General features: G+C 72.0%; 52 protein-coding genes (1 of these 52 running past the window's edge). 20 read left to right on the top strand and 32 right to left on the bottom strand.

All coding sequences use genetic code 11. The features are described 5' to 3' along the window. The 3 genes from ACGWYL_RS07575 to ACGWYL_RS07565 form a co-directional block, all read left to right on the top strand. Window positions 1-1,507 carry the 3' portion of a GDSL-type esterase/lipase family protein gene (locus ACGWYL_RS07575; protein ID WP_395486849.1) on the top strand. It extends 140 nt beyond the left edge of the window, so the window shows 1,507 of its 1,647 coding nt (coding positions 141-1,647); its start codon lies off the left edge, out of view; its stop codon occupies window positions 1,505-1,507. A gap of 171 nt (window positions 1,508-1,678) precedes the next feature. Beyond that, window positions 1,679-3,151, top strand: a complete 1,473-nt coding sequence (locus tag ACGWYL_RS07570; RefSeq protein WP_179426719.1) for an NAD(P)/FAD-dependent oxidoreductase — start codon at window positions 1,679-1,681, stop codon at window positions 3,149-3,151. Beyond that, a complete protein-coding gene (locus ACGWYL_RS07565) occupies window positions 3,148-4,296 on the top strand; it encodes a zinc-binding dehydrogenase (RefSeq protein ID WP_395486848.1) in 1,149 nt (382 codons plus the stop codon). The genes ACGWYL_RS07570 and ACGWYL_RS07565 overlap by 4 nt, the downstream gene beginning before the upstream one ends. A 152-nt stretch (window positions 4,297-4,448) precedes the next feature. On the opposite strand, the gene ACGWYL_RS07560 is transcribed toward ACGWYL_RS07565, so the two are convergent. The 9 genes from ACGWYL_RS07560 to ACGWYL_RS07520 form a co-directional block, all read right to left on the bottom strand. Next, window positions 4,449-4,739, bottom strand: coding sequence for a hypothetical protein (locus tag ACGWYL_RS07560; protein WP_179426723.1), 291 nt, complete (start codon window positions 4,737-4,739; stop codon window positions 4,449-4,451). A 108-nt stretch (window positions 4,740-4,847) separates the two neighbouring features. Further along, window positions 4,848-5,828, bottom strand: a complete 981-nt coding sequence (locus ACGWYL_RS07555; RefSeq protein ID WP_179426725.1) for a prenyltransferase — start codon at window positions 5,826-5,828, stop codon at window positions 4,848-4,850. 103 nt (window positions 5,829-5,931) lie between these two features. Further along, on the bottom strand, window positions 5,932-6,645 hold the full coding sequence (locus ACGWYL_RS07550; protein ID WP_179426727.1) for a bifunctional 2-polyprenyl-6-hydroxyphenol methylase/3-demethylubiquinol 3-O-methyltransferase UbiG: 714 nt from the start codon (window positions 6,643-6,645) through the stop codon (window positions 5,932-5,934). Further along, window positions 6,632-7,879 carry a glycosyltransferase family 4 protein gene (locus ACGWYL_RS07545; RefSeq protein WP_395486847.1) on the bottom strand — a complete coding sequence of 416 codons (1,248 nt, stop codon included), beginning with the start codon at window positions 7,877-7,879 and terminating at the stop codon, window positions 6,632-6,634. Before ACGWYL_RS07545 ends, ACGWYL_RS07550 begins: the two co-directional genes overlap by 14 nt. 57 nt (window positions 7,880-7,936) lie before the next feature. Further along, window positions 7,937-8,353, bottom strand: coding sequence for an OsmC family protein (locus tag ACGWYL_RS07540; RefSeq protein ID WP_395486846.1), 417 nt, complete (start codon window positions 8,351-8,353; stop codon window positions 7,937-7,939). Window positions 8,354-8,397: 44 nt separating this feature from the next. After that, window positions 8,398-9,879, bottom strand: a complete 1,482-nt coding sequence (locus ACGWYL_RS07535; protein ID WP_395486845.1) for an FAD-dependent oxidoreductase — start codon at window positions 9,877-9,879, stop codon at window positions 8,398-8,400. Then, window positions 9,876-10,709, bottom strand: coding sequence for an FAD:protein FMN transferase (locus ACGWYL_RS07530; RefSeq protein ID WP_269305081.1), 834 nt, complete (start codon window positions 10,707-10,709; stop codon window positions 9,876-9,878). The genes ACGWYL_RS07535 and ACGWYL_RS07530 overlap by 4 nt, the downstream gene beginning before the upstream one ends. Before the next feature lie 3 nt (window positions 10,710-10,712). Next, window positions 10,713-11,192, bottom strand: coding sequence for an FMN-binding protein (locus ACGWYL_RS07525; RefSeq protein WP_179426738.1), 480 nt, complete (start codon window positions 11,190-11,192; stop codon window positions 10,713-10,715). Window positions 11,193-11,333: 141 nt separating this feature from the next. Continuing rightward, complete coding sequence (locus tag ACGWYL_RS07520; protein WP_179426741.1) at window positions 11,334-11,795, bottom strand: VOC family protein; 462 nt, start codon at window positions 11,793-11,795, stop codon at window positions 11,334-11,336. A 66-nt stretch (window positions 11,796-11,861) separates the two neighbouring features. Here ACGWYL_RS07520 and ACGWYL_RS07515 point away from each other — a divergent pair, with 66 nt between their 5' ends. The 3 genes from ACGWYL_RS07515 (at window position 11,862) to ACGWYL_RS07505 (ending at window position 14,201) form a co-directional block, all read left to right on the top strand. Then, window positions 11,862-12,200, top strand: coding sequence for a DUF952 domain-containing protein (locus ACGWYL_RS07515; RefSeq protein ID WP_218845933.1), 339 nt, complete (start codon window positions 11,862-11,864; stop codon window positions 12,198-12,200). Between the two features lie 9 nt (window positions 12,201-12,209). Further along, complete coding sequence (locus ACGWYL_RS07510; RefSeq protein ID WP_179426745.1) at window positions 12,210-13,577, top strand: FAD-dependent oxidoreductase; 1,368 nt, start codon at window positions 12,210-12,212, stop codon at window positions 13,575-13,577. Between the two features lie 132 nt (window positions 13,578-13,709). Then, window positions 13,710-14,201, top strand: coding sequence for a SixA phosphatase family protein (locus ACGWYL_RS07505; protein ID WP_395486844.1), 492 nt, complete (start codon window positions 13,710-13,712; stop codon window positions 14,199-14,201). On the opposite strand, the gene ACGWYL_RS07500 is transcribed toward ACGWYL_RS07505, so the two are convergent. Beyond that, on the bottom strand, window positions 14,188-14,868 hold the full coding sequence (locus tag ACGWYL_RS07500; protein WP_179426749.1) for a helix-turn-helix domain-containing protein: 681 nt from the start codon (window positions 14,866-14,868) through the stop codon (window positions 14,188-14,190). The genes ACGWYL_RS07505 and ACGWYL_RS07500 overlap by 14 nt on opposite strands. 145 nt (window positions 14,869-15,013) lie before the next feature. Between ACGWYL_RS07500 and ACGWYL_RS07495 the strand changes: the two genes are divergently transcribed. Next, entirely contained in the window at window positions 15,014-15,856 is an 843-nt protein-coding gene (locus ACGWYL_RS07495; protein WP_395486843.1) for a class I SAM-dependent methyltransferase, read from the top strand. A gap of 78 nt (window positions 15,857-15,934) precedes the next feature. Here the strand turns inward: ACGWYL_RS07495 and ACGWYL_RS07490 are convergent, their stop codons facing one another. From ACGWYL_RS07490 to ACGWYL_RS07480, 3 genes are all read right to left on the bottom strand, one after another. Then, on the bottom strand, window positions 15,935-19,252 hold the full coding sequence (locus tag ACGWYL_RS07490; protein ID WP_395486842.1) for an ExeM/NucH family extracellular endonuclease: 3,318 nt from the start codon (window positions 19,250-19,252) through the stop codon (window positions 15,935-15,937). Between the two features lie 76 nt (window positions 19,253-19,328). Further along, on the bottom strand, window positions 19,329-22,169 hold the full coding sequence (locus ACGWYL_RS07485) for a bifunctional metallophosphatase/5'-nucleotidase (RefSeq protein WP_395486841.1): 2,841 nt from the start codon (window positions 22,167-22,169) through the stop codon (window positions 19,329-19,331). A gap of 126 nt (window positions 22,170-22,295) precedes the next feature. Next, window positions 22,296-22,685: a hypothetical protein gene (locus tag ACGWYL_RS07480; protein ID WP_395486840.1), complete on the bottom strand. Its 390-nt coding sequence runs from the start codon at window positions 22,683-22,685 to the stop codon at window positions 22,296-22,298. Window positions 22,686-22,790: 105 nt separating this feature from the next. On the opposite strand from ACGWYL_RS07480, the gene ACGWYL_RS07475 reads away from it, so the two are divergent. After that, window positions 22,791-23,642, top strand: a complete 852-nt coding sequence (locus ACGWYL_RS07475; protein ID WP_395487240.1) for a 3-hydroxybutyryl-CoA dehydrogenase — start codon at window positions 22,791-22,793, stop codon at window positions 23,640-23,642. Window positions 23,643-23,649: 7 nt separating this feature from the next. Here the strand turns inward: ACGWYL_RS07475 and ACGWYL_RS07470 are convergent, their stop codons facing one another. After that, window positions 23,650-24,270, bottom strand: coding sequence for a PaaI family thioesterase (locus ACGWYL_RS07470; RefSeq protein WP_395486839.1), 621 nt, complete (start codon window positions 24,268-24,270; stop codon window positions 23,650-23,652). Between the two features lie 30 nt (window positions 24,271-24,300). Beyond that, complete coding sequence (gene mmuM / locus ACGWYL_RS07465; RefSeq protein ID WP_395486838.1) at window positions 24,301-25,122, bottom strand: homocysteine S-methyltransferase; 822 nt, start codon at window positions 25,120-25,122, stop codon at window positions 24,301-24,303. A gap of 138 nt (window positions 25,123-25,260) precedes the next feature. Between mmuM and ACGWYL_RS07460 the strand changes: the two genes are divergently transcribed. Beyond that, on the top strand, window positions 25,261-26,784 hold the full coding sequence (locus ACGWYL_RS07460; protein WP_395486837.1) for an AMP-binding protein: 1,524 nt from the start codon (window positions 25,261-25,263) through the stop codon (window positions 26,782-26,784). An 18-nt stretch (window positions 26,785-26,802) separates the two neighbouring features. Here the strand turns inward: ACGWYL_RS07460 and ppc are convergent, their stop codons facing one another. The 3 genes from ppc to ACGWYL_RS07445 form a co-directional block, all read right to left on the bottom strand. Continuing rightward, on the bottom strand, window positions 26,803-29,589 hold the full coding sequence (gene ppc / locus ACGWYL_RS07455) for a phosphoenolpyruvate carboxylase (protein ID WP_395486836.1): 2,787 nt from the start codon (window positions 29,587-29,589) through the stop codon (window positions 26,803-26,805). An 81-nt stretch (window positions 29,590-29,670) separates the two neighbouring features. Further along, entirely contained in the window at window positions 29,671-29,955 is a 285-nt protein-coding gene (locus tag ACGWYL_RS07450) for a protealysin inhibitor emfourin (RefSeq protein ID WP_269305058.1), read from the bottom strand. After that, entirely contained in the window at window positions 29,916-30,959 is a 1,044-nt protein-coding gene (locus ACGWYL_RS07445) for a M4 family metallopeptidase (RefSeq protein ID WP_395486835.1), read from the bottom strand. Before ACGWYL_RS07445 ends, ACGWYL_RS07450 begins: the two co-directional genes overlap by 40 nt. Window positions 30,960-31,093: 134 nt before the next feature. Here ACGWYL_RS07445 and ACGWYL_RS07440 point away from each other — a divergent pair, with 134 nt between their 5' ends. Continuing rightward, window positions 31,094-31,750, top strand: coding sequence for a hypothetical protein (locus tag ACGWYL_RS07440; RefSeq protein WP_395486834.1), 657 nt, complete (start codon window positions 31,094-31,096; stop codon window positions 31,748-31,750). 6 nt (window positions 31,751-31,756) lie between these two features. On the opposite strand, the gene ACGWYL_RS07435 is transcribed toward ACGWYL_RS07440, so the two are convergent. The 5 genes from ACGWYL_RS07435 to dnaK form a co-directional block, all read right to left on the bottom strand. After that, window positions 31,757-32,587, bottom strand: a complete 831-nt coding sequence (locus tag ACGWYL_RS07435) for a hypothetical protein (protein WP_395486833.1) — start codon at window positions 32,585-32,587, stop codon at window positions 31,757-31,759. A 93-nt stretch (window positions 32,588-32,680) separates the two neighbouring features. Next, a complete protein-coding gene (locus ACGWYL_RS07430) occupies window positions 32,681-33,055 on the bottom strand; it encodes a heat shock protein transcriptional repressor HspR (protein WP_179426785.1) in 375 nt (124 codons plus the stop codon). Continuing rightward, on the bottom strand, window positions 33,052-34,158 hold the full coding sequence (gene dnaJ, locus ACGWYL_RS07425) for a molecular chaperone DnaJ (RefSeq protein ID WP_179426787.1): 1,107 nt from the start codon (window positions 34,156-34,158) through the stop codon (window positions 33,052-33,054). Before dnaJ ends, ACGWYL_RS07430 begins: the two co-directional genes overlap by 4 nt. Before the next feature lie 29 nt (window positions 34,159-34,187). Next, entirely contained in the window at window positions 34,188-34,760 is a 573-nt protein-coding gene (locus tag ACGWYL_RS07420) for a nucleotide exchange factor GrpE (RefSeq protein ID WP_269305048.1), read from the bottom strand. Beyond that, on the bottom strand, window positions 34,757-36,595 hold the full coding sequence (dnaK, locus tag ACGWYL_RS07415) for a molecular chaperone DnaK (protein WP_395486832.1): 1,839 nt from the start codon (window positions 36,593-36,595) through the stop codon (window positions 34,757-34,759). Before dnaK ends, ACGWYL_RS07420 begins: the two co-directional genes overlap by 4 nt. Window positions 36,596-36,773: 178 nt before the next feature. Here dnaK and ACGWYL_RS07410 point away from each other — a divergent pair, with 178 nt between their 5' ends. From ACGWYL_RS07410 to ACGWYL_RS07380, 7 genes are all read left to right on the top strand, one after another. Continuing rightward, entirely contained in the window at window positions 36,774-37,970 is a 1,197-nt protein-coding gene (locus ACGWYL_RS07410) for a sensor histidine kinase (RefSeq protein WP_395486831.1), read from the top strand. Further along, on the top strand, window positions 37,967-38,635 hold the full coding sequence (locus tag ACGWYL_RS07405) for a response regulator (RefSeq protein ID WP_395486830.1): 669 nt from the start codon (window positions 37,967-37,969) through the stop codon (window positions 38,633-38,635). Before ACGWYL_RS07410 ends, ACGWYL_RS07405 begins: the two co-directional genes overlap by 4 nt. A gap of 93 nt (window positions 38,636-38,728) precedes the next feature. Further along, a complete protein-coding gene (locus ACGWYL_RS07400; protein WP_179426804.1) occupies window positions 38,729-39,505 on the top strand; it encodes an ABC transporter ATP-binding protein in 777 nt (258 codons plus the stop codon). Further along, window positions 39,502-41,925 carry an ABC transporter permease gene (locus ACGWYL_RS07395; protein ID WP_179426806.1) on the top strand — a complete coding sequence of 808 codons (2,424 nt, stop codon included), beginning with the start codon at window positions 39,502-39,504 and terminating at the stop codon, window positions 41,923-41,925. Before ACGWYL_RS07400 ends, ACGWYL_RS07395 begins: the two co-directional genes overlap by 4 nt. Window positions 41,926-42,059: 134 nt before the next feature. Further along, the gene (locus ACGWYL_RS07390; protein ID WP_179426808.1) at window positions 42,060-42,638 is read left to right on the top strand and encodes a TetR/AcrR family transcriptional regulator; all 579 of its coding nucleotides are present in this window, start codon (window positions 42,060-42,062) and stop codon (window positions 42,636-42,638) included. Continuing rightward, window positions 42,635-44,050: an NAD(P)/FAD-dependent oxidoreductase gene (locus ACGWYL_RS07385; RefSeq protein ID WP_179426810.1), complete on the top strand. Its 1,416-nt coding sequence runs from the start codon at window positions 42,635-42,637 to the stop codon at window positions 44,048-44,050. Before ACGWYL_RS07390 ends, ACGWYL_RS07385 begins: the two co-directional genes overlap by 4 nt. A 51-nt stretch (window positions 44,051-44,101) precedes the next feature. After that, window positions 44,102-44,548 carry a DUF3817 domain-containing protein gene (locus ACGWYL_RS07380; RefSeq protein ID WP_179426812.1) on the top strand — a complete coding sequence of 149 codons (447 nt, stop codon included), beginning with the start codon at window positions 44,102-44,104 and terminating at the stop codon, window positions 44,546-44,548. Between the two features lie 78 nt (window positions 44,549-44,626). Here ACGWYL_RS07380 and ACGWYL_RS07375 read toward each other — a convergent pair whose 3' ends face one another. Then, window positions 44,627-46,063, bottom strand: coding sequence for an NCS2 family permease (locus tag ACGWYL_RS07375; RefSeq protein ID WP_395487239.1), 1,437 nt, complete (start codon window positions 46,061-46,063; stop codon window positions 44,627-44,629). Between the two features lie 125 nt (window positions 46,064-46,188). Between ACGWYL_RS07375 and ACGWYL_RS07370 the strand changes: the two genes are divergently transcribed. Then, window positions 46,189-47,136: an FKBP-type peptidyl-prolyl cis-trans isomerase gene (locus tag ACGWYL_RS07370; protein ID WP_179426816.1), complete on the top strand. Its 948-nt coding sequence runs from the start codon at window positions 46,189-46,191 to the stop codon at window positions 47,134-47,136. A 3-nt stretch (window positions 47,137-47,139) separates the two neighbouring features. On the opposite strand, the gene ACGWYL_RS07365 is transcribed toward ACGWYL_RS07370, so the two are convergent. Then, window positions 47,140-47,745 carry a DinB family protein gene (locus ACGWYL_RS07365; RefSeq protein WP_395486829.1) on the bottom strand — a complete coding sequence of 202 codons (606 nt, stop codon included), beginning with the start codon at window positions 47,743-47,745 and terminating at the stop codon, window positions 47,140-47,142. Further along, entirely contained in the window at window positions 47,742-48,311 is a 570-nt protein-coding gene (locus tag ACGWYL_RS07360; RefSeq protein WP_179426820.1) for a TIGR03086 family metal-binding protein, read from the bottom strand. The genes ACGWYL_RS07365 and ACGWYL_RS07360 overlap by 4 nt, the downstream gene beginning before the upstream one ends. Before the next feature lie 110 nt (window positions 48,312-48,421). Between ACGWYL_RS07360 and ACGWYL_RS07355 the strand changes: the two genes are divergently transcribed. Next, window positions 48,422-49,804 (top strand): amidase, encoded by a 1,383-nt coding sequence (locus ACGWYL_RS07355; protein WP_395486828.1) that lies wholly within the window; start codon window positions 48,422-48,424, stop codon window positions 49,802-49,804. 28 nt (window positions 49,805-49,832) lie between these two features. Here the strand turns inward: ACGWYL_RS07355 and map are convergent, their stop codons facing one another. From map to ACGWYL_RS07330, 5 genes are all read right to left on the bottom strand, one after another. Continuing rightward, window positions 49,833-50,603, bottom strand: a complete 771-nt coding sequence (map, locus tag ACGWYL_RS07350) for a type I methionyl aminopeptidase (protein WP_395486827.1) — start codon at window positions 50,601-50,603, stop codon at window positions 49,833-49,835. A 22-nt stretch (window positions 50,604-50,625) separates the two neighbouring features. Then, window positions 50,626-52,482: a hypothetical protein gene (locus ACGWYL_RS07345; protein ID WP_269305030.1), complete on the bottom strand. Its 1,857-nt coding sequence runs from the start codon at window positions 52,480-52,482 to the stop codon at window positions 50,626-50,628. 76 nt (window positions 52,483-52,558) lie between these two features. Continuing rightward, complete coding sequence (locus tag ACGWYL_RS07340) at window positions 52,559-53,347, bottom strand: SDR family oxidoreductase (protein ID WP_269305029.1); 789 nt, start codon at window positions 53,345-53,347, stop codon at window positions 52,559-52,561. After that, complete coding sequence (locus tag ACGWYL_RS07335; RefSeq protein ID WP_395486826.1) at window positions 53,344-54,564, bottom strand: acyl-CoA dehydrogenase family protein; 1,221 nt, start codon at window positions 54,562-54,564, stop codon at window positions 53,344-53,346. The genes ACGWYL_RS07340 and ACGWYL_RS07335 overlap by 4 nt, the downstream gene beginning before the upstream one ends. A 3-nt stretch (window positions 54,565-54,567) precedes the next feature. Beyond that, on the bottom strand, window positions 54,568-55,026 hold the full coding sequence (locus ACGWYL_RS07330; RefSeq protein WP_179426832.1) for a MaoC family dehydratase: 459 nt from the start codon (window positions 55,024-55,026) through the stop codon (window positions 54,568-54,570). A 145-nt stretch (window positions 55,027-55,171) separates the two neighbouring features. On the opposite strand from ACGWYL_RS07330, the gene ACGWYL_RS07325 reads away from it, so the two are divergent. Then, entirely contained in the window at window positions 55,172-55,885 is a 714-nt protein-coding gene (locus tag ACGWYL_RS07325) for a class E sortase (protein ID WP_269305022.1), read from the top strand. A gap of 86 nt (window positions 55,886-55,971) precedes the next feature. Here the strand turns inward: ACGWYL_RS07325 and ACGWYL_RS07320 are convergent. Then, the coding region (locus tag ACGWYL_RS07320; protein ID WP_395486825.1) for a hypothetical protein at window positions 55,972-56,382 on the bottom strand (411 nt) is incomplete at its 5' end.

The following is a 56,382-nucleotide window of genomic DNA, read 5'->3' as shown; positions in this document are numbered from 1 at the left end:
ACCCACGACCGCGGTCCCGACGAGCACGCCGACCGTGCCGCAGGGCGACGGCGGAGCGGTCGACGACGGCGGCGAGGTCACGCTGCCGAACCCCGGTGCCCCCTCCGCGCGCCACGCCCGCGTCCTCGTGTTCGGCGACTCCTTCTCCAGCACGCGGCGCTACAGCGTCAAGGGCACGAAGAGCCGGCCCAAGGCCTGGTGGGCGCACGTCGCCGAGGCCGCCGGCATCCCCGCCAGCGAGGTCATGGTCAGCGCCGAGGGTGGCAGCGGCCTGCTGGCCCGCGGCTTCGGCTCCACGCTCGTGCCGTGCTCGGGCACCACGTTCGGCGACCGGCTGGGCGACCTCGCCGCCACCGATCCCGACGTCGTCATCGTCGAGGTCGGCCGCAACGACGTGCGTCGCTGCCGCGGGGGCGCGCGCGTCGTCGCCACCGCCGCCGAGCGCCGGGCCGCCGCCGAGCGATACTTCGTCGCTCTGGCCCGTGCGGCCGACCGGCAGGGCATCGCCCGCTCGCGGGTCTTCGTCATGACGCCGTGGGGCTCGTCCGACGGCGCCGGCAAGGTGGCCACCTCCACGCTCTACGAGGCGCTTGCGAAGGCGCGCGGCTTCACCTGGATCACGCTGCCCTCGCTCGTCCGTCGCGAGACCATCGACGCGATCCACCCGAACGCCGCCGGCGCCACCACGCTCGGTGCGTGGGTGGTGCGCTCGTCCGACCTCGCCACGATGATCGGCTCACGCGCCGCGCAGCACGCCCCGGTCCCCTCGCACGCGAAGGTGCTGTGCACGGGCGTCAGCGCCTGCCGCGCCGCGAAGACGTCCACCCGCGGCCACGAAAGGGTGACGCGCCGGATCTGGGGCGCGGCCCCCCGCACCTCCACGCACTACGCCGCGTTCCGGCTGAGCCAGGGCGTCCGCTCGGCGCCCGTGCTGACCTCGACCACGCCGCGCACGTGGCGCACCGCCGCCCTGAAGGAGCGCGCCGCCGCCCAGGTCGCGCAGCCGCAGCGGGGCGACATCGCGTGGTGGCTCAGCGCACCTGCCGGCGTCGGAGCCACCTCGCGGGGGCACCTCGCCGTCGTCGAGAGCGTCGCGCACAACAACTCCTGGGTCGTCGTCACCGAGCTGACGAGCCGGGGCACGTTCCGCTCGGTCCGGTACGCCGGCACCTCCTACCCGCGCGCGTTCCTGCGGTTCACGCGCACCGACGGCGGCCCGCGCGGCCTCGTCACCGGCCTGAGCGCGAAGAAGGGCCTGCTGGCCGTGCGCGGTCGCGCGGTGGACACCGACGCGGAGACCAAGGGTGTGCGGATCCGGGTGCACGTCACCCAGGGCAGCCGCTCCTGGACCCGCACCGCCACCCGCACGAGGCTCGGCTTCTACCACCGCTTCTCGCTGCCGGGGCTCAAGCGCGGCACCGCGACGGTCAAGGTGCGGGCGCTCGACGCCCCCGGCACCCGCGGCTCCGACCGCACGCTGCGCACCGCCCGCCTCACCGTGCGCTGACGCCGCCGCCGAGGCTGGCGCGCCGAGCGGCGCCAAGCAGGGTCGCGAGTGGCGCGATGGCGCCCGCCACTCGGCGAGTGGCGGCGTTTCTGCGCCCCTCGCGGAGGGGGCGCGCGGACGGGTCTGCCGGAGGTGCTCCCGCAACGGCGTGACGCAGGCCACAATCGGTCCATGACCACGCAACGCGACGTCGACGTCCTCATCGTCGGAGCCGGCCTCTCCGGCATCAACATGGCCTACCGGATCCAGCAGGCGTGTCCCGACCTGACCTACGCGATCGTCGAGCGACGCGAGCGGATCGGCGGCACGTGGGACCTGTTCCGCTACCCGGGCGTGCGCTCCGACTCGGACTTCTTCACCCTCGCGTTCCCGTTCCGGCCGTGGCGCGGCAAGGACGCGATCGTCGACGGCGACCAGATCCTGGAGTACCTCGAGGACACGGCCCGCGAGGCCGGGATCGACCGCCACATCTCGTTCGGCCGGCGCGTCGAGGCGGCCGACTGGTCGTCCGCCGACGCGCGCTGGACCGTGCAGGCCGAGGGCCCCGACGGCGCCGAGGAGTGGTCGGCGCGGTTCCTCGTCGCGTGCACCGGCTACTACGACTACGACCAGCCGTACGACCCCGGGTTCGCCGGCGTCGACGACTTCGAGGGCACCCTCGTGCACCCGCAGTTCTGGCCCGAGGACCTCGACCACACCGGCCGGCGGGTCGTCGTGATCGGCAGCGGCGCCACCGCCGTGACGATCGTGCCCGCCATGGCCGAGACCGCCGAGCACGTGACGATGCTCCAGCGCACGCCGAGCTACCTGCTGGCCCAGCCGAAGGGCGACCCGATCGCCGACGTCGTCCGCAAGGTGGCGCCGCCGACCGTGGCCCACCACGTGGTCCGCACGAAGAACATGCTGCTCCAGTGGGCGCTCTTCCAGGCCTGTCAGCGCGCACCGAAGGCGATGCGGTCGCTGCTGCTCAAGGGCGTCGCGCACGGCACCGGCTCGGAGGAGATCGCGCAGCAGCACTTCAACCCGCCGTACGATCCGTGGGACCAGCGCCTGTGCGTCACGCCGCAGGGCGACATCTTCGCGGCGATCAAGGCCGGCAAGGCCTCGGTCGCCACGGCACGCATCGACCGCTTCGTGCCCGAGGGCGTCCGGCTCGAGGACGGCACCGTGCTGCCGGCCGACATCGTCGTCACCGCGACGGGCCTGTCGATCAAGATCCTCGGCGGCGCGCGGATCACGGTCGACGGTGAGCTCCGCGACCCCTCGGACTCCTTCGCCTACTACGGCGCGATGCTGACGGGACTGCCCAACCTGGCCTTCTGCGTCGGCTACATCAACCTGTCGTGGACGATGCGCTCTGACATGACGTCGCGACTCGTGGCGAAGGTGCTGCGCCGGCTGGTCGACTCCGGGTCCACGTCGGTCGTGCCGGAGTTCGCGGGCACGGGCGCGTCCACGCCGCTCATGGACATGCAGTCCGGCTACCTGCAGCGTGGCGCCCACCTCATGCCGCGCGCGGCCGCCTCGTACCCGTGGTCGTTCAAGCAGAACTTCCTCGTCGACTCGTGGTCGACGAACCGGGCCGACCTCGACGACGGCCTCGTGTGGACGACCGCGGCCGACCGGGCGGAGGTCGGGGCGTGAAGGCAGTCAGCGTCCACGAGGGCGAGCTGTCCGTCGTCGACCTGCCGACCCCCGAGCCCGGACCTGGCCAGGTCCTCGTCGCGGTCACGCGCTCGGGCATCTGCGGCTCGGACCTGCACGCCCGCATGCACGCCGACGCGAGCGCCGACGTCGCGGCCGAGGTCGACTACGACCGCTTCATGCGACGCGCCGACCACGTGGTGATGGGGCACGAGTTCACCGGCACGGTCGCCGCGTACGGGCCGAAGTGCCGCAGGCGATGGCCCGTGGGGACGCCTGTCGTGGCCCTGCCGGTCCTGCAGAGCGAGGGGCAGGTCGACATGACGGGCCTGTCCGAGCGCGCGCCCGGCGGCTACGCCGAGTACGTGCTGACCCAGGAGGCGATGACGTTCGAGGTGCCGTCGCACGCCGACCCCGACCACGTCGCGATGACCGAGCCGCTCGCGGTGGCGCACCACGCGGTGAACCGCAGCGAGATCGGTCGCAAGGAGGTCGCGCTGGTCGTGGGCTGCGGTCCGATCGGGCTCGCCGTGATCCTCATGCTGAAGGCGGCCGGCGTGCGCACGGTGGTCGCGAGCGACTACTCGGCGGGCCGGCGCGCGCTCGCCGAGCGGTGCGGCGCCGACGTCGTGGTCGACCCGGCGGTCCGGTCGCCGTGGGACGCGTACAAGCGCCCGGCCACGCACCTGACCTCCGCGCCCGACTACTTCGGGCAGGGCATCGACGCGATGCGGATGCTGCGGCGCGTGCGCTGGGTGCCGTGGAAGCGCGTCATTCGACTCGCCGAGCGGGCGGGCCAGACGCCGCGAGGGCCGGTGGTGTTCGAGTGCGTCGGCGTCCCGGGGATCATCGAGGACCTCGTCACGCATGCGCCGATCCGGTCGCGGATCATCGTCGTGGGCGTGTGCATGGAGCCCGACACGTTCCGCCCGACGATGGCGGTCAACAAGGAGCTCGACCTGCGATTCGTGTTCTGCTACCAGCCGCACGAGTTCCACGAGACGCTCGCGATGATCGCCGACGGCCGCGTCGACCCCAGTCCCCTGCACACCGGCACCGTCGGCCTCGACGGCGTGGCCCAGGCCTTCGACGACCTCGCCGGCGCCGAGCACCACGCGAAGATCCTCATCGACCCGCGGCGCTGACGGTTCCCCCGGTGACCTGGGTCTGCCCTCACTGACCGGGGATCGCAATCCCCGGTCAGTGACAGTTTCCCCGGTTAAGTGGGTTTTCTGTCACTTAACGAGGTTTGCAAACCCCGTGAAGTGACGGTTTCCCCGCTTAACCGGGGAAACTGTCACGCTCGCCGGCGCCGTAGCCACTCCAGCACCGACCCCTCGAGGAGGCACACCGCGAGCAGGCAGACCAGCAGGATCTCGAGGAGGCGGGAAGCGTCGAGGAAGCCCGCGCTGACGACGCCCAGAGCCACCGCGGCTCTCACGACGTGGAACCACCGAGTGAGCGCGTCGTCGTCGGGGCCGGGCAGCAGGCACGACCCGAGGACCACGGCCATCACCGCGATGGCCCACACGGGATGGCCGCGCGCCGCCAGGACCATGGCCACGACACAGAGGACGACTTGCGCCACGGTGAGAGCCCACGGAAGCGCGGCCGTTCGGACGCTCGCGCTGATCTCCACCATCCACGAAGGATCGCAGCGCGATCGTCCGCTGTCAGGCCGTTCGACGGACTGGCGTCAGCGGCCCATGAACCCGGCGGCGGGCGTGGCGCCGGTCAGGGCGTCGTGGGCGAGCAGGGCGGTGCCGGCAGTCCACGTGGACTGCTCGACGGGCCAGCGCTTGCCGTCGTTGTAGACCAGGCCGGTCCACCAGGCGCCGTCGGGATCGCGCAAGTGGCCGATGTCGGCGTAGAGACTCTCGGCAGCGGCGGTGCGGCCGGCACGCACGAGGGCGAGCACGAGCTCGAGAGTCTCGCCGCCGGTGACCCACGGGTTCACGGTGACGCAGCGCGTGCCGAAGCCGGGGACGACGAACTCGTCCCACCGCTCGTCGAGGCGAGCGGCAGCGGCCTCGCCGTCGAGCACGCCCGTCATCACCGGGTAGTACCAGTCCATCGAGAACCGAGGCTTGGGCGTGAACAGCTCGGGACGATCGACGAGAGCCGCCGCGATCCCGTCAGCCGCGTGCCGCCAGTGCGGGCGCGGGTGGCCCCACGTCTCGGCGAGACGGGCGGCGCACCGCAGGCTGAACACGATGCTCGAGTTGCCGGTGACGAGGCACTCGCCGGCGACCTTGCCGTCGACGCCGCGGGCCCACGCGACGGGACCGTTCCCCACCTGGAGCTCGAGCACGACGTCGACCGCGCGCTCCAGCATCGGCAGGAAGCGGCTCGCGTCGACGCCCAGCAGTTCGAGGTGGAACAGGCCGGTGGCGACGTAGGCGCAGTAGTTGGCGTCGGTCTCGGGCTCCTCGACGCCGTCGTCGTCGGCGCCCGGCCAGTACTTGCGGCCCCACGAGCCGTCGGGCCGCTGCGCATGGCGGAGCCAGTCGTAGGCCGCGACGGCCTCGTCGACGAAGCCGGCCGTGGCCAGTCCCATCGCGGCCTGCACGTGGTCCCAGGGGTCGAGGTGGCCGCCGTCGAACCACGGGATCGCCCCGGTGCTCAGCTGGACCGACGCGATCCACTTGCCCGTCTGGTGGGCCTCGGTGGGCGTCACCGCGCGCGCCTCGCTCCACTTCTGGAACGGGGTGCACCGTTCTGAGGCGCGAAGGCGTTCAACCCGTTCCACAAGTGGGGAGGGGGCGAGGACGCGGGCTGCATCAGAAGGGCTTCTGGAAGTACAGGGCCACGCTCTTGCCGAGCACGGGGTTGAGGGCCTTCTCGGCCCAGCGGGTGGTGCGGGGGGCCTTCATCATGTCCCACACCAGCAGCTGGTGGTAGCCGCGCACGAGGGGGTGCTGGTCGCGCTCGACGCCGACGGCGCACTTGATCCACCAGTACGGCGAGTGCAACGCGTGGGCGTGGTGCTGGTGCGTGAACCGCAGGCCCGTGGCCTCCAGCTTCGCGCGCAGCTCGTCGGCCTTGTAGATACGGATGTGGCCGCCCTCGTTCGCGTGGTACTCGTCCGAGAGCCTCCAGCAGACCGCCTCGGGCATCCATCGCGGCACCGTGACGGCCAGGACGCCGCCGGGCGCGAGGATGCGCTCGAGCTCGCTGATCGCCTGCACGTCCTCGGGCACGTGCTCGAGGATCTCCGAGGCGAGCACGACGTCGAACGTGCCGTCCTCGTAGGGCATGTCGAGGATCGTGCCGACCTGCACCTCGCCGCTGCCGCCCGGCGGGACCTCGCCCTCGAGCGCCATCGCGCCGAACATGTCCTCGACGCCCTTGAGCTCGACCTCGTCGAGGTCGAACGCGGTGACGTGCGCACCCCGGCGCAGGGCCTCGTAGGAGTGGCGGCCGGCGCCGGCGCCCACGTCGATGAAGCGCGTGCCGCGGCCCACCCGGAGGCGGTCGAAGTCAACGGTCAGCATGGGGATTCCTTCCGTCCCGGGGTGCAGCGCGGTGATCGGCGATCACCTTCTCATAGGCCTGCGTGGTGGCGCGGGCGACGGCGAGCCAGCTGAAGCGCTCGATCGCTCGGCTGCGGGCGACGCCGGACAGCCGGGCGCGCTCGACGGGGTCGTCGAGCAGGCGACCCACCTCGGTGACGAGCGCGTCGACGTCGCCGGGCGGCACGAGGACGCCGGCGTCGCCGACGACCTCTGGCAGCGCGCCCGCGGCACTGGCCACGAGCGGCGTGCCGCACGACATCGCCTCGACGGCGGGCAGGCTGAAGCCCTCGTACAGCGACGGGACGACCATGACCTCGGCGGACGAGATCAGCGCGGCGAGCTCCTCGTCGGAGATGCCGCTGTGCACCGTGACGATGCCGGCGAGGTCGCCGTGGTGGATGCGCTGGTGCGCGGCGCCCTCCGGGTCGAGGTTCGAGACCAGCTGCACGTCGATCTCACGATCGGTGGCCAGCTTCGCGGCGGCGTCCATGAAGTGCGCGAGGCCCTTGAGCGGCGAGTCGGCGCTGGCGACCACGACGATGCGGCCGGGCACGCGGGACTCCGGCGGGCTGAAGAGGTCGGTGTCGACGCCGAGCGGGACCACGGTCATCTGGTCGGGGTCGAGGCGGAAGTCGGTGACGGTGTCGCCCGCCGAGGCCGTGGAGACGCCGAGAATCGTGCGGATCCGCCGCGCCACGAAGGCCTGCATGCGCACGAAGGCGTACCAGCGCCGCGTCGTCACCTGCTTGCGCAGCGGCGCGGCCGCGATGTCGAGCGCGCGGTCGCGGCTGATCGGGTGGTGGATCGTGGCCAGGAACGGCTGGCGCCTGTTGATCGAGAGCAGCCCGTAGCCGAGCGACTGGTTGTCGTGCACGACGTCGAAGCCCGAGAGGTCGAGGCGGCGCGCGCGGAGGCTGAACGTCAGCGGCTCGGGGAACGCGGCGGTGACCATCTGCAGGTACTCCAGCACGTCGATCCAGTCGCGGAACTCGCGCAGCCGCGGCGTGCGGAACGGGTCGTCGTCGCGGTAGAGGTCGAGACTCGGCACCTTCTCGAGGCGGACGTCCGGGTGCAGGTCCTCGGGGTACGGCTGGCCCGAGAAGATCGTGACCTCGTGCCCGAGCTCGGCCAGTCCGGCGCTGAGGTTGCGGACGTAGACGCCCTGCCCACCGCTGTGCTGCTTGCTGCGGTACGACAACAGTGCAATCCGCACGCGGCCTCCTCGGGTACTCGTCGGTAACCCATTGTGCCGGGTCACACGCGAGTCGGCTCAGGGGGCGCTGATCTGCACGCTGCTCAGCTCGACGTCGCGACCGGCGCGGAGCGTGCCGTGCACCTCGGCGAGCAGGTCGGTCTCGCGCACGAGGTCGGCCACGAGGCCCGCGTCGGCGGCGGACTGCACGTGCACGCGGTAGGTGAGGTCGGAGGCGGGCTCCCCGCGATCGCCGAACTCGGACTCGACGACCACCTGGACCGCGCCGATGTCGACGCCCCGGCGGACGGCCTCGCGGTGGAGGTCGTTGAGGAAGCAGGTCGCGAGCGCGGCGGCCAGCAGCTCACCGCCGTTGACGGCCGAGCCGGGCCCGTCCTCGCGGGCGGGCAGGTCGAGCGTCGTGGTGCGGTCGTCGGTCCGGACCGTCACCTCGTGGCGCCCCGGCTCGTGGTGCACGGTGGCGTAGATCCTCATCCCTCGATCGTGCGCCCGGCTCCGGCGCGATCGCAACCCCCGACTCAGTACCCCAGGAAGTGGTCGCGGCGCAGCCGGCGGACGCGGCGGCGCAGGCCGCGCGAGACCTCGTCGACGAAGTCCGGGCGGCCCGAGACGAGCGCCGTGCGCTGGTCGAGGTCGGGGACGAGTCGCGCGATCGTGTCGCCGTCGACCTCCTCCACGGGGAGGCGGAGGACCTTCGCGTCCGACGCCTCGAGCTCGGTGGCGTAGGGCTGCGCGGCGCGCTCGCCCACCACGACCACGACGTCGCGTCCGCGGTGCGCGGCCAGCTGGCTGAGGAACGGAGTGACGCCGATCCCCGCGCCGACCAGCAGCACGGGCCCCTTCGCCGGCCAGACGAAGTCGCCGTGGACGGCCGTGACGCGGAAGTGGTCGCCGGGCTCGGACGCGGCGAGGGCGCGCTTGTAGGAGGAGCCGGGCTCGGGATGCCGCGTCGCGAGAACGACCTCGCGGCCGGGCGCCGAGACGACGCTGAACATGCGCCGGCGGCCGCGGGTGTCGATGCGCGCGTGCGGCACGTCGAGCTCGACGTACTGGCCGGGCACGAACGTCAGCGGGCGATCGGCGTCGAAGACGTACTCGACGACGTCGTCGCCCAGCCGGCGCTGCTCGCGCAGGACGAGGGTGCGCGAGCCCTGGCGCAGCGCGAACGCCACGAGTCCGGTGACGACGAGCGCGAGCTCGTAGGTGCTGGTGAACGGCTCGGTGGTCCACGGATCGCCGAACAGGCGCGACGTCAGCAGCGGCCACGTGAAGGCGATGCCCGCGAGCGCCGCGACGCCGAGCATCTGGGTCCGCCGCGGGGGCAGGGTCAGCGGCTCGCTCAGCATGAAGCCGCCGAAGAACACGATGGGCGTGGAGTAGAGGGTGAAGCGCAGGGCCTCGGTGAGCTCGGCGCCGACGCCCAGCTGCCACCAGACCGTGACGGCGATCGCGACCAGCGCGAACACGGCTCCGAGGGCCAGCCGGCGGGTGCGGTACAGCACCAGCAGCGCGCCGACGAGGACGAACCAGAACAGCGACTCGCTCGCGACCCACCAGCCCGTGAACGGGATCGGCCAGTCGGTGACCCAGCCGATCAGCACCGAGAGCACCACGCCGGCCGCGGCCGGGTTGACGAGGTGCCTGCCTCGCCACGCGATGAGGTACTTGGAGATCTGCGCGAGCGCCGCGACGAGTGCCAGCCACGCCAGCTGCTCGCCGTGCGTGGTGGGCCAGTAGAGGAACCACAGGATCAGCGCGGTGACGATCGAGGACTCGAGGTGCGGGCGCGCGCCGATGGCACGACCCACCACGTAGTTGACCACCACCGACGTCGCGACCATCACGGCGAGCGTCAGCAGCAGCGCGTCCACCGGGAAGATGTCGGAGTCGAGCACGCCGAGGGCGGACTGGACCACCGCCACGACGACCAGCGCCAGCAGCACCAGGGTGACGAGTCGGTACATCGTGAACCGGCCGAGCTGGCGATCCAGGAACGTCATGTGAACACCTCTCCGGGCAGCTCACGGGCCACCAGCCGCCGATTCCGGTCCAAGGATGCCCACCAATGGCCCGTCTCGGGAAGGGTCGAGCTGAAGAACGCCGCGGTCGCGAGACCGTCGGCCCAACCGGCGTCGGGTCCGCCGGCCCACGCGGCCACGACGTCGCGCGTCGGGCGCCCCGAGCGCGCGTCGAGGACGTGGTGCAGGTCGGTCGACCAGCGGCGCCGGTTGCTGGCCGAGCCGCAGATCGCCTCGCCGTCGGGGACCTCGACGACGGCGACGGCCAGCGTGGGGTCGTCGGGATCCTCGAGCGCGACGCGCAGGACGTCACCCGAGCGGTTCACGAGGTCGCCGCTGGCGTCGACGACGCAGGGCTGGTCGATCATCGCGGCGACCTCGCCGGCGAGCCAGCCCTTGCCGACCGCGCCGATGTCGAGGACCACCGGGCCGGGCACGCGCAGCACGCTGCCGCTCAGCTCGCAGTCCGCCCACGACGGCACGCGCACGGGGTCGCCGGAGGGGGTCAGGGTGTAGCCGGGGCCGTAGCCCAGCTGCTCGAGGGCGCCGCCGACGAGCGGGCTCACGGCACCGTCGGTCAGCGCGAAGAGGCGGTCGTAGAGGGCCAGGATCGCGGGGGCGTCGGGCCCGAGGTCGACCTCACGCTCAGTGCGCAGCGCACTCACGGCGGAGTCGGCGCGGAACCGCGACCACGTCCGATCGAACGAATCGATGCGGTCCGTGATCGCGGTTCGCAGCCCGGGGGCGATCGGGTCGGGGGTCCCGATCGACCACGCGGTTCCGATGGCGTCGAGACGCCAGTCGGAGCTCATGGGTCAGGCCTGGGCCTGGCTGATGATCTGGTCGATGGCGTCGTTGAAGCCGCCGCTGGTCAGGGAGGAGCCGGACACCTTGTCGACGTCGAGCTCGGTGATCTTGCGGCCCTCGACCTGGGCGTCGATGCCGCTCTCGAACTTCTTCTGGAACTGCTCGGAGTTGCCGCCCTCGGCCTGGCCGTCGGCGTCGAGCGAGGTGATCGTGCCGTCGGCCGCGAGCTCGACCTCGACCTCGATCTTCTGGGTCTGGCCGTCGGGGGTGGTGTAGCTGCCGGTGGCCTCGTACTCGCCGGCGGTGAAGGCGCCGGTGGCGCCGGAGTCGGAGGCGGCGGGCTCGGACGGCGCCGCGGACGTGGCGGAGGGCGTCTTGCTGGAGGACGCGTCGTTCTCGGCGGCGTCGCTGTCACCGCACGCGGCGAGCGTGAGGAGGGCGGTCGAGGCGGCGAGGGCGGCGTAGGCGCGGCGCTTCGTCGGGGTCATGAGGCTCCTGGGGTCGGGGCACGATGTGGTTTCTCGTTCAACCGTCGTGCCAACAACCTAGGCGAACGCCGCGTGAGAATCGACCTCGGGACCGCCTCCCGGACAGACGCACAGGAGGTTCTCAGGTGGGCGAGGCGGAGCTCAGTCGAGGCAGAACTCGTTGCCCTCGGGATCGCGCATCACGATGAAGCCCGACTCCATCGGCGGCGCCGGCTCGAACCGCCGCACGCGCTCGGCCCCGAGCGCGACGAGCCGCTCGCAGGCCTGCTCGAGCGCGGCCATCCGCTCGTCGCCCTCGAGACCCGGTGCGGCGCGGACGTCGAGGTGGACGCGGTTCTTGGCCACCTTGTCCTCGGGCACCTGCTGGAAGAAGACGCGCGGGCCCCTGCCCTGCGGGTCCTCGATCGCGGCCTTGGAGCGGCGCAGCGCTGGCGGCACGCCGACCCGCTCGAGGAAGTCGTCCCACGCCGCCCACGGGTCGTCGCCGGGGCCGAGCTGGGCGTCGGGCGGGCCCGGCACCTCGTAGCCGAGGACGGCCGCCCAGAAGTCGGCCAGGGCCGGTGGATCGTGCGCGTCGAACGTGACCTGGACGTCGAGGCTCATGGGATCGCTCCGTTCTCGTGGGACCGCACCGCCATCATGCACCCGCCGACCGACGAGAATCGACGGGTGACGAGCGATCGCCTGTTCCACCTCGTGTCCGAGTCCGTGTGGCGCGAGGTCGGTGACGCGTACGCCCCGGCCTCGCTGGGGACCGAGGGCTTCGTGCACCTCTCCACCGCCGAGCAGGTCGCCGGGACCGCGGCGCTGTTCTTCGCCGGGGTCGAGGACCTCCTGGTGCTGCGGATCGAGGTCCCGGCCGGCGACCCGCTGCTGCGCTGGGAGGCCGCCGAGGGACCGCGCGGCACCGAGGACTTCCCCCACTATCACGGGCCGATCCCGAGGTCCTGGGTCGTGCGCCGGTCCAGATGGCGGTCGGGTGCCGAGGCGTTGGGGCGCGAGTCTTAGGCTTGCCTCATGACTGTGGACAGGAAGGTGCGCGTCGCCGTCGTCGGCGCCGGCCCCGCTGGCGTGTACGCGGCCGACATCCTCACCAAGACCGAGGACCTCGACGTCACCGTCGACATCCTCGACCGCGACCCCACCCCGTTCGGCCTGATCCGCTACGGCGTCGCCCCCGATCACCCGCGGATCAAGGAGATCATCAAGGCGCTCAAGCGCGTGATGGCCAACGAGGACATCCGCTTCTTCGGCAACGTCAACTTCGGCACCGACATCAAGCTCGAGGACCTCAAGGGCTTCTACGACGCCGTCGTGTTCGCGACCGGCGCGCGCCGCGACCGCGAGCTGAACCTGCCGGGCATCGACCTCGACGGCTCGTACGGCGCGGCCGACTTCGTCTACTGGTACGACGGCCACCCCGACGCGCCCCGCGAGTGGGACTTCCAGCCCCACGCCAAGGAGGTCGCCGTCCTCGGCGTCGGCAACGTGGGCCTCGACGTCGCCCGCATCCTGGCCAAGACCGCCGACGAGCTGCTCGTCACCGAGATTCCCGACAACGTCTACGAGGGCCTCAAGAACAACGCCACCACCGACGTGCACGTGTTCGCGCGCCGCGGCCCGGCCCAGGTGAAGTTCACCCCGATGGAGCTGCGCGAGCTGTCGCACTCCCCCACGATCGACGTCATCGTGCACCCCGAGGGCTACGAGTTCGACCACGGCTCCATGGAGGCGCTCGCCGCCGCCAAGAGCCAGAAGCTCGTCGTCAAGGTGCTCGGCGACTACCTGGCCAAGGAGCCGTCGGGCGCGCCCCACCGGATCCACATCCACTTCTGCCAGAACCCCGTCGAGATCCTCGGCGAGGACGGGCGCGTGGTGGGCCTGCGCACCGAGATCACCGAGCTCGACGGCACCGGCAACGTCCGCGGCACCGGCGAGTTCAAGGACTGGCCCGTCCAGGCCGTCTACCGCGCGATCGGCTACTACTCCGACAACCTGCCGGGCCTGCCGTTCGACGCCAACGCGGGCGTCCTGCCCAACGACGGCGGCCACGTGCTCGACATCGACGGCTCGCCGATCGAGGGCGTCTACGCCACCGGCTGGATCAAGCGCGGCCCGGTCGGCCTGATCGGCCACACCAAGTCCGACGCGGCCCAGACGATCAAGATGCTCGTCGAGGACCTGCCGAGCCTGCCGGCCCCGGAGTTCGCCGAGCGCGAGGCCTTCGACCGTCACCTCGACAGCCGCGGCATCGAGTACACGACGTGGGAGGGCTGGGAGAAGCTGGACGCCCACGAGGAGAGCCTCGGCGCCTCCGACACCCACCCGCGCGAGCGCAAGAAGGTCGTCCCGCGCGACGAGATGGTCGGCATCGCCCGCGCCTGACTCCGCGCCTCCGGCGCGCCAGATGTGTAGCGGTATCCACCCTTTCTCGGTCGAATCGGCCGAAAAACGGTGGACACCGCTACACATCTCGCGTCCGGGACCGGACGGCCCGAGGCTGCCTAGACTCGAGCCATGAGCCGACTGCTGCTGATGCGCCACGGCAAGGCCGCGTTCCCGGACGGGGTCGAGGACTTCGAGCGGCCGCTCGCCGATCGCGGACGGCGCGAGGCCGCGCTCGCCGGTGACTGGATCCGCGAGCACGTGGGCTCGGTCGACGCCGTGATCTGCTCGACCGCCATCCGCACGCGCGAGACCCTCGCCGCCACGGGCCTCGAGGCGCCGACGACCTTCCTCGACTCGATCTACGAGGGCTGGACCGGGAGCCTGCTGGAGGCGGTCCAGTCGGTCGAGGCGTCGGCCGACATCGTGCTGCTCGTCGGCCACGCCCCGGGCACCCCCGGCCTGGCCGCCCGGCTCGCGAGCGAGGAGTCCGACCCCACCGTCGTGAACGAGGTCCGCGCGGGCTTCCCGACCTCGGCCATCGCCGTCCTCGACGTCGCCCGCCCGTGGGCCCAGCTGGACGTCGGCACCGCCACGCTGCTCGAGGTCGTCATCCCGCGCTGACCGCGGCCTGTGCCGCCAGCGCGTCGGCCAGCATCGACCGGCCGAACCAGTCGGGCACGTCCCGGCGCACGTCGCGCGGCGCCTCGATCTCGACCTGCCGTGCGCGCATCGCCCGCTCCCACGAGACGTCGCCGCGCCACACGTGCGTGAGCGTGCGCAAGGTGGCGCGCACCGTGGCCGTCACCTCGAAGCCCGGGTCGTAGTCGCACGCGTCGACTTGGCCGCCCGCGACCACGAGCCACCACCGGCGCGCCCGCTGCAGGTCGGTGAACTCCACCGCCACGCACGTGCGTCCCGGCGGCCACGACGCGGTCGGCACGGTGCGCCGCACGTCCCACATCAGCAGGTGCGGGTCGAGGTCCTCGTCGCCGAAGTCCTCGATCCAGCGCAGTCCCCAGACGCCCAGGCTCATCACGGCGGTGTGCAGGTCGCGACCGCACTCGGTCAGCCGGTAGTGGCCGTCCTCGTGGTCGACGATCCCGTGCCGCTCGAGAGCCTGGAGCCGCTTGGACAGCAGCGCCGGCGACATCCGCGGCACGCCGCGCCGGAGCTCGTTGAACCGCGTGCTGCCGAGCAGGAGCTCGCGGACGATCAGGACCGTCCACCGCTCGTCGAGGATCTCCATCGCCTTCGCGAGTGGACAGAACTGGCCGTAGGACGTCGCCATGGGTCACCCCTTCGTCCCGCCCATCGTGCGCCTGCGCCACGCCGCCGCGCCACCGTCCGATCGGGCGGTACAGAAACAGAACTGGTATCACCGCGGCCGCTGGACGGACTCTGTCGGAAGGCAACGAAGCACAGAAGGAAGTCCCATGAGCACCACTGAGACCACCGACACCGCAGCACAGCAGGACCTCGAGCTGAAGGCTCGTCACCGCAGGATGTGGGCACTCGGCGACTACGACCGCGTCTGCCGCGAGATCGTCTCCCCGCTGGGCGGCGTCCTCGTCGACGCCCTCGACGTCCAGAGCGGCGAGCGCGTCCTCGACGTCGCGGCCGGCACCGGCAGCGCGGCCGTCCGCGCCGCGCGCCGCGGGGCCGACGCCGTCGCGTCCGACCTCACGCCCGAGCTCCTCGACGTGGGCCGCGAGTCCCACCCCGACGACACCCTCGCGTGGGACGTCGCGGACGCCGAGGCGCTGCCGTACGAGGACGACGCGTTCGACGTCGTCATGTCGTGCATCGGCGTGATGTTCGCGCCGCACCACCAGCGAGCGGCCGACGAGCTGGTCCGCACGGCCCGCCCCGGCGGCCGGATCGGCCTCGTCTGCTGGACGCCCGAGGGCACGATCGGCCAGCTGTTCGCGACGATGAAGCAGTACGTCCCGCCGCCGCCCCCGGGCGTCTCCCCGCCCCCGCTGTGGGGCCAGGAGGATCACGTCCGCGAGCTGCTCGGCGACCGCGTCGAGGACCTCGAGCTGCGGCGGATGACGCTCCCCGTCACCCTCTTCGAGGGCGGCGAGCAGTTCCGCGACTACTTCGCGAAGCACTACGGTCCGACGATCGCGGCCTACGCGGCCCACGCCGGCGACCCCGACCGCACCGCCGAGCTCGACCGCGACCTCGCGGCCCTCGGCGAGCGCGAGGGGACGCGCGACGAGGCCGGCTTCACGATGCAGTGGGAGTACCTGCTCGTCACCGGGCGGGTGCGCTGACCCCCGGACGGCGCCAGGACAGAGGACGGCCCCAGGATCTCCCTCGATCCTGGGGCCGTCCGGCCTGTCCCCCTGGCCTCAGCGCACCCGCAGCACGAACGCGCGGCTGGCGGGCGACGTCAGCGACGAGCCGCCGTACTTCGCCACCAGGCGCACCGAGGACCTCTGACGCGGCAGCGTGACCGTGGCCTTGCCGCCCTTGACCTTCGCGGAGCCGATCACCTTCGAGCCGCGGTAGATCCGCACCGTGCCCGACTTCTCGGTGAAGCCCGGGGTCCTGACCGTGACGCGCACCTTCGCGCGCGTGCGGTCGGTGACCTTGCCGTTCAGCACCTTCGCGGCAACCGTGGCCTTGGCCTTCGCGATCGTGACCCGGACGCTGGTCTCGCTCGGGTCGACGTCGCGGCTGCCGCCGTAGAAGACCCGCACCGTCGTGGTGCCCGGACGCAGTGCGGTGCCGGGCACGCGGATCGTGGCCGTGCCGTCGCGCATGATCGCCGAGGCGATGATGCGGCCGTCGACCGTCGCGTACGTCAGGCCGCTGGCACCCGGGGCGCCCGTGACCCCGATCGCCGTCGGCTTGCCGTAGGTGCCGCGCGCCGCCTTGGCGGTCAGCGTGGACACGGCGCGCACGTCGACGGCGACCTTCGCGGTCGAGTCGGCGTAGCGGCCCTCGCCGGCGAAGTCGACGTCGAGCACGTGACGGCCGGCGCGCAGCGTGTCGGCCGGGACGGTCACCGTGGCGGCACCACCGGAGACCTCGGCCGTGCCCAGCACCTCGTCGCCGAGCGAGACCGTGACCGTGCCGCGCGGCGAGCCGACGGCCGAGCCGACCGTGACGGCGACGTCGAACGGCTCGTCGGCCCACACGACCTTGGGCACGTCCGCCGAGGTCGTGGTGGCGACCTCGGCCGCCGCACCCGGGTCGAAGCCGACGATCACGGGGTCGTGGTCGCTGGCGCGGTACGGGGTCGACGCGTCGAACAGGCTCGTCACGTTGTTGTTGAAGCGGCTGTACTCACGGCCGATCGACTCGGGCGCGTTGATCGTCCACACGTCGGCGCCGGTGACCCGCGCGAACGCGGCCGAGGACGCGAACACGTGGTCGAGCGAGCCGTGCATGCCCTCGAACTGGTAGGTCTCCTCGTTCGTCAGGCGCTGGTCGACGTTGACGAACCCGGCGTCCTCGATGATGGCGAGCGGGTCCTCCTTGGCGTAGGAGTTGAAGTCGCCGAGCAGGAAGACGCGGTCGGTGTCGGTCTGCTCCTCCAGCGAGGCCACGAAGTCGACGAGCGCCTCGGCCTGACCCACGCGAGCGCGGTTGGACGCGCCCTGGCCGTCGCCCTGGTCGGCGTTCACGCCCTCGCCCGAGCCCTTGGACTTGAAGTGGTTGACGATCGCCAGGAAGTCCTGGCCGGCGTCGCCGTCGACCGGACGGAACTCCTGCGCCAGCGGGGCGCGGGCGTTGGAGAACGCGGGCGAGTCGAGGATGACCGACGGACCGACCGGCTCGACCACGTCGCGCTGGTAGATGAACGCGGTGCGGATGACGTCGCGGCCCGAGGTCGGGATCGCGGCCGGCGACAGCACGGGTGCCCAGCGCTCGGTGCCGGCGTCGGCGTTGAGCGCGGCGACGAGGGTCTTGAGGGCCTCGTCACGGTCGGCGCCACCGAGCGAGCCGGTGTCCTCGATCTCCTCGAGCGACAGCACGTCGGCGTCGAGCGTGTTGATCGCCTTCACGATCTTGGCCTGCTGACGCGCCAGGCTGGCGTCGTTGGCCGCACCGCGGGGGCCGTTGTTCGTGCACTCGTTGACCGTGATGCGGTTGCCGTCGCGGTCGGTGTACCAGGTGCACGTGCCGCGGCCCGAGGCCACCCAGTCCTCGCCCGTGGTGGTGAAGTAGTTCAGCACGTTGAACGAGGCGAGCTTGACCGCGCCGCCGACGTCCTTCGGCGCCGGCTCGCGCGTGCTCTCCGACGAGATCGTGGCCGGCTCGTCACCGGCGGCGAACGGCTGCGTGGGCTGGAGCTTCCAGGTGCTGTTGCGCCAGTCCATGATCATCGGATCGTCGATCGTCACCTTCGCGCCCGTGCGGACCTCGTTGCCGGGCGTGAGCCACGGACCCGGGATCGCGCGGTTGGCGCCCGACGTGAAGTTGATGCTCTTGCCGTCGTCGATGCTGATCGCGCGCGCGGCGTTCTGCGCGACGAGCGCGTCGTACGCCGAGGTGCGCGGGCGGACCTCGTTGGTCGGCTGCGGCAGCACGGTGTCACCGGCCGCCAGGCCGATCTCGCCGAACGTGTTCGTGCCGTAGTTGTTCGTCAGCGTGTAGGTGCCCGAGGTGGCGTCGACGAGCATGCCCTCGAGCGCCTCCCGCTGGGCCGGGCTCATCGGGAACGTGACCGGGGTCGGGGTGACCGTGCCGGGCGTCGTCGCGTCCTGCCACGACACCGCGGTGACCTGGGTCAGGCCGTTGAACTCCGAGACGGTGCCGGTGACGTCGATCGTGTCGCCGAGCTCGACCGACTGCGCGAACGTGGTGGACGCGCCGAAGACGAAGAGGCCGTGCGAGGCCGGGCCCGCCGTGCCGCCGGTGCCGGGTGTCTGGATGTAGGCGCCGTTGAAGCCGCCCGAGGCGTAGTGGCCGGTGACGACTCCGGTCGTGCGGACCGTCCTGCCGACCAGGGGGCTGGCCGCGCCGGTGCCCTGGATCTCGGCGATGGTCGCGTCCAGCACCGGCGGAGGCGCCACGTCGCACGCCGTGCCGCATGCCACGGGGCTCGGAGGCGTCTGCTTCGTGAAGTCGGCACCGTTCTGATCGGTGTCGACCCCGCCCGTGCGCGCCAGGGACTCGCCGACGGCGGGGTCGAGCGGTGCCGGGGCCGTGCCCTCGAAGGTGTTGGTGCTGCCGTAGCCCACCAGGTCCACCAGGGTCGCGTCGGCGAGGACGGCGCTCGGCTGGCCCGTCAGGGCGGTCTCCGACCTGACCAGCGCGATGGTGCCCGACGCGCCCGCGGGGTTGATCGACCCGGTGACGTCGGGGGCCGGGAGGTCGGAGCCGGCGGCGGTGCTGTTGCCCTGTCCTGCCACCAGGAACGAGCCACCGGGCTGCACCTCGTGAGAGCCCAGCGGCGTCACTCCGGTGAACGCGGTCGTTCCGCCGGAGGACCGGTACTGGACCGACCAGCCGGAGACGTCGATCGCGGCCGCGGTCGGGTTGCGCAGCTCGATGAACTTGAGCTTGTAGGGCGCGCCGGCCGAGCCTCCGTCGACGTAGACCTCGTTGATCACGAGGCCGGAGCCGTCGGGCGCGGCGGTGGCCGCCGACGGCACCGCCACGGCCGCACCGGCCGCGACGGCGAGCGCGGTGAGTCCGCGCAGGACAGGACGAGACATCAGGATTCCCCTCGAGATGGGTGCAGGTGGGAGTGGGCCGGGGCGGCCTGCACACAGGCCGCCCCGGCTCGGTTCACTACTTGACGACCGTGGTCTTCACGGAGGTCTTGGACGCGTTCGCGACGGAGCTGCCCTTGTAGAAGACCCGCAGCGTGGCCTTGCCGCGCGGGAGCTTCGACAGCTTCACGCGGGCCACGCCGTTCTTCACCTGCGCCTTGCCCACGACCTTCGTGCCGCGCTTGACCACGACCGTGCCGGTCGGGGTGAAGCCCTGGCCCGAGACGCGCGCCTTCAGGACCGCGTTCTTGGCCGAGACCTTCTTCGCGACGACGGCGCGCACCGAGGTGTTCGCCTTCGTGACCTTGACCGTCACCGTGGCGTCGGCCGGCTCGTACGAGGCGCTGCCGTTGAAGAACAGGCCGTAGGTGTGCGAGCCCGGCTTGAGCGCGGTGCCGCCGAAGCGGAACGTGCCCTTGCCGTCGGAGAGGAAGGCGGTGCCGACCTGCATGCCCAGCTGGTTGGCGACGTAGACGATGCCGGTGGTGCCGGGGGCGGCCGACATCGTGATGGTCGCGCCGGTGCCGTACGGCGTGGTCGAGCCCTTCGCGGTGAACGGCGTCTCGCCCTTGATGACCTCGACCGAGACGGTGCCCTCGGACGGGGCCACGGTGGAGGAGCCGTCGAACGAGACGGTCAGCGTGCGCTGGCCGAGTCGCAGGTCGGCGGCGTGGACGTCCACGGTGCCCTCGCCGTCGGTGACGGTGCCGGCACCGACGATGTGGTCGCCCTCGAGGATCCGGACCGGACCGTCGACGTCGACACCGGCCGCCGCGGCGACCTCGACCGAGACGTCGAAGACGTCGCCCTTGGTGACCTGGGCCGGGGCCGTGGCGGTCGTCGTGGACGCGGCCTTCTCGACCGACAGCGGGATCGTGGCGACGGTGCCGCTGGGCGCCGCCGTCGCGCGGATCGTGCCGCCCTCGATCGCGCCGGCCGGGACCGTGAACGTGAACGTGCCGGAGGCGCCGTTCGTGACCGCCTGGGTGCCGAGGTCGAGCGACTGGTCGTCGCCGTACTCGAGGACCGCGCTGACCGAGGTGTTCGCCGGGCTGCCCAGCGACGTGAGGTTCAGCTTCGGCAGCGAGAACGAGGCGCTGTCGCCGACCTCGTAGGAGTCCGCGAGACCCGTGACGGCGACCGAGCGGCGACCGAAGTCGGGCGCGACCGGGGAGTTGTCGCCGAGGTAGTCGATCCAGCCCTCGTAGTCGACGACGCCGGTGTCGACCCACGTGCCCTCCTTGAAGGCGCGGAAGTTGTCGCCACCGGTGCCCAGGAAGGACGGGACGATGACCTTGTAGGACTTCGCCGGGTCGATCAGCTGGTCGTCGATCCAGATGCTGGTGACGCGATCGCCCTCGTCGCGGGTGGCGTCGTACGTGTAGCGGACGTTGTCCGACACGCCCAGCTGCTGGTAAGGACGGCTCGGCACGTTGCCGTTCGCGTCACGCTGCCACTGCTGCTCGAAGACCTTCTTCAGCGAGGCGCCCGTGAGGGTGACCGTGTAGAGGTTGTTGGTGAACGGCAGGACCGCGTTGGCCTCGGCGAACGTCACCGAGCCGTCGGTGTTGTTCGGGCCGCCGGTGGTGGTGTTGCCGGCGTAGAACAGCTCGTCGCGCAGGCCACCGGGGTTGTTGAGGGCCAGGTCGGCGGGCGCCGGCGTGCTCTTGGACTGCTCGAGCATCGCGTCGGGGACCAGGTTGCCGATCGTCGACTCGCTGGCGCGGTCGTCGCGGCCCGTCTTCGGGGCGGCCGGGTTCGACGGCGTGTAGACGCCGTTGACGTAGCTGCCGCCGGTGTAGGCCGTGGTGATGTCGGCCGAGATGTCGGCGACCTTCTCGTTGCCGATCGTGGCGGCGTACGCGAGCGCGCTGTCGACGATCTGCTGGACCTGGGCGACGCGCGGCGACGCCAGGTTGGCGGTCGCGGCCCGCGCGACGTTCTCCACGGTGTGCGCGGCGACGTCGCCGGTGTCGGGATCGACCGACAGGGTGACCTTGCCGATGTTGTCGCCGTAGCTGCCGGTCTGCAGGACCGGGCGCGTCTTGCCGGCCGCGCCGGGCACCGGGGCGTCCCAGGCGTAGACCTTGTGCGTGTGGCCGGTGAAGATCGCGTCCACCGAGGCGTCGGTGCCGTTCACGATGTCGGCGAAGGCGCCGCCGTGGGCGACCTCCTCGGCCAGCGACGAGCCGTCGGGCGTGCCCGCGCCGGCTCCCTCGTGGTACGCCGCGACGATGACGTCGGGACGATCGGCCTCGGGCAGCGCCTCGAGACGGTCGACCTCGGTGTTGACCGCTGCGACGGGGTCGGTGAACTCGAGGTCCGAGATGCCCGAGGGGGTCACCAGCGTGGGGGTCTCCTGCGTGACAGCGCCGATGACGGCGACCTTCAGGCCGGCGCGCTCGAACGTCTCGGAGGCGGGCAGCGCGGCCGAGCCGTCGGACTTGAGCCTGACGTTCGCGCCGAGGTACGGGAAGTCGGCCCGATCGGTGACCCGACCCGCGAGATCGGCGAAGCCGCGGTCGAACTCGTGGTTGCCCACCGCGGACACGTCGAGGTCGAGCGCGTTCAGCACGTCGATCGTGGGCGCGTCCTGCTGGGTGGCCGAGGCGAACGGTGAGGCACCGATGTTGTCACCGACGGACAGGAAGAGCGTGTTGGCGGCGCCCTCCGTGTCTCGGATGCTCTCCACGGTCGTGGCGAACTTGGCGGTGTTCGCGTCGATGCGGCCGTGGAAGTCGTTGATGTCGATAAAGGTGATGTCGACCGGGTCGGCGGCACTCGCCGACGGGGCCACCACGATCGGCGCACTGAGCAGCGCTCCGATCGCGACGACCGAGAGGGAACGTCGGGACTTCAAGATCTTGGTCCTTTGTCGCAGGGAACACGGGTCGCCACACCGTAACCCTGAGAATCACCCAAGAGACCTGCCGAAGCATGTCTTTTTGGTTAAGACCCGGCAAAAGGTCGGGGGGCTCCGCGCGGGCTAGAGCGCGATCGTCGCCTGGAGGCGGCACGGGCCGTCGGGCGCGGCCACGATCGGGTCGATCGCGAACGGCACCGTGGCGCCGGCCTTGACCCGGTCGAGCTCCACCACGCGCGCCGGTCCGGTCTGCTGGCCGATGAACGCGGTGACGCGGTAGTCGCGCACCTGCTTGCCGGTGTTCTTGAGCGTGCCCTGCACCTTCCAGCGCCCCTTGGCGTTCTGGCGGCACGTGAACGTGGTGATCGCGAGCGGGTCGACCGTGCCCGTGGCCTCGGTCCCGACCTGGCCCGGAGCGGTCGACGTGGCGTCGGTCTTCGGGGCGGCGGAGCCGTCGCTCGCACCGCAGCCGGCCACCGCCAGGAGGAGCACCACCGAGACCCACGCACGCATGGGTCCATCCCATCACGCGGGCCCCATGCGCCCGCGGAGGCGCACCCCGGCGGCCGGTACGATCGAAGCTGAGGAATCCATCATCTTTCAGGAGGTCGAGTGTCCATCGAACGCATCGGAGTCGTCGGAGGCGGCCTCATGGGGTCCGGCATCGCGGAGGTCAACGCCCGCGCCGGCCTGTCGGTCGTCGTCGTCGAGGTGACCGAGGACGCGGCCACCGCCGCGCACGGTCGCATCGAGTCGTCCCTGCAGCGCGCCGTCGACCGCGGCAAGCTCTCGGAGACCGACCGTGACGCCGCGCTCGACGCCATCCACGTCACCACCGACCTGGACGCGCTGGCCGACCGCCAGCTCGTGGTCGAGGCGGCGAGCGAGAAGGAGTCGGTCAAGCTCGACCTGTTCACGCGGATCGGCCAGATCCTGCAGGACCCGGACGCGATCCTGGCGTCCAACACGTCGTCGATCCCGATCGTGAAGCTCGGCGCCGCCTCGGGTCGCGCCGACCGGGTCATGGGCGTGCACTTCTTCAACCCCGCGCCCGTCATGAAGCTCGTCGAGCTCATCCCGTCGCTCACCACCTCGGAGCAGACCCTCGACCGCATGCGCGGCTACGTCTCCGAGACGCTCGGCAAGCAGCCGATCGACGCGACCGACCGCGCGGGCTTCATCGTGAACTCGCTGCTCGTGCCGTACCTGCTGTCGGCGATCCGGATGTACGAGGCCGGGTACGCCTCGGCGAAGGACATCGACAACGGCATGGTGCTGGGCTGCGGCCACCCGATGGGGCCGCTCGCGTTGAGCGACCTCATCGGACTGGACACCATCAAGGCGATCGGCGAGTCGATGTACGAGGAGTTCAAGGAGCCCCTCTACTCGCCGCCGCCGCTGCTCGACCGCATGGTCGACGCGGGCCTGCTCGGCAAGAAGTCGGGCCAGGGCTTCTACCCCTACCCCTGAGCCGCGGTCAGTCCGTCGTGCGCTTCCCGAGCCCCTGCTCGGGAAGCAGGCGCAGGAAGAGGCCCTCGGCCTCGGCGCACACGACGTCGCCGTGGCGCAGCTCGCCGCGCACGAACCACTTGCGGCCCTCGACGCGGTCGATCCACGCGATCGCCTCGAGCTCGGTGTCGATCGGCGTCAGGGCGCGGTAGCTGGTGTTGAGGTAGGCCGTGCGGGTGATGCCACCGGCGGCCAGCGACGCGAGGATGCCGAGCACCTCGTCGAACAGCAGCGTCACGGCACCGCCGTGCACGGCCATGCCGCCGCCCATGAACCAGCGGCCGAACCGCACCGTGCCCTCCACGCGGTCGCGCGTGCGCGAGGTGACGAGGAGCTCGGGCAGCATCGCGTGCCCGCGCACGGGCAGCTCGGCGACGCGCCCGTTGACCTGGTGCTGCTCGTCGGTGGTGAGCGGTTCGAGCCGCTCGCGCCAGCCGGCGAGGTCGGCGGCGAGACCGTCGATCGCCTCGCGGTCCATCGGCATGGAGGCGAGCGCGTTCTGGACGGCGTGCAGGTGCTCGACCAGCTCGCCGTAGGCCCGCACGTCGTCGGCGGCGAAGTCGCCCTTGAACATCTCTTCCCAGCTCACCCGAGCGAGGCTATCCAAGCGCTCGTCGCGTCAGCCGAGGGCACCCATGATCCCGGCGACGCGCGAGACCGCCTCGGGACCCACCCGGCAGCAGCCGCCGACCCACGCGGCTCCGGCCTCGACCCACGCGGGCACCAGACCGACGTCGTACGTGCTGGTGCCGACCCACTGCTGCGCCTCGGCGTCCCAGACCTCGCCCGCGTTGGGGTAGACGACGCCCGGCTTGCCCGTGGCCGCGGCGGCCCGCAGCGCAGGGCCGACGTCGGCGGGTGCACAGCAGTTCACGCCGACGGCCACCACGCTGTCCACGGCTGCCGGGATCGCGAACGCGGCGTCGAGCCGCTGGCCGGCGCACGTGCGATCACCGACGATCGAGTAGGAGAACCACGCCGCGTGGTCGTACTCCGCGAGCAGCCGTGCCAGCACTTCGGCCTCGTCGGTGTCGGGGATCGTCTCGACGGCGATCACATCTGGTCCGGCGGCCAGGAGGGCCTCGAGGCGCGGCCGGTGCACCTCCTCCAACTCCCGCGCGGTGAGTCCGTAGCGACCGCGGTACTCCGACCCGTCGGCGCGCAGCGCCCCGAACGGACCCAGCGAACCGGCGACCAGGCGGCCCTCGACGTCGCCGGCGGCCTCACGGGCCAGCTCGACGCTCAGCCGGATGAGGCCGGGGTCGCTCGCCTGGTAGCTGGCGGAGGTCGCCACGTCGGCCCCGGCCTCGAAGTAGGCGCGGTGCACCGCGACGATCTCGTCGGGCGACGTGCGCAGCACCCGCGCGGTCCACTCGCCCCCGGACAGGTCGTTCCCCCGGTCCTCCAGGGCGTTGGACAGTCCACCGTCGAGCACGTGCATCCGGCCAGTATGCCGTTCGCCGGGAGGGCCCGACCGCTGGTCGATCGGTCCGTGCCCGAGGTGCACGAGGCGAGCGGGAGTCGCCACAATGGCAGCGTGACGTGACCCACACGCACCGTTCGACCCGCCGGAGGCCTCATGATCGTCCCGCTGACCCTGCGCGACTTCCTCGACCGCGCCCGCACCGTCTACCCCGACCGCGTCGCCGTGGTCGACGAGCCGAGCCAGGTGGCGGACTCGTGGGGCGAGCTGACCTACGCGCAGCTCTACGCGAAGGCGCGCAGCCAGGCGGCCACGCTCGACGAGCTCGGGATCGCGCAGGGCGCGCGCGTGGCGATGGTGTCGCACAACGCGGCGCGCCTGCTCGCCTCCTTCTACGGCGTGGCCAACTGGGGTCGCATCTTCGTGCCCGTGAACTTCCGGCTCGCACCGGCCGAGGTGCAGTACATCGTCGAGCACTCCGGCGCCGAGGTCGTCATGCTCGATCCCGAGCTGGAGCACCTCGCCGACGCGTGCGCGTCGGCCAAGCACGTGTTCGTGCTGGGCCGCGACGACGACCGGATCTGGGCGTCGAAGGCCGAGCCGGCCGAGTGGGAGCCGGACGAGAACGCGACCGCCACGATCAACTACACCTCGGGCACGACGGCCCGGCCGAAGGGCGTGCAGCAGACGCACCGCGCGCGCTGGGTCAACGCCACCACGTTCGGCTGGCACGCCACGCTGACCGACCGCGACGTCTACCTGCACACGCTGCCGATGTTCCACTGCGACGGCTGGGGCCTGCTCTACTCCGCCACCGGCGTGGGCGCGAAGCAGGTCGTGATCCGCCAGATCGACGGCACCGAGATCCTCCGACGGATCGAGGAGCACGGCGTCACCGTGCTGGCCTGCGCGCCGGCGGTGCTGAACGCGGTCCTCGACGCGCTGCCCGACTGGACCGGCGAGACCGGCCGCGACCGGGTGCGCTGCATCGTGGCCGGCGCTCCCCCGCCGACCCGCACGATCCAGCGCGTCCGCGAGGAGCTGGGCTGGGAGTTCATCCAGATCTACGGGCTCACCGAGACCTCGCCGCTGCTGACGATGAGCCGCATGCGCGAGGAGTGGGACGACCTCGAGGGCGAGGAGCAGGCGCGCCTGCTCGCCCGTGCCGGGGCGCCCACGCTCGGCACCCGGATCATGGTCGACGACAAGGGCGAGATCCTCGCCCGCAGCAACACGGTGCTCGAGTCGTACTGGGAGAACCCGGACGCCACCCAGGACGCGCTGGCCGACGGCTGGTTCCACACCGGCGACGGCGGCGTCTACGAGGACGGCTACGTCACGATCGCCGACCGCAAGAAGGACGTCATCGTGTCCGGCGGTGAGAACGTCTCCTCGATCGAGGTCGAGGACGTGCTCGCGTCGCACCCGGCCGTGCGCGAGGTCGCCGTCATCGGCGTCCCCGACGACAAGTGGGGCGAGCTCGTGCTGGCCCTCGTCGTGGTCGAGGGCGACGTCACGGAGGAGGACCTGCGCGCCCACGCCCGCGAGCGCCTCGCCGGCTACAAGGTGCCCAAGCGCGTCGAGTTCCGCGAGGAGCTCGCCCGCACCGCCACCGGCAAGCTGCAGAAGTTCAAGCTCCGCGCCCAGTACTGGGAGGGCCGCGACCGCCTCGTCAACTGACCGATCTCGATCCCCGGGTCAGCCGGTGTTGCGCAGGCCGTTGGCGATGCCGTTCACGGTCTGCAGCAGCGCGGCGCGCATGTCCTCGTCGACGGCGTCGGGGTCCTCGCGGTAGCGGGCCAGCAGGTCGACCTGGGCGAACGAGATCGGCTGGAGGTACGCGTCGCGCACCTCCAGCGTGCGGCGCAGCGCGGGCTGGTCGTCGAGCACGTGCCGCTCGCCGGTGACGCGCAGCACCTCCTCCACGGTGACCGCGTGCTCGGCGCGGATGCGGTCGAAGATCGGTCGCAGGTCCGCCGGGACGAGGGTGTCCACGTAGTGCCCCGCGACGTCGAGGTCGGTCTTGGCCAGCGTCATCTCCACGTTCGAGATGAACGTGCGGAAGAAGTGCCACTTCTCGAGCATCTCGCCGAGCACGTCGGCCTGGCCGGCGAGCCGCGCGGCGCGCAGGCCGCTGCCGACGCCGAACCAGCCCGGCACGATCTGGCGGCTCTGGGTCCAGCCGAACACCCACGGGATCGCCCGGAGGCCGTCGATGCCGCCGCCCGTCTCGGGCCGGCGCGACGGGCGCGAGCCGATGTTGAGGTCGCCGAGCTGGTCGACCGGGGTCGAGGCCAGGAAGTACTCGAACAGCCCCGGCGCGTCGATCAGCTTGCGGTAGGACTCGTAGGCCGCGTCGCTGACCTGCGTCATCGTGTCGTCCCACTGCTGCATCGACTCGGCGGGCGTGCGGGCCTGCAGGTGCAGGGTGGACGCCTCGAGCACGGCCGCGAACGACAGCTCGAGGTTCTCGTGGCCGAGGCGCGGCAGCGAGTACTTGTCGCTGATGACCTCGCCCTGCTCGGTGAACTTGATGTCGCCGGTGAGCACGCCGTACGGCTGGGCGAGGATCGCGTCGTAGGTGGGTCCGCCGCCACGGCCGACGGTGCCGCCACGGCCGTGGAACAGCCGCAGCGTGACACCGTGCTTCTGCGCCACGTCGCGCAGCGCGCGCTGGGCGCGGTGCAGCTCCCACTGCGAGGTGGTGATGCCACCGGCCTTGTTCGAGTCCGAGTAGCCGAGCATGACCTCCTGCGTGTCGTCGCGCAACCGCACGAGCGAGCGGTAGTGGTCGTCGGACAGCAGCTCGTCGAGGACGTCGCCGGCGCGACGGATCTCGTCGACCGTCTCCAGCAGCGGGACGAAGCCGAGCCGCGCGAAGGGCGGCGTCTCGTCGCTGCCGACGAGGTCGACCAGGCCGGCCTGGCGGGCCAGCACGACCGGCGCGAGGAGGTCATCCCCGCCGAGCGTCATCGACACGATGTAGGACTCGATGACGTCCTCGCCGAAGGTCTCCTTCAGCTCGCGCACCGCGGTGAAGACCCCGTACGTGCGCGCGCCCCACTCGTCGAGGGCGGGCGGATCGGCCGACAGCGGCCGTAGTCGGCCCAGCTCGCGCGACAGCAGCGCGAAACGCTCGTCGCGGTCGAGCTCGGCGTAGGGCGTCTCCGACTCGTCGAGGCGGTCGTACAGGATGCCGAGCGCGTGGTGGTGGGCCTCGGCGTGCTCACGGATGTCCATCGTGGCCAGGTGCAGCCCCACCGAGGAGATCGCGCGGATCGCGCGCGCCAGCATGCGGTCGGCGATGAGCTCGCCGCCGTTCGCGCGCAGCGACGCGTCGACGACGCGCAGGTCGGCCAGCAGCTCGTCGCGGTTGGCATAGTCGCGTCCGGGCACGTGGGGCGTGCCGTCGGCGACGCGCGCCGCCGAGTTCGCGACCTTGAGCTTCACGCACGACAGCTTGAGCCGGTAGGGCTCGTGGGCGTTCACGAGCAGCAGTCGCGGGTCGAGGTCGGGCAGGGCCGTGAGGTCGGCCTGCAGCGACTTCGTCAGCTCGGCGCTGACCTCGACGAGCTCGTCGGACGACGACAGCTCGCGGATCAGCAGGTCGAGGTTGGTGTCGACGATGCGCGTGGCGATGCGGTTCTGCAGCCGCAGGATGTCGAGCGTGACCTGCGGGGTCACGTTGGGGTTGCCGTCGCGGTCGCCACCGATCCACGTGCCGAACGACAGAGGACGGTGCGCGGGATCGAGGACGATGTCGTGCTCAGCCAGCCGGTCGGCGAGGTCGGTGCCGATGTCGGGCAGCGCCTCCTCGAGGATCTGCTGGAGGAAGAACACGAGGTGCCGCGCCTCGTCCACGGGCGTGGGCCGCGTGCGGCGGACGGCGTCGGTCTGCCAGATGAGGTCGATCAGCTGCGCCAGGTCGCGGTCCTGCGCGGTGCGTCGACGCGTGCCCGGCTCGGCGGAGTCGAGCAGGATGTCGGCGATGCGACGCAGCTTGGTCAGCACCGTGCGGCGGCTGACCTCGGTGGGGTGCGCGGTGAAGATCGCGCGCACGTCGATCCGCTCGATGCCCTCGCGCAGCGCGTCGACGCCCTGCTCGGCGACGATGTCCTCGATCGCGCGGGCGAGCCAGCCGCCGTCGTCGGGCCGCGACTCGATCCCGCGCACGCGCGCGACCTGCTCGGCCACGTTGGCGAGATTGAAGTAGACGCTGAACGCCCGCACGAGCTTGCCCACCGTGGCGGCGTCGAGGTCGGACAGCAGGGCGCGGATCCGGGTGGCGGCCTCGTGCCGCTCGTCGGCGTCGTCGGAGTCCTCGATGATCTTGCCCTGCGCGCGGACCAGCTCGACCTGCTCGAAGAGGTGCTCGCCCTCGAGGCGGCGCAGGGTCTGGCCCAGCAGGTCGCCCACGCGGCGCACGTCGTGGCGCAGTGAGTCGTCCTTGGAACGGGCGATGGCGTCGAACTCGGAGTCGGTCACGGGGCTCCCCTCGGCTGACGGATGTCGTGGGGCGCCGTTGCCCGCGTCCAGCCTAGCCAGTCCGGTGGTGGTGCGCGGCGCTCAGCGCGTGTGGTGGACGACCGCGTCGACGAGGTCGCGCCACGGGCCGTCGACCTGCCGCTCGGGCAGGGTCGCCTCGCGATCGTTGGCCCGGACCTCGTAGACGAATCCGTCGGGGTGGCCGTCGTCCGGAGTGGCGTCCCACGGGCACGCCTCGACCAGCGGCCACCAGACCTGGGCCTCGTCCTCGCTGGTGGCCTCGACCTCCCACTGCCGGCGCAGGCCGGCGAGGCCGCCGGTGCGGGTCACCCGGACGACGAGGAGGGGCTGGTCGATTCCGTCCATACCCCCACAGACTGCCACGCGCCGCGCACCACGTCAGCCGCGTCGTGGTTCTCGGCGACCGCGACCGTGGCACGCGCGAACTCCTCGAACGTGGCGCGCGGCGAGAGGTCACCCAGCAGCGTCTCGTACCAGATCCGGCCGGCCACCTCCCAGGCGTGGCCGCCGAGCCCGGTGGCCACGAGGTGGAACGCCTTGTTGGGGATGCCCGAGTTCAGGTGGACGCCGCCGTTGTCCTGCCGGGTCTCGACGAAGTCGTCCATGTGGGCGGGCTGCGGGTCCTTGCCGAGGACGTCGTCGTCGTAGGCCGTGCCCGGCGCGCTCATCGAGCGCAGCGCGCGACCCTCGACGGCGTCGGTGAACAGGCCCTCGCCGATGAGCCACGAGGCCTCGTCGGCGGTCTGGCCCGCGGCGCGCTGCTCGACGAGCGCGCCGAAGACGTCGGCGACGGACTCGTTGAGGGCGCCGGACTGGTCGCGGTAGACCAGACCGACGGTGTACTCGACGAGACCGTGCGCGAGCTCGTGGCCGATCACCGAGAGCGACGCGGTGAAGCGGCCGAAGATCTCGCCGTCGCCGTCGCCGAACACCATCTGCGAGCCGTCCCAGAAGGCGTTGTCGTACGCCCTGCCGTAGTGCACGGTGCCCAGCATCGGCAGTCCGGCGTCGTCGATCGACTGCCGTGCGTAGACCGCGCGGAGCAGGTCGTCGGTGGCGCCGAAGCCGTCGTAGGCCTCGTCGGCCGCGACGTCGCCCGTCGGCGGGTCGCCCTCGTCGCGCACGACCTCGCCCGGCAGCTCGGTGCCGTTCCGCGCGTCGTGCACCGTGCGGCGCAGCGGCACGGTGGTGGCCGGCGGCCGGGCCGACGGGTGTGCGTGCCCGCCGTGCTCGGGACGCTCGGCGAGTGCCGCCTGGGCCGCCTGGGCCGCCGTGGCGTAGCGGTCGTCCTCGAGGCCGGCGATGTGGCGAAGAAGGTAGGGCGGGACGATCCCCCGAATCGTGTCCATGTCCCGACCGTAGACGTCGGCACCGACATCGCGCGCGCCGACGACTGCCACGTGAGACCGGCATGGCCGACCGGCTGCCCGGACTGGCCGATCGGCCGAGGCGGCCGTCTTCGTCGCCCGGTTAGCGTGCCGTCATGGCCACCTGGACCCTGCGCGACCGCGGACGCGACCTCGCCGTGCGCGACGACGGGGACGGCGGCCTCGTCCTGTCGCTCGACGGCGTCGAGGTCGACGAGGCCACGGTCGGACGGCTCGGCGACCACGAGTTCGAGCTCGACCGGATCGCCGGCCGCCACCAGAAGGTCAAGGCCGAGCGAGGGGTCGGCGCGACGCTGTCGAAGGTCGTGCTGGTGGAGTCCGGCCACGGCGACCTGCCCGTCACCGTGCCGTTCGTGCCACCGGAGGGCACCCGCGCCCGCCGCCTGCACGACCTGCGCGAGGCCCACCCGAAGGCCTGGGCGGCCCGGCACGTCGTGTTCAGCGTCGTCGGACTGCTCGGCATCGGCGCCCTCGTGTCGGCCCTGCTCGGCCGCCTCGTTCCGGCGATCGACTGGTCGTGGCTGCCCGACGCGCCGGACGTGAACCTGCCCGAGGTCGGCTTCGAGTTCTCGTTCCCGAGCTGGCTGCGGTACCTCAACCCGTTCTTCTGGCTCGGCCGCGTCACGCCCGACTGGCTGGCCGACCTGCCGTGGGGCGTGATCATCTCCCTGCTCGTGGCGTGCAGCCTCGCGTGGGGCGAGTACCGCAAGCAGCAGGACCGCAAGGAGCGCGAGGAGCGCACCGACGACTGAGGCGTCTCAGGACGGGTCGCGGCCCTCGGCCCGTCGCTCCTGCTCGGCCTCGTGCCGGACGGTCTGGATCCCCTTGGCCCACTGCGGCAGGTCGGCGCGGCGCACGTGGTCGGGCACCTGGCGGCTGAGCACGAACCGCGTGAGCGCGATGCCCACCACGACCATCGTGATGCCGAGCACCCAGCCCAGGCCGGTGCGCCCCTCGTTCGACAGCCACACGATCGCGGTGGGCACGGCGAACGTCAGCATGAGGATCACCGACAGCACCCGGGCGCCGGCGGCGTTCGCGGCCGCGTGCGCGGGGCTCGTGTCCATCATGTTCGCCTCGACGAACTCCGCCGGGCGGAAGAACGCGAACCACGGCAGGACCACGAACACGACGAGTCCGAGGCCCGCCAGCATCGGCATGAAGGTGTTGGCCAGGACGACCAGCGCGGCGTCCGACCAGATGCCGCCACCACCGCGCGATGCATCGAACCAGTAGTGCCAGCCGTCGGGGCGGCGAACCGCCTCGATCGTGTCCTCGACGCCGGGCCGGTACCGGACGAGGACGGCGGTCAGACCCACCACCGGGCCCATGATGAGCGGCAGGACGAGCGTCCGGCCGAGCGCGACGAGGGGACGCGGCCCGTCGAACCGCACCCACATCGTCTCCAGCACGGCCCACGACACGGGGATGACCGAGCCGAACATCAGCAGGTAGCCCAGCGGACTGTCGCCGTCGACGTCGGCGGCCACGTCATCGATGACGATCCACTGCACGACGGCCACGGCGACCACGAGCAGCCACGGGACCGGGGTGAACAGGATCCGCCGCCACGGGCTCTTCGCGCGCATGCGCTCGAGCCTAGGGGCGGCGTGGCGGCCCCGCCTCGGCGAGTGGCGCACACCGGGGTCGCGGGTCGGCGGGGCAGGGCGGAGGTGGCGGGGTCAGCGCTGGCGGCGCCAGACGGTGACCTGGCGGTCGCCGTAGAGCGCGGGGAGGTTCTGTGGGGCGCGCGCCTGGGCCAGCTCGGCCTGCAGCTCGGCGACCTTCGCCTGCAGCGCGGTCACCTGGTTCTCCAGCGCGATGACGCGCTTCACGCCCTCGAGCCCGAGGCCCTCGGCGGTCAGCTGGGCCACCATCCGTAGCAGCTCGATGTCGCGCAGCGAGTAGCGACGGCCGCCGCCGGACGTGCGACCGGCCTCGACGAGGCCGATCCGGTCGTACGTGCGCAGGGTCTGCGGGTGCAGGCCCGACAGCTCCGCGGCGATGCTGATGACGAAGACCTTGGCCTCCGGTCCCGGCGGGACGAATTCATTCATGAGGTACTCCCGATCCTTGCGGCACGGTAGGCCTCGATCGCGGCCAGCTCGTCGGCCGACGGCTCGTGCGGCACCTGCACCTCGACGGTGACGAGCAGGTCGCCGCGGGTGCCGTCGCGGCGGGTGCCGCCCTTGCCGCGCGCCCGGAACGTGCGGCCGTTGGGGGTGCCGGCGGGCACCTTGAGCTTGACCGGTGGACCGTCGATCGTGGGAGCGCTGACCTCGCCGCCGAGCACCGCGTCGTCGAACGACAGCGGCACCGTGACCGTGAGGTCGTCGCCCTTGCGCCCGAAGCGCTCGTCACCCTCGACGTGGACCACGAGGAAGAGGTCGCCGGCGGGTGCGCCGGTGTCGCCCTTCGCGCCCTTGCCGCGGATCTTGATCCGCTGGCCGTCCTTGACGCCCGCGGGCACCTTGACGTTGATCGTGCGGCTCGACGGCGCGCGGCCCGAGCCCGCGCACACCTCGCACGGGTGCTCCACGATGAGCCCGCGACCGCGGCACTGGCGGCACGGCTCGGTCATCGCGAACACGCCACCCGAGGCGCTGGTCTGCATGCCGCTGCCCTGGCAGTTGCCGCACACCTTCGGCACGGTTCCGGGCTTGGCCCCGGTGCCGTGGCACATCGAGCAGGGCTCGTCGCTGGTGAGCCGCAGCGGGATCGTGGCGCCCTCCACCGCCTGGCGGAAGGTGATCGTGGCCTCGGTCTCGAGGTCGTCGCCCCGGCGCGGCTGCGCCTGACGGCGCCGTCCGCCGCGAGCCCCGCCGCCGCCGAAGATGCCGCCCAGGATGTCGCCGAGGTCGAAGTCGACGCCCCCGCCGTACGAGCCGCCCCCGGGCGGCGGGAAGCCACCCTTGAACTGCCCGAACAGCGAGCGCTGCTCGTCGTACTGCTTGCGCTTCTCGGCGTTCCCGACGACCCCGTACGCCTCCGAGATCGCCTTGAAGCGCTCCTCGGCCTGGGCGTTGCCGGGGTTGGAGTCGGGGTGGTGGTCCCGCGCCAGCTTGCGGTACGCCTTCTTGATCTCGTCGGCCGAGGCATCCTTCTTGACGCCCAGGACCGCGTAGAAGTCCTTCGACGCCCAGTCAGTCGGTGCGCTCATTCACCCCTCCTCCCTCGTCGTGCTCTCGTTCAGTCCTCGGTGGTCGGCTGCTCGGTGGCCGCCGCGGCGGCACCCGGGTCGACGACCCCCACCACGGCGGGCCGCAGGACGCGGTCGCCGACGCGGTAGCCGGTGCGCATGACCTGCGCGATGCTCTGCACCTCGACCTCGGGGTCCTCGCCCGCGTGGAAGACGGCCTCGTGCAGGTTCGGGTCGAACGGCTCGCCGACCGCCCCGAACGACTCGAGGTCGAACTTGCCCAGGGCACCACGCAGCTGGTCGGCGACGGCCTTGAAGCCGCCCGTCAGCTCGCCGTGCTCCTCGGCGCGACCGAGGTCGTCGAGCACGGTCAGCAGCTCGGCCAGGACCTTCTGCTTGCCGGTCTCGACCGCGCGGACGCGGTCGTCCTCGACACGGCGCTTGTAGTTGATGAACTCTGCCTGCTTGCGCTGGAGGTCGTTCGTGAGCTCGGCGACCTTCGCCTCGAGGTCGGCGACGGCGTCGGGAGCGGGCTGCGTCTCGGCGGCCGGCTCCGTCTCGGCGCCGCCGACGGGCGCCTCCCCTTCAGGGGAGGTCGCCTCGTCGAACGGCTGCTCGGTCACTTCTGCTCACCCTCGTCGTCGACGATCTCGGCCTCGACGACGTCCTCGTCGTCGGCCGGCGCATCGCCCGCGGGGGCACCCTCGGCGCCCGCCTCGGCCGCCGCGGCGGCGTACATGGCCTCGCCCATCTTCGAGCTGGAGGTGCCCAGCTTCGTGACGGCGGCCTGGATGGCGTCGGTGTCGTCGCCCTCGAGGGCGGACTTCAGCGCGTCGACGTCGGCCTGGACCTCGGTCTTCACGTCGTCGCCGACCTTGTCGCCGTTCTCGGCCAGGAACTTCTCGGTCGAGTGGACCAGCGTCTCGGCCTGGTTGCGGACCTCGACCGACTCGCGGCGCTTGCGGTCCTCCTCGGCGTACTGCTCGGCGTCCTTGACCATCTTGTCGATGTCGTCCTTCGACAGCGCGGAGCCGCCGGTGATCGTCATCGACTGCTCCTTGCCGGTGCCGCGGTCCTTCGCCGAGACGTTCACGATGCCGTTGGCGTCGATGTCGAAGGTGACCTCGATCTGCGGCACGCCACGCGGCGCCGGCGGCAGGCCGGTGAGCTCGAACGTGGCCAGCAGCTGGTTGCCGGCGGCCATCTCGCGCTCGCCCTGGTAGACCTGGATCGCCACGGACGGCTGGTTGTCGTCGGCCGTGGTGAAGACCTCGGACCGCTTGGTCGGGATCGTGGTGTTGCGCTCGATGAGCTTGGTCATCACGCCGCCCTTGGTCTCGATGCCCAGCGACAGCGGGGTCACGTCGAGCAGCAGGACGTCCTTGACCTCGCCCTTGAGCACGCCGGCCTGGAGGCTCGCGCCGATCGCGACGACCTCGTCGGGGTTGACGCCCTTGTTGGGCTCCTTGCCACCGGTGAGGGTCTTCACGAGCTCGGACACGGCCGGCATGCGGGTGGAGCCACCCACGAGCACGACGTGGTCGATGTCGTTCACCGTGACGCCGGCGTCCTTGATCACGTTCTGGAACGGCTTCTTGGTGCGCTCGAGCAGGTCGGCGGTGATCTTCTCGAACTCGGCGCGGGTCAGCGTCTCGTCGAGGAAGACGGGGTTGCCGTCGACGACCGTGATGTAGGGCAGGTTGATCGACGTCGAGGACGAGCTGGAGAGCTCGATCTTCGCGCGCTCGGCGGCCTCGCGGATGCGCGGCATCGCCATCTTGTCCTTGGTCAGGTCGACGCCGGTGGACGCCTTGAACTTGTTGACGAGCCAGTCGACGACCGCGTTGTCCCAGTCGTCGCCGCCGAGGTGGTTGTCACCGCTGGTCGCCTTCACCTCGATGACGCCGTCGCCGATCTCCAGCAGGGACACGTCGAACGTGCCGCCGCCGAGGTCGAAGACGAGGATCGTCTGGTCGTCGCCCTTGTCGAGGCCGTACGCGAGCGCGGCCGCGGTGGGCTCGTTGATGATGCGGCTGACGTTGAGGCCCGCGATCTCGCCGGCCTCCTTCGTGGCCTGGCGCTGGTGGTCGTTGAAGTACGCCGGCACGGTGATGACCGCGTCGGTGACCGGCTCGCCCAGGTAGGCCTCGGCGTCGCGCTTGAGCTTCTGCAGCACGAACGCGCTGATCTGCTGGGGGTTGAACGTCTTGCCGTCGATCTCCACCGACCAGTCCGTGCCCATGTGGCGCTTGACCGAGCGGATGGTGCGGTCGACGTTCGTGACGCCCTGACGCTTGGCGACCTCGCCGGTCAGGACCTCACCGTCCTTCGCGAACGCGACGACGGACGGGGTGGTGCGAGCGCCTTCGGCGTTCGCGATGACGGTGGGCTCTCCACCTTCGAGCACGGCCACGACGGAGTTCGTCGTGCCGAGGTCGATGCCGACTGCACGGGCCATGGTTCCTCCTGGATTCGCAGATGATCTGTCTGGTGAGCTCTGCCTTGAAGACTGTGGGTCAAAAGACTTGAGTCATACGTTATCAACTTCGTTCAAGGCCCCGGCATTCCCCCCGGGGCCCGCAAGACCAGACCCTGGTCTGACGAATGGATCACACCACGCGCCTAGGCTCTGCCTCATGGACGAGATCGCGCCCGCGCCCGGGCGACCGTGGCGCCTGGGTCCGCGCGCGACCCGCCTGTTCGACGTCGCGCTGGCCTCGGCGCTCGTCCTGGCGTCCTTCCCGATGAGCGTGCTCGCGACCGGCCAGAACGCATGGGCGCTCGGTCTGTCCCTGCTCCAGACGATCCCGCTGTACTGGCGGCGCAGCCGTCCCGTGACCGTGTTCGTCGCGGTCGCCGGTGCGAGCGTGCTGCAGGCGGGGACCTACGACCTGCCCGTCTGGGGTCAGGTGGCCTTCCCGGTCGCGCTGTACTCGCTCGCCCGGTTCGGGTCGGCGACGGCGGGACGCATCGGCCTGCTCGTGGGGCTCTGCGGCGCCGCGGTGGCCTCGTGGGTGTGGACCTCCGCCCAGTTCGCCGCCTATCCCCCGGGCCTGGACTACATCGACTACGACATGGGTCTGCGCGACCTGTCGCCGTACTTCTTCCTCATCACCGCGATCGTGCTGGCCGCGTGGGCGCTCGGCAGCCAGGCGCGCATCCGCCGGGCCTACGAGGCCAACCTCGTGGCGCAGGGCCGCCAGCTCGCCGCGGAGGCCGAGCAGCGCGCCGTGCTGGCCGCCGCCGAGGAGCGCACGCGGATCGCGCGCGAGATGCACGACGTCGTCGCGCACGGACTCTCCGTGGTGATCGTGCAGGCCGACGGTGCGCGGTACGCGGCGCAGAAGGACCCGCAGGTGGCGGTGCAGACGCTGGGCACGGTGGCGTCGGTGGGTCGCGACGCCCTCACCGAGATGCGTCGCCTGCTCGGCCTGCTGCGCGGCACCGAGGACCCCGCGCTCGCCCCGCAGCCGCGCCTGGAGGACATCCCGTCGCTCGTCACCGCCGACGACCGGGTCGACCTCCACGTGCCCGATCCGATGCCGCAGGTGCCCGACGGCGTCGCCCTCACGGCCTACCGGCTCGTGCAGGAGTCGCTCACCAACGTCCGCAAGCACGCGGGCCCACAGGCGCGGGCCACGGTGCGGCTCGCGGCCGGCGCGGACGGCCTCGACGTCGAGGTGGTCGACGACGGCCGCGGCGGGGCGAACGACGGCACCGGCGGTCTCGGCCTGCTCGGCATGCGCGAGCGCGTGGAGGTCCACGACGGCACCCTCGAGGTCGGGCCCGCGCCCGGTGGCGGATGGGCCGTGCGTGCGAGGATCCCCACGTGACCGCCCCGATCCGCGTCGCCCTCGTGGACGACCAGCAGATGGTGCGCGCGGGCTTCCGGATGCTCGTGGACAGCCAGGACGACCTCACGGTCGTGGGCGAGGCCGGCGACGGCGAGGAGGCGCTGCGGCTGCTGGCCGAGGTCGAGGCCGACGTCGTGCTCATGGACGTGCGCATGCCGCGGCTCGACGGCGTCGAGGCCACGCGGCGGCTCGCGCCCGGCGACGAGGGTCCACGCGTCATCGTGCTCACCACGTTCGACCTCGACGAGTACGCGTTCGCGGCGCTCCGGGCGGGCGCCTCGGCGTTCCTGCTGAAGGACGCCGCGCCACCCGACCTGCTGGCCGCGATCCGCGCCGTGCACGCCGGCGACGCCGTGGTGGCACCCTCCACCACCCGCCGCCTGCTCGACCACTTCCTCGCCGCACCCACCGCGCCTCGTGCGTCCGGTGCCGCCGCCGACCGGCGCCTGGAGTCGGTCACCGAGCGCGAGCGTGAGGTCCTCGGCCTCATCGCGCGCGGCCTCAGCAACCCCGAGATCGCGGCCGAGCTCGTCGTCTCGGAGGCCACCGTGAAGACGCACGTGAGCCGGCTGCTGGCCAAGACGGGCTCGCGCGACCGCGTGCACCTCGTGCTGCTGGCCTTCGAGGCCGGCCTCGTCGACTGACCGTGCGGGGTCTCCCGTCATACCGTGGGCGGACGCCGAAGATCCGCCCCTGAGGCGACGACCGGGAGGGCCTGCGAAAAATAGCGTCGGGGCATGACTTCGACCTCCTTCTCCGGCACCGCGTCGCAGCGCGGCGTCCTGCCCGCCGCCTCCGTTCGCGGCCTCACCAAGACCTACGGCCACGGCGACACCACCGTGCACGCGCTGCGCTCGGTCGACCTCGACCTCCCGCCCGGCCGCTTCACCGCGATCATGGGCCCGTCCGGCTCGGGCAAGTCGACGCTGATGCACTGCCTCGCCGGCCTCGACCGCCCCACCGAGGGCACCGTCTCGATCGCGGGCACCGAGCTGACGACCCTCGACGACGACCGGCTCACCCACTTCCGCCGCGACCACCTCGGCTTCGTGTTCCAGGCGTTCAACCTGCTGCCGATGCTGACCGCGCGGCAGAACATCATGCTGCCGTTCGAGCTGGCCGGCCGCCGCCTCGAGCCCGGCACGGCCGAGCGCATCGATCAGGTCATCGACGTGCTCGGGCTGCGCGACCGGCTGGACCACCGTCCCGGAGAGCTGTCCGGCGGTCAGCAGCAGCGCGTCGCGATCGCCCGGGCCCTCGCCGCGGACGCCGACGTCGTGTTCGCCGACGAGCCCACCGGCAACCTCGACAGCACGGCGTCGTCCGAGGTGCTGGCCTACCTGCGCCGCAGCGTGATCGAGCTCGGCCACACGGTCGTCATGGTCACGCACGAGCTCGACGCCGCGGCGTACGCCGACGACGTGGTCGTGCTGGCCGACGGACGCGTCCGCGCCCACCTGGTCACGCCGACGCGCGACGCCATCGCGCGCGCCCTCGAGGGCGGTGCCCGATGAGGACGGTCCTGCTCGCCTCGCTGCGCACCCACACGCGCCGCTACGTCTCGGCGCTCGTGGCCGTGTCGATCGCGGTGGCGTTCGTCGTGGTCATCGACGCGATCGGCTCGGGCGCGCGCAGCGGCGTCGCCGCCAGCGTCGAGGCCGCCTACCCGGCGGCCGACCTCGTCGTCGGCGAGGAGTACGGCGTCGCCGAGGCCGACCCCGCGAAGGCGCTCGAGGTCGCGGAGCGGCGCGGCGACCGCGCGACCGTGATCGCCTCCCTCTGGACCACCGTCGCCGGGCCGGACGGCTCGCTGGGCGACGACGTCCAGGTCGGCACCGTGTCCACCGAGCCCGACCTGCGCTCGCAGGACGTCGCCCGGGGTCGCGCCCCGACCGGCGACGGCGAGGCGCTCGTCGCCGAGGACACCGCGAAGACGCACGACCTGAAGATCGGCGACCTCCTCACGGTCGGTGTCGGGAACGACGCGACCGACGTCGCCATCGTCGGCCTCACGCGGGCCTCCTCCTACCTCGACGCGGACGTCGACATCACGTGGCCCGCGATGGCGGGTCTCGGCATGGCCATCCCCGATGCGGTCGCGTACGACGTGCGCGACGGCGACGTGGCGGGCGCGACCGAGGCGCTGACCGCCGCGGTCGACTCGACCGTGCAGACCCGCGACGAGTACGTGGCCGCCCGCATCGTCATGCTCAACCAGGGCGTCGACGTGCTGTCGTACCTGCTGCTGCTCTTCGCGGCGGTCGCCGGCTTCGTCGCCGTGCTCGTCATCGCGAACACCTTCACGATCCTGTTCGCCCAGCGCAGTCGCGACTTCGCCCTGCTGCGCTGCGTCGGCGCGACCGGCCGGCAGGTGCTGCGGTCGGTGCGGGTGGAGGCCTTCGTCCTGGCCCTCGCCGGCGGTGTCGCCGGCGTGGTGACCGGTGTCGTCCTGGGCCGCGGGCTGGGCTGGGTGATCCGCGCGTGGGCCGGTGAGGCGGCGTTCGGTCCGGTCTCGCACTCCCCCGTCTGGCTGGGCGCCGCCTTCATCGGCGGCGTGCTGGCCACGGTCGTCGCCGCCTGGTGGCCCACCCGCTCGGTCGTGCGCGTCAGCCCGCTTGCGGCCCTGCGGCCCTCGGGTGAGGTCACCGCGCGCACCGCTGCGGGGCGCGTCCGGATCGCGCTGGGCCTCGTCGCCGTGGCGGCCGGCTGCGCCGCCCTGGCCCTGGCGATCGCGTCGGGCAACATGGTGCCGCTCATCCTCGGCGGCATGACCTCCTTCGTCGGCGTGCTGCTGCTCGGACCGCTGATCGTGCCCGCGCTGCTGCGCCTGCTCGGCCGGGTCGGCCGCACGGGCGGCCCGCTGCGCGTCGCGTCGGCGAACGCCGTGCGGAACCCACGACGCAGCGCCGCCACCACGGCGTCGCTGCTCGTCGGCGTCACCCTCGCGACGGCGATCCTCTCGGGCATGGCGAGCGCCCGCCAGGCGGTCACGGCCGAGATGGACGGCGAGTACCCGGTGGACATCGCGCTGAGCGGGACCCTCCCGGTCGACGCGGTGCGCTCGGTGGGCCAGGTCGACGGCGTCGACGAGGTCCGTGCCGTGGACGGGGCCGAGGTCGCCTCGAGCGCCGGCCGGCTCACGATCATCGCCCCCTCGGCCGACGACCGAGAGGTCACCCGCGACCGCGAGGCCACCCGCGTGGCCGACGACGAGATCCTCCTGCCGACCGTGGTGGCGCAGGACTTCGCCGAGGGCATCCCCGACGAGCTCACCCTGCGCACCCGCGAGGGCGAGGTCACCCTGGCGACGCAGCTCGTCGGGTCGAAGTGGGGTCGCGCCGCGATCGTGCCCCCCGCGGTCCTGGCGCAGCTGACGACGGACGCGGAGCCTCGCGTGCTGTGGGTCCTGGCGGACGACGGCGCCGACGCCGAGGAGCTCGGTGGCACCCTCGGCGCCCTCACCCGCGGAGGCGACGTGCAGGTCGACAACAACCTGGAGGACCAGCAGTGGGTCGCGCAGCAGCTCGACGTGCTGGTGTGGGCGGTGCTGGGCCTGCTCGGCGTGGGCATCCTCATCGCGCTCGTCGGCATCGCGAACACCGTGGGCCTGTCGATCCTCGAGCGCTCGCGCGAGCACGCCCTGATGCGTGCGCTCGGCCTCACCCGCCGCGGCCTGCGCCGGATGCTGGCCGCCGAGGGCATGCTGCTGTCGGTCGTGGCGGCGCTGCTGGGCACCGTGCTGGGCGTGACCTACGCGTGGTTCGGGGTCGAGACCATCGTGGTGCCGGTGTTGGGGTCGGGCGGCCTCGTCATCCCGTGGATCCAGCTCGGTGTCGTGCTGGTCGTGGCGGCGCTGGCCGGTCTGGCGGCCTCCACGCTGCCGGCCCGCCGCGGCGCCCGGGTCACCCCGGCCGAGGGCCTCACCCTCGACTGACCACGTCCGCCACTCCCGCCCTTCGGCGAGTGGCGCGGAACGGCCCGCCACTCGCCGAGTGGCGGGCGTTCCTGCGCCACTCGCGGTCACGCGGAGGGTATTGACGGGCCGTCAATAGCGTGGACACTGATCCCATGCCGACCCCCACGGCCCGCACCCGGCTCGCCCCCGACTCCCGGCGCCGATCGATCCTCGACGCCGCCGCGATCCTCTACGCCGAGCGTCCCTACGACCAGGTCTCGACCACCGAGCTGGCGCGCTCGGCCGGCGTGACCCGCGGCCTCGTGCACCACTACTTCGGCAGCAGGCGCGCCGTGTTCCTGGCCGTCATGCGCGAGTCGGTGATGATGCCGGAGGCCGCGCTGCCCGACCTCTCCGACCTGCCACTGGCCGAGCGGGTGAGCCGCACGATCGACTGGATCCTCGACGCCGCGGGCACCTACGGACAGGCGTGGGTCGCGGCATCGGGGGCGGCGAACCTGCACGGCCCCTCCGACGTCCAGGCGATCGTCGACGAGGCCGACGACCGGGCCGCCCGGCTCGTCCTCGACGCCCTCGCACTGGCCGACGACCCGGTCCTGCGCGCGCGACTGCGTCCCGTCGCCGCCTACGTCAAGGCGCTGTGCCGGGAGTGGCTCGAGCACGGCACCCTCTCCCGCGAGGACGTCCACGCCGACGTGTGCGCCGCGGTGCTGAAGGTCGTCGCTCCATGACGTCGATCGGGATCATCGGCACCGGCTTCGGCGGCATCGCGACCGCCGTCGAGCTGCTCACCCACGGCTACGACGACGTGCGGCTGTGGGAGCGAGCCGACGACCTGGGCGGCGTGTGGCGCGACAACACCTACCCCGGCTCGGGCTGCGACGTGCCCGCCCCGCTCTACTCCTTCTCCTTCGCACCGAGCGACCGCTGGACCCGCCGCTATCCCACGCAGACGGAGATCCTGGCGTACCTGCACCGGGTCGCCGGCCGCTACGGCATCACGCCGCGGTGCCGGTTCGGCGTCCGCGTCGTGGCCGCGCGGTGGCACGACGACCGATGGGAGGTCACGTTCGGCGACGGCACGACCGAGTCGGTCGACGTCCTCGTCAGCGCCGTCGGTCAGCTGTCCGAGCCGAGCGCGCCCGACGTCGCGGGCTGGGAGTCGTTCGCCGGCCCCGTGCTGCACGCGGGCTCGTGGGATGCCTCCGTCGACCTCGCAGGCCGGCGCGTCGCCGTCGTCGGCACCGGCGCCTCGGCGATCCAGCTGGTGCCCCGACTGGCCGAGGTCGCGAGCGAGCTCGTCGTGCTGCAGAGGTCCGCCCAGCACGTGCTGCCGAAGCTCGACGGCGCGTACCCGGCCTGGTACCGCGACCTCGCCGCGCGGGAGCGTCGTCCGATCGACTGGATCACCCAGCAGTTCTCGCGCGGGCTCGACCCGTCCTCGGCGGTGGCGCGGCTGATCGACCGGATCGCCTCCACCCACCGGCGCGTGCAGGTGCGCGACCCCGGGCTGCGCCGCGACCTCACGCCGCGGCACCAGGTCGGCTGCAAGCGGATCCTGTTCTCCAACGACTACTACCCGGCGCTCACGCGCGAGCACGTCCGCCTCGTCCCGCACGAGATGACCGAGGTCCGCCCCGACGCCGTCCGCACCGCCGACGGCACGTGGCACGCGGTCGACGCGATCTGCTTCGCCACCGGCTTCGACACGCAGGAGTTCCTGCGCGGCATCGAGGTCACCGGCCCGGGCGGCGACCTGCACGAGGTCTGGTCGGGCGGCGCCCGCGCCCACCTCGGCATCCACGTGCCGGGCTTCCCGAACCTCTTCCTGGCCTACGGACCGAACACGAACCTCGGCGGCGGCTCGATCATCACGATGCTCGAGGCGCAGGCCCGTCACGTCCGCGCGGTCCTCGACCGGGCGCGTGACCGCGGCGCGAGCCGGGTGGAGGCGCGGCCCGAGGCCGAGCAGCGCTGGGACGACCGCGTGCAGCACGAGCTCGCCCACTCGGCGTGGGCGTCCTGCACGAGCTGGTACCGGCACCCCGAGACCGGCCGGATCACCTCGAACTGGCCCGGCGGCACGCACGCCTACGAGCGGGTCGTGGAGCACGTCCGCGACGACGACTTCGCCTGGGCGTGAGGGCCCTCACCCGGCGGAGATCTCCTTGATCCGGCCGGGGACAATGGGGCCATGTCCCCCCGCCGCCTGTTCCGCACCGTCGCCGTCGCCGAGGCCGTCACCTGGGCCCTGCTGCTGACGGGCATGTTCCTCAAGTACGTCACCGAGACGACCGAGCTGGGGGTGCGGATCGGCGGCATGGTGCACGGCGTCGTGTTCGTGGCGTACGTGGTCACCGCCGTCGTCGTCGCGATCGACGCGCAGTGGAGCCTGAAGCGCACGGCGCTGGGCCTGCTGGCCGCGATCCCGCCGTTCTTCACGATCTGGTTCGACCTCGCCAGCGAGCGTCAGGGCGCGCTGCCCGAGCGCTGGCGCCTCGCCACCTCCGAGCCCACGGGCGCGCTCGACCGCCTCGTCGCGTGGCTCGTGCGCAAGCCCCTCCAGGGCCTGGCCGTCGGCGTCGTCGCCGTGGCCGCCCTCACCGGCGCCGCCCTCCTGGTCGGCCCGCCCACCAGCTGACGTCCCCGGAAACGACGAAGGATGATGCATTCGGGCCCCGCCGAGGGGGCCGAATGCATCATCCTTCGTCGTTCCGGCTCAGGTGAGCGCGCGCGTGATCGGGTCGATCGCGAAGTAGATGACGAACAGCACGGCGATGATCCACAGCAGGACGTGGACCTCGCGGATCTTGCCCATCACGACCTTCAGCACGACGTAGGCCAGGAAGCCCGCGCCGATGCCGGCGGTGATCGAGTACGTGAACGGCATGAACGCGATCGTCAGGAAGGCCGGGATCGCGATCTCGGGATCCTTCCAGTCGATCTCGGTCACCTGGGTCATCATCAGGAAGCCCACCAGCACGAGCGCGGCCACGGCGGCCTCGTTCGGGATGACCTGCACGATCGGCGTGAAGATCGTCGCGAGCAGGAAGCACAGACCGGTGATCACGCTGGCCAGGCCCGTGCGGGCGCCGTCGGCCACGCCGGCCGTGGACTCCACGTAGGACGTGTTGCTCGAGATGCCCGCGGCGCCGCCGACCGCGGCTGCGACCGAGTCGACGATGAGGATGCGCTGCGAGCCCTCGGGCGCGCCGTCCTCGTCGTTCAGGCCGGCCTCGGCGCCGACGGCCGTCATGGTGCCCATCGTGTCGAAGAAGTCGGCGAGCATGAGCGTGAACACCAGCAGCACGGCCGCGACGACGCCCACGCGCTCGAACGAGCCGAGCAGGTTGAACGAGCCGAGCAGCGACAGGTCGGGCTTCTCGACGATGTCCTTCGGGAAGGCCGGGACGTTGAGGTTCCAGCCCTTCGACGTCGGGTCGCCGTTCGAGCCCGGGGTGTCGGTGATGGCCTGCACGATGATCGCGAGCACCGTGGTGGCGGCGATGCCGATGAGGATCGCGCCGGGCACGCGGCGCGTGTGCAGGCTGATCATCAGCAGCAGGCCGATGCAGAACACCAGCACGGGCCAGCCCGAGAGCTCGCCGCCGATGCCCATGCCGATGGGCGGCGCGGCGTTGCCGGTGGCGCGCACGAAGCCCGCGTCGATGAGGCCGATCAGCGTCAGGAACAGGCCGATGCCCACCGCGATGGCGGTCTTGAGCTGGCCCGGGACGGCGTCGAACACGGCCTTGCGGAAGCCGGTGAGCACGAGGACCAGGATCACGATGCCCTCGAGCACGACCAGGCCCATGGCATCGGCCCACGTCATCTGCGACGCCACCGAGAACGCGACGAACGCGTTGAGGCCCAGTCCGGTCGCCAGCGCGATCGGGAAGTTGGCCACGACGCCCATGAGGATCGTGAGGACGCCGGCGACGAGCGCGGTGCAGGCCGCGATGGTCGCGAAGCCCGAGCCCGGCTCGGACCCGCCGCCGAGGAAGTTCCCGTCCACGTCGGCGACGCCGCTGAGGATGATGGGGTTGAGGACGATGATGTAGGCCATCGTCAAGAAGGTCACGACACCGCCGCGAACCTCCTGGCCGATCGATGAGCCACGCTGAGAGACCTTGAAGAAGCGGTCGATGGAAGTCACCACGGACCGCCATTCTGCCAAGCGTCCGTAGGGCTGGGCACGGCGGGCTCTTCGCGGGCTCTCAGGAAACGGACAGGTACGCTCGGCAGACTGGCCCGGCGAGCCTCTCCGACGAAATGAGAACCATGCGGAACCTGAAGACCCTGCCCGCCGTCCTGCTGCTGTCCGCGGTGACCCTCGCGGCCTGCGGCTCCGGCGACGACGACGAGAAGTCGAGCCAGGAGAACTGCACCGACTACTCCTCCGGCGCCACGAGCGACGCCGTGAAGGTCTCGGGCGAGTTCGGCGAGACGGGCCCGAAGGCGACGTTCACCGCCCCGCTCACCGCGAAGGCCGACGAGCTGCAGCGCACCGTGGTCGACGACGGCAAGGGCGACGACACCGCCGAGGGCGACCAGGTCGAGGCGATCATCAGCGTCTTCAACGGCCGCACCGGCAAGCAGGCCCTCAGCGAGGCCGCCACGCTGACGGTCGGCGACGAGAACACCTTCGAGGCGTTCCGTGCCGGCATCGAGTGCGTCCCCACCGGCTCGCGCGTCGTCACGTCGGTGCTGGCGTCCGACGTCTACGGCGCCGAGGGCTACGCCGACCTCGACATCAAGGCCACCGACTCGCTGATCATCGTCACCGACGTCGTCGACGTCCGCGAGGAGGTCAAGGCCAAGGCGTGGGAGAAGGACGTCCCCGAGGTCTCCCTGAAGGGCGACGAGCCCACCGTCACGCTGCCGAAGACCGATCCGCCGAAGGACGTGCTCTACAAGGTCCTCGAGAAGGGCGACGGCGACACCGTCAAGGCGGGCGACTCCATCACCGTCAACTACCAGGGCCGCACCTGGGAGGACGACGGCAAGATCTTCCAGCAGACGTTCGGCAAGGACGGCCAGCCCGCGCAGCTGTCCACCGACCAGGTCGTCCAGGGCTTCAAGGCCGGCGTCGTGGGCCGCAAGGTCGGCGACACCGTGCTGATCACCATCCCGGCCGAGTACGGCTACGGCACCGAGGCCTCCGAGGGCAACGAGCTCGGCGGCAAGACGCTGCTGTTCGTCGTCGAGATCGTCTCGATCGACTCCTGACCGTCAGAACGTGCCCTCGGGCGCGATGACCGTGCGACCGGCGTCGCGGTGGACCTCCGCCGCGGCGCCGATCCGCTCCAGCAGGGCCGACCACCACGCCTCGTCCCGCTCGGTGCGGGCCTCGTCCCACGTGTCGCCCTGCCCGTCGATCCCCTCGCGCAGGATCTCGAGGTGGCCGGCGTGCTGTGCGGTCTCCGAGACGAGGTGCACGAGCAGCCGCTCGAAGGTCGTCGACGGCTCGGACCACCACGGCACGGTGACCGGAGCGTCGGGCGCGAGCGCGGCCGCGGCCCGCTCGGTGTGCTCGCCCACGGCCACGTAGAGGTCGATGACGTCCTGCGCCGACTCGTCCGCGGTCAGCCAGAGGTCGGAGTTGTCCTCCTCCCCCGTCGTGGTCTCCCACGGCGTGCCGAGGTCGCTGGGGAAGCCGGCGCACGACGCGACGTACTCCAGCTCGACGATCGCCAGGTGCTTGACCAGGCCCAGCAGGTTCGTGCCCGTGGGCGTCAGCGGCCGGCGGGCGTCGTACTCGTCCACCCCGTGCACGGCCCGCAGCACCGCACGGTGGCCGCGCCGCAGGTACTCGAGGCTGATCGCGTTGGCGGTCACCGGGCCGACCGCCACTGGGGATCGCGGCCGAGGAAGCCCATCAGTCGCGTCACCCCGTCGCTGTCGGGCGGCACGGGAACCGCCGGTCCGTACTGGCCCGAGTCGCGCAGGATCTGCTCGTGCAGGCTCATCCCCTGCAGCAGGTGCTCGCACTCCTGCGCGTCGAGGCCCGACGGGACGCCGGCCGACTCGGCCAGGTCCCACGTGTGCATGAGCACGTCGGTCGTGTAGAGCCGGTCGACGACGCCGCCGAGCGGCTCGGTGCCCAGGTGCGGGTGCGTGAAGTCCGCCTCCGCGGCGTCCGACGCGAGCAGCTGCTGGATCTCGGCCGCGTGCGCTCGCCAGGTGCCGGCGGGGTCGTCCCCGTCGACCGGACGGCTCAGGTCGACGCCGCCGGAGGCGAGGAAGCCCTGCGACCACGTCACGAGGTGCTCGACGACGTCGCGTGCGCGCCACTCGGGCACGGGCGTCGGCGCGTCCCAGTCGTCCACCTGCTCGACGACGGCGGTGAAGCCCTCCACGATGCGCGCATGACGCTCGGCGAGGGGCTGCGAGGGTGCGGACACGGGTCCTCCTGCGGTGGGCGGCACGGGGCTCCAGTCGACCGGCCGAACCCCGGCGGCGTCAAGGGTGGGCGCCGCTTGTCGATCGCCGGCGAACACGAGACGGTGGCACGGTGACCGCACTGCACGACCTCGACGCCCACGACCTCGCCGCGACCATCGCCTCGGGCGAGGTCTCGTGCGTCGAGGTCACCCGCCACTTCCTCGAACGGGCCCAGGACGACCACCTCGGCGCCTTCGTGACCCTCACCCCCGAGCGCGCGCTGGCCCGCGCGGCCGCGCTCGACGCCCTCGAGGAGCGCCCGCCGTTCGCGGGCGTGCCGACGGCCTTCAAGGACCTGACGGCGACCGAGGGCGTCCGCACGACGATGGGGTCGCGGCTCATGGCCGACCAGGTGCCCGACCACTCCGCCGACCTCGTCGGCCTCGTCGAGGACGCCGGCTTCGTCAGCCTGGGCAAGACGAACACCCCGGAGTTCGGCCTGAGCTCGTACACCGACAACGACGTCGTCGGTCCGACCGGCACGCCCGCGGACCCGTCGCGGAACGCGGGCGGCTCGAGCGGTGGCGCGGCCGCGGCGGTCGGTGCGCGGCTGCTCCCGCTCGCGCCCGGCAGCGACGGCGGCGGCTCGATCCGGATCCCCGCGTCGTGCTGCGGGATCCTCGGCTTCAAGCCGTCGCGCGGCCGTGTGGGCGCCGGCCCCGACTCCCCCACGTGGAACGGGCTGGCCACCGACGGCGTCCTGGCCCGCTCGGTGCGCGACGTGGCCGCTGTGCTCGACCTCCTCGCCCGGCCGATGCCCGGCTCGTCCCGGGTGTGGCCCGCACCGGCCGTGCCGTTCGCGGAGGAGGTCCGACGCGAGACCGGCCGGCTGCGCATCGCGACCTGGACCGACCCCTACCTCGACTTCGCCGAGCCCTCCCCCGGCTCGGTCGCCGCCGTCGCCGCGGCGCGCGAGGCACTCGCCTCGCTCGGGCACGAGGTCGTGGAGATCACGAACCCCTGGCCCGCCGAGCTGGAGCCGCAGTTCAACGTGGTCTGGTCCGCCGGGATGGCGTCCGTGCCGCTGCCGCCCGAGGCGATCGGCAGCCTGCGTCCGACGACGCGGTACTGGTACGAGCGGGGCGGCCAGGCCTCAGCGCCCGCGCTGGCCGCCGCGATGGGCTTCCTCGAGCTGACGACCGCGCGGGTCAACGCCTCACTGGCCTCGTTCGACCTGTTCCTCACGCCCACGCTGGCCCTGCCGCCGCAGCCGCACGCGTGGTTCACCGAGTCGGGCGACCCGGCCGAGGACCACCGGCGCGAGCTGCTCTTCACGCCCTACACGGCGCTGATGAACATGAGCGGCCAGCCCGCCGCGAGCGTGCCCGGCTTCGAGCACGAGGGCCTCCCGGTGGGCGTGATGCTCGCCGGGCACGTCGGCGCCGACGCGCTCGTCCTCCGCGCGTCCCGAGATTTGCTCCAGAATCGACGTCTCAACCCGCTTGAAGGGTAGGAATTGGAGCAGATCTCGCGAAGGGCGGTCAGTCGCGGGCGGTCATGACGATCGGGTCGCCGTCGGTGATCGCGATGGTGTGCTCGCTGTGGGCGCCGCGGGAGCCGTCGGCGCTGCGGATGGTCCAGCCGTCGTCGTCCATGCGGATCTCGTCGGTGGCCGCCAGCAGCCACGGCTCGATCGCGATGACGAGGCCCGGCTTGAGCGGGAAGCCTCGACCGGCGGTGCCGTCGTTCGAGATGTGGGGGTCGCCGTGCATCGTGCGGCCGACGCCGTGCCCGCCGAACTGGGTGTTGACCGAGTAGCCGTACTCGCGCGCGGTCTCGCCGATGGTCGCGCTGATGTCACCGATCTTGTTGCCGGGACGGGCGACCTCGATGGCGCGGGCGAGGGCGACCTCGGTGGCCTCGATCAGGCGCAGGTCCTCGTCGCGCGGCGTGCCCACCACGACGCTGAGCGCCGAGTCGCACACCCAGCCGTCGACGCTCACCGCGAAGTCGAAGCTGACCAGGTCGCCGTCGCGCAGCCTGTACTTGTGCGGCAGGCCGTGCAGCACCGCGTCGTTGACGCTCGTGCACAGCACCTTGCCGAACGGGCCGCGCCCGAACGAGGGCGCGTAGTCGATGTAGCAGGACTCGGCGCCGCGGTCCTTGATCATCCGGTGCGCGAGGGCGTCGAGCTCGATCAGGTCGACGCCGACGTCGGCCGTCTCGGCCAGGGTCGTCAGGACCTCGGCGACGAAGCGGCCGGCGGGCCGCATGTCGTCGAGTTGAGTGGGGCTCAGGAGCTCGATCGCCATGCGGCCAGCCTACGGAGTCGCGTCAGCGGCGGACCTTCAAGGTGGCCGTGTACGTGCCCGAGAGGACGCCCGGGCCGACGAGGCCGCCGCGACGCTCGGACGCGCCCTTGGACTTGCCGACCTTCCAGGCCCAGCCGGCGGTGACCACACCGCGGTCGGCCGGGATCAGCGCGTCGAGCTGCGCCACGAGCTCGGAGAAGCTCGAGGGGCCGTCCTCCTCGTCGTCGAAGCCGGGGCACCAGATCTCGCCGTCCTCGTCGATCTCGCAGTCGTCCATCGACGGCTGCGCGAGCGCGGAGTAGGCGATCTTGGCGCGACCCTTGGCGTTCTTGCCGATCACGAACTTCTTCGCGGGGCCGGTGCGCGTGCCCTGGGGGCGGCCGTTCACGTACTCGCGGTAGACGGGGCGCACGGTGACGCCGCGGCCGGCCTTGACGCTGCTGCCGTGCGCCTTGACCCACTTCCCGCCGACCCAGCGCTGCGCGCCGGCGAAGCGGTAGTCCACGGCCTTCGCGCTGCGCAGCGTGAGGTGCGAGGTGATGCGGGTGATCGTGACGTCGGCGAGGTCGGTGCCCAGCAGGGTCGCGACGTCGCTGCCGACGCTGCCGGCCAGCTGGTCGCCGAGCTCGCCGCGGTCGGCGTAGACCTGCACGTTGGCGACGCTGCCCGTGCGGCCGCCGCGCAGGCGGTAGTCGATGCGCCACACGTGACGCGCGGTGCCGATCCCGAGGTTGTCGAGCGTGTCGACGGCGGCGTACGCGGGCGCGTAGCCGGCGGCGAAGGCCGCGAGGTCGGGGTTGACGACCGTGCCGCCGTACGTGCCGATGCGCTGGCCGGAGGGGTTGTAGACGTGGGTCGTGACTGGGAAGCCCTTGATGACGCCGAGCTCGCCGCGGATGGCCGCGTAGCCGTCGTGCGTGATCGTGCCGATCTGCTGGCCGACCCGCGAGACCTGCTTGTACGAGCCGACCAGGCCGGTCGAGGAGGGGACGATGAGCGCCGTGTCGGCGTTGTGGATCGACAGCGAGGTCTCGCCGGCGAAGTCCATCGGGTGACCGAACGCCCACACGGTGTTGCCGCAGATCGCGGTCACGGTGCCGACGCCGCCGGAGAACAGGTCGCCGGTGGAGTAGCCCACGGCGATGTTGCCGCCGGGCACGAGCGGCTCGGCGATGCGCGAGGGCGACGCGACCGAGGCGAATCCGCCGGCTCGGGCCGAGCGAGCGGCGGCCGACGAGCCCGGAACGCGCGCCAGGGTGCGGTTGGCCAGGGCGTTGGTCTTGGTGCCGCCCGCGACGACCTTGCGGGTCTTCAGCAGCGGGAGGGTCTCTCCGGCGAGGCGCTTCTCGGTGGCCCGCGAGGCGCCCGCGAGCGAGGACCGCGTGATGGACACGCGCGACGGGGCGAGGCGGTCGACGCCCGACTTCTTCATGAAGTCGGCGGGGGTGACGCCCGCGATCGGGAGGTTGTCGGCGTTGAGGCCGTACGCGACGGCGCCGATCAGGCGCCCGTCCTGCGCGTAGACGGGCGAGCCCGACATGCCCGACCAGATGCCCGCCGCGGGATTGCCGGTGTCGATGCCGGCGCCCGAGAGCTCGAACAGCAGCATGTCGACGCCCTGGCCGAGCGCGTCCTCGAGGTGACCGACGTACTCGCCGGTGAACTCGACGGGCTGCGTGCCCTTGACGACCGTGAGGCCGGTCACCGGCTCGCCCTCGGCGAACGCGGTGGCCTCGTCCTGCGTGACCATCGGCTGGCTGCCGTCGGAGCAGAAGGCCGCGGGCGCCGCGACGGCGGGCGTGGCGGGGGCGACCAGCGCGGTCGCGGCCACGCCGCTGAGTGCGGCGGCGGACAGCCAGCGCAGGATGGGACGGTTCATCGAGTACCCCCGAGAGTCGGACATGAGTCACCGGATCGTATCGGGTGAGAGCCGACTCCCGGGGGTGATACGAGAATCAGCCTCCGAGCGACGTCCGGAATCGCTGCATCCCCGACAGCCAGTGATCGGTGTCCTGCGCCTTGCGGGCGTACATCGTGCCGACCGACTCGTGCGGCAGCGCGAGGAAGCGGCCCTCGTCGATCGCCTCGAGCAGCACCCGCGCGGCCTCCTGCGGCGCGAGCGTCTCGCCGGCGGCCGCGACCGACCCGTGGGCCAGTCGCGCGTCGGGCTCGGTGGCGGTCTCGCCCGCCTCGGCCATCGGCGTCGCGACCCCCATGGGGCACAGCGCGGCCACCTGGACGCCTCGGTCGCCGTACGTCGCGGCGAGCCACTCGGCGAAGCCGACCGCGGCGCGCTTGGACACCGAGTAGGTCGGCGAGCCCAGCTGGGTCAGCAGGCCCGCGGCGGACGCGGTGACCGCGAAGACGCCGGGCGACTCCACGCTCCACCGCGGCACGAGAGCCCGAGCGGCGCGCACGTGTGCCATGACGTTGACGTCGAGCGACAGCGACCAGTCGAACTCGTCGGCGTCGAGGCCGAAGCCTCGGAAGATGCCCGCGTTGGCGACGAAGACGTCGACCCCGCCGAGCTCGGCGTCGGCCTGCTCGATGAGGGCCGCGACGCCCGCCTCGGAGGCGACGTCACCGGCGAACCACGGCTGCCCGAGGCGCTCCCCGGCCTCGGAGACGCGCTGCTCGTCGAGGTCGGCCAGCAGCACGCGGTCGCCGCGTTCGACGAGCGCCTCCGCGATCGCCAGGCCGATGCCGCCCGCAGCACCGGTGACGACACACCTGCGCGCGCTCATCGGACACCCTGACGCTTGAGCTCGGCCTTGGCGAGCGAGTTCTTGTGGACCTCGTCCGGACCGTCGGCGAACCGCAGCGTGCGGATGCCGGCGTACATCTCGGCCAGCGGGAAGTCCTGGCTCAGACCGCCGCCACCGTGCGTCTGGATCGCCTTGTCGAGGATCCACTGCACCGTGCGGGGCGTGGCGATCTTGATCGCCTGGATCTCGGTGTGGGCTCCCTTGTTGCCCACCGTGTCCATCAGCCAGGCGGTCTTGAGCACCAGCAGGCGCAGCTGCTCGAGGCGCACGCGCGACTCGGCGATCCAGTCGCGGATGACGCCCTGGTCGGCCAGCGGCTTGCCGAACGCGGTGCGGTCCTGCGCGCGCTGGCACATGAGCTCGATCGCGCGCTCGGCGATGCCGATCGACCGCATGCAGTGGTGGATGCGGCCGGGCCCGAGGCGCGCCTGGGCGATCGCGAAGCCGTCGCCCTCGCCCGCGATGAGGTTCGAGACCGGGACGCGCACGTCGGTGAACCGCAGCTCGGCGTGGCCGCCGTGGTCGCGGTCGTGGTAGCCGAACACGTGCATGCCGCGGACGATCTCGAGGCCGGGGGTGTCCCGCGGCACGAGGATCTGCGACTGCTGGCGGTGCCGTGCCGCCGTGGGATCGGTCTTGCCCATGACGATGAAGACCTTGGCGTTCGGGTTCATCGCCCCGGTGATCCACCACTTGCGGCCGTTGATGACGTACTCGTCACCGTCGCGCACGATCGAGGTCTCGATGTTCGTCGCGTCACTCGAGGCCACGTCGGGCTCGGTCATCGCGAACGCCGAGCGGATCTCGCCGGCCAGCAGCGGCTCGAGCCACTGCTTCTTCTGCTCCTCGGTGCCGAACTCGTTCAGCACCTCCATGTTGCCGGTGTCCGGCGCGGCGCAGTTCGTCGCCGGCGGGGCCAGCTGGATGCTGCGGCCCTGGATCTCGGCCAGCGGGGCGTACTGCAGGTTGCTCAGGCCTGCGCCGCCCTCACCGGGCAGGAACAGGTTCCACAGGCCCCGCTTCTTCGCCTCCGTCTTGAGGTCCTCGACGACCGGCGGGATCGACCAGTCGTCGTTCCGGTAGTTGGCCTCGATCTGCTCGTGCGCGAGCGGCTCGGCCGGGTGGACGACCTCGTCCATGAAGGACTGCATCTGCGCGATGAGGTCCTGGGTCCTCTCGTCGAAGGCGAAGTGCATGACTCAGGCCTCGGCCATCACGTAGACGACCTCGGCGATGCACGCCGGCTTCTCGACACCCTCGATCTCGACGACGACGCTGACGATCGCCTGCGTGCCGATCTTGATGTCCTGCGTCTCCTTGAGGGTGGCCGTGGCGCGCACCTTGGAGTCGACCGGCACGGGGTGCGGGAAGCGCACCTTGTTCGCGCCGTAGTTGACGCCCATGACGACGCTCTTGACCGAGTAGATCTGCTCGGTGAACACCGGCAGCAGGCTCAGGGTGAGGTAGCCGTGGGCGATCGGCTTGCCGAACGGGCCCTTCGCGGCGGCGTCGGGATCGACGTGGATCCACTGGTGGTCGCCGGTGGCGTCGGCGAAGAGGTTGATCTTGTCCTGGGTCACGGTGACCCACTCGCTGGTGCCCAGCTCCTGGCCGGCGGCGGCCTTGAAGTCGGCGAGGGTCTCGAACTCACGGGTCATCGGGGTCTCCTGGATCACTAAGCGCTTGCTTAGTCAGCACCGTATCGTGCGTCCTCGGTCACGGGCAATGGGACCGGCGACCTCGCGCGTCCGGGTTCCGGCGATTCGATTGTCCGGCGGCCGCCCAGGTGTGACACTCAGTTGCATGAACGCCCCCGCCGGCCCGCCGCGCCGCGAGCGCCCCGAACTGCGGCCGACCCCGCAGCTGCGGCCGCTGCGACTCGTGGCGAGCGTGCTGACGGTCGTCCTCGTCGTGGGCCTGGGCTGGGCCGCCTGGACCTACATCGGCACCAACGTCGTCGCGAAGCAGCGCCAGGGCGACATGGCCGTGGCACTGGCCGACGACTGGAAGGGCAACCGCAAGGGCGACGCCACCCGCGACGAGATCCGCATGGGGCAGGTGTTCGCGGTGCTGCGCGTGCCGCGTCTGGGCGAGGACTTCGAGGTCCCCGTGGTCGCCGGCATCGACGACACCGCGCTGACCTCGGGCGTGGGCTGGTTCACCGACACGCAGCGGCCCGGCCAGCCGGGCAACTTCGCCGTGGCCGGCCACCGCGTGACGAACGGCCAGCCGTTCAAGGACTTCCCCGACCTGCGCGCCGGCGACCTGGTCGAGGTCGAGACCCGCACGCACGTCTACACCTACGAGCTGCGCAACTCCGGCACGGACACGATCGTCGACTTCACCGACATCTGGGTCGTCCAGCCCGTGCCCGAGGAGGCCAGGGAGTCGAGGACCCAGAAGTCCCGGGCTCGCCCCACCGAGTCACTGCTGACCCTCACGACGTGCTCGGAGATCTTCCACACCGACGACCGCTCGGTGGTCTTCGGCGAGCTGGTCAGGACCGAGCACGTCTGACCCGCGCGCGTCCCGAGATGTGCTCCATTTTCCACGTCTCAGGTGGGCTGAGACGTAGAAGAAGGAGCACATCTCGGGGCAGGCGGTCAGCTGGTGGTGAGGTCGTCGACGAGCCAGTCGCCGTCGACCTTCTTCATGGAGATCACGACCGAGAGGGCCGCGGGCGAGCCGGGCTTGCCGGCGATCGTGCGGTTCTGGTCGACGAACGCGAGCAGGCGCACCTTCGAGGTCGAGCACTCCTGCCCGCACTCGAGCGCCGCGATCGTCCGGACCGTCGCGGTGACGTCGATCTGGCGCTGCTGGGCGGTGGAGACCAGTTGCGGCGTCAGCTCGGAGTACTGGTCGGCGAACGACTCGGTCATCACCTCGGTGGCCTCGTCGAGGTCGTCGGCGATCGACGCGTGGCGGTAGCCGAGCATCCGCGGGATGGCGTCGGTGGCCGCGGCCGCGGCGTCGTCGCGGGCGTCCTGCTGGTCCTGTGACGAGGCGGAGGGGGG

This window comes from Aeromicrobium sp. JJY06 (assembly GCF_044069275.1).
Taxonomy (GTDB): domain Bacteria; phylum Actinomycetota; class Actinomycetes; order Propionibacteriales; family Nocardioidaceae; genus Aeromicrobium; species Aeromicrobium tamlense.
This window is presented reverse-complemented; position numbering and strand designations above follow the sequence as displayed.

Excerpts from the sequence above, each read along its gene's own strand:
- ACGWYL_RS07570 (WP_179426719.1), top strand. The coding sequence starts at position 1,679 with ATGACCACGCAACGCGACGTCGACGTCCTCATCGTCGGAGCCGGCCTC.
- ACGWYL_RS07550 (WP_179426727.1), bottom strand. The coding sequence starts at position 6,645 with ATGCTGACCGTTGACTTCGACCGCCTCCGGGTGGGCCGCGGCACGCGC.
- ACGWYL_RS07540 (WP_395486846.1), bottom strand. The coding sequence starts at position 8,353 with ATGAGGATCTACGCCACCGTGCACCACGAGCCGGGGCGCCACGAGGTG.
- ACGWYL_RS07535 (WP_395486845.1), bottom strand. The coding sequence starts at position 9,879 with ATGACGTTCCTGGATCGCCAGCTCGGCCGGTTCACGATGTACCGACTC.
- ACGWYL_RS07530 (WP_269305081.1), bottom strand. The coding sequence starts at position 10,709 with ATGAGCTCCGACTGGCGTCTCGACGCCATCGGAACCGCGTGGTCGATC.
- ACGWYL_RS07525 (WP_179426738.1), bottom strand. The coding sequence starts at position 11,192 with ATGACCCCGACGAAGCGCCGCGCCTACGCCGCCCTCGCCGCCTCGACC.
- ACGWYL_RS07520 (WP_179426741.1), bottom strand. The coding sequence starts at position 11,795 with ATGAGCCTCGACGTCCAGGTCACGTTCGACGCGCACGATCCACCGGCC.
- ACGWYL_RS07510 (WP_179426745.1), top strand. The coding sequence starts at position 12,210 with ATGACTGTGGACAGGAAGGTGCGCGTCGCCGTCGTCGGCGCCGGCCCC.
- ACGWYL_RS07505 (WP_395486844.1), top strand. The coding sequence starts at position 13,710 with ATGAGCCGACTGCTGCTGATGCGCCACGGCAAGGCCGCGTTCCCGGAC.
- ACGWYL_RS07500 (WP_179426749.1), bottom strand. The coding sequence starts at position 14,868 with ATGGCGACGTCCTACGGCCAGTTCTGTCCACTCGCGAAGGCGATGGAG.
- ACGWYL_RS07495 (WP_395486843.1), top strand. The coding sequence starts at position 15,014 with ATGAGCACCACTGAGACCACCGACACCGCAGCACAGCAGGACCTCGAG.
- ACGWYL_RS07490 (WP_395486842.1), bottom strand. The coding sequence starts at position 19,252 with ATGTCTCGTCCTGTCCTGCGCGGACTCACCGCGCTCGCCGTCGCGGCC.
- ACGWYL_RS07480 (WP_395486840.1), bottom strand. The coding sequence starts at position 22,685 with ATGCGTGCGTGGGTCTCGGTGGTGCTCCTCCTGGCGGTGGCCGGCTGC.
- mmuM (WP_395486838.1), bottom strand. The coding sequence starts at position 25,122 with ATGCACGTGCTCGACGGTGGACTGTCCAACGCCCTGGAGGACCGGGGG.
- ACGWYL_RS07460 (WP_395486837.1), top strand. The coding sequence starts at position 25,261 with ATGATCGTCCCGCTGACCCTGCGCGACTTCCTCGACCGCGCCCGCACC.
- ACGWYL_RS07450 (WP_269305058.1), bottom strand. The coding sequence starts at position 29,955 with ATGGACGGAATCGACCAGCCCCTCCTCGTCGTCCGGGTGACCCGCACC.
- ACGWYL_RS07445 (WP_395486835.1), bottom strand. The coding sequence starts at position 30,959 with ATGGACACGATTCGGGGGATCGTCCCGCCCTACCTTCTTCGCCACATC.
- ACGWYL_RS07440 (WP_395486834.1), top strand. The coding sequence starts at position 31,094 with ATGGCCACCTGGACCCTGCGCGACCGCGGACGCGACCTCGCCGTGCGC.
- ACGWYL_RS07435 (WP_395486833.1), bottom strand. The coding sequence starts at position 32,587 with ATGCGCGCGAAGAGCCCGTGGCGGCGGATCCTGTTCACCCCGGTCCCG.
- ACGWYL_RS07430 (WP_179426785.1), bottom strand. The coding sequence starts at position 33,055 with ATGAATGAATTCGTCCCGCCGGGACCGGAGGCCAAGGTCTTCGTCATC.
- dnaJ (WP_179426787.1), bottom strand. The coding sequence starts at position 34,158 with ATGAGCGCACCGACTGACTGGGCGTCGAAGGACTTCTACGCGGTCCTG.
- dnaK (WP_395486832.1), bottom strand. The coding sequence starts at position 36,595 with ATGGCCCGTGCAGTCGGCATCGACCTCGGCACGACGAACTCCGTCGTG.
- ACGWYL_RS07410 (WP_395486831.1), top strand. The coding sequence starts at position 36,774 with ATGGACGAGATCGCGCCCGCGCCCGGGCGACCGTGGCGCCTGGGTCCG.
- ACGWYL_RS07400 (WP_179426804.1), top strand. The coding sequence starts at position 38,729 with ATGACTTCGACCTCCTTCTCCGGCACCGCGTCGCAGCGCGGCGTCCTG.
- ACGWYL_RS07395 (WP_179426806.1), top strand. The coding sequence starts at position 39,502 with ATGAGGACGGTCCTGCTCGCCTCGCTGCGCACCCACACGCGCCGCTAC.
- ACGWYL_RS07390 (WP_179426808.1), top strand. The coding sequence starts at position 42,060 with ATGCCGACCCCCACGGCCCGCACCCGGCTCGCCCCCGACTCCCGGCGC.
- ACGWYL_RS07385 (WP_179426810.1), top strand. The coding sequence starts at position 42,635 with ATGACGTCGATCGGGATCATCGGCACCGGCTTCGGCGGCATCGCGACC.
- ACGWYL_RS07380 (WP_179426812.1), top strand. The coding sequence starts at position 44,102 with ATGTCCCCCCGCCGCCTGTTCCGCACCGTCGCCGTCGCCGAGGCCGTC.
- ACGWYL_RS07370 (WP_179426816.1), top strand. The coding sequence starts at position 46,189 with ATGCGGAACCTGAAGACCCTGCCCGCCGTCCTGCTGCTGTCCGCGGTG.
- map (WP_395486827.1), bottom strand. The coding sequence starts at position 50,603 with ATGGCGATCGAGCTCCTGAGCCCCACTCAACTCGACGACATGCGGCCC.
- ACGWYL_RS07345 (WP_269305030.1), bottom strand. The coding sequence starts at position 52,482 with ATGAACCGTCCCATCCTGCGCTGGCTGTCCGCCGCCGCACTCAGCGGC.
- ACGWYL_RS07340 (WP_269305029.1), bottom strand. The coding sequence starts at position 53,347 with ATGAGCGCGCGCAGGTGTGTCGTCACCGGTGCTGCGGGCGGCATCGGC.
- ACGWYL_RS07335 (WP_395486826.1), bottom strand. The coding sequence starts at position 54,564 with ATGCACTTCGCCTTCGACGAGAGGACCCAGGACCTCATCGCGCAGATG.
- ACGWYL_RS07330 (WP_179426832.1), bottom strand. The coding sequence starts at position 55,026 with ATGACCCGTGAGTTCGAGACCCTCGCCGACTTCAAGGCCGCCGCCGGC.
- ACGWYL_RS07325 (WP_269305022.1), top strand. The coding sequence starts at position 55,172 with ATGAACGCCCCCGCCGGCCCGCCGCGCCGCGAGCGCCCCGAACTGCGG.